Below are 57,671 nucleotides of genomic sequence, written 5' to 3'. Positions count from 1 at the left end.
ATCATCTGGTGCAGTATGATCCTCGGCTATAACTTAGGCCCGACGATGATGTTTGCCGTGCAGCCGACACTTTTCACCCGCATGTTCGGCACCAAAGTACGATATACCGGTCTTTCTTTTGCCTATCAATTTTCCGCAATACTTGGCGGACTAAGCCCCCTTATCGCCTCAAGTTTGCTGGCGCTGGGAGGGGGAAAACCGTGGTATGTCGCTCTGTTTTTATTTGCTGTCTCAGTTCTTTCCTTTGTTTGCGTCTGGCTGATTGAGCCGACCGATGAACAAGAAACCGCTTCTTACCGCTACATCAGGGAACAATCTCATGAAAACTGAACGGAATAACGAGCATTATCTGGCGCTACAACAGGCGTTTGACGCGCCATGGCCTGGGCCTGTGGGAGAGTCTGTGACGCTGGAAAAAGGCAGTATTCGCCTGCAGATTTATCCGCATGATGGTGCCAGGATCACCTCATTACAGGCATTTGGTTGTGAAGTATTACGCCAATGGCAGCCGCAACGCAGAGCTTTTCAGTACGGCTGTTTCCCAATGGTGCCGTGGGCAGGGCGATTGGGGAACGCGACGCTGAATGCTGGTGGGCAATGTTATTCTTTACCCGCCAATAAACCACCACATGCGTTACATGGTATGGCGTGCTATTCAACATGGGAAATTATCGCCAAAACAACAGATTCCCTGACTTTACGTATGCCTCTGGCTTCACCGTGGCCATGGCAAGGGGAAGTGATTCAGACTTTTTTGCTGGAGAACGATGCGCTGGTTTTACAACTGGAAATCCATTCACATGCCGATACATTCCCGGCCTCTGCGGGCTGGCATCCGTGGTTTGCGAAAAAGCTGGCTCCGCAAAGTACAGCGTCGTTGCAGGTGCTTTTTGATGCGGACTGGCAAGAAGAAGCGGGTAGTGATGAACTGCCAACAGGAAATCGCATCTCTCCTCAAGTCGGCCCCTGGGATGACTGTTTTGGTTTTTATGACGGGTTAAAGGTTAAGTTACTGTGGCCAGGTAAACTCGCGATGACCATGACTTCTTCAGCAAACAGTCTGGTTGTATTTGATAAACAGCCTGATGCCACCTGTGTTAACCCGCTTACTCAGGCACCTAACGCAATAAATCTAACGCCGGAATTTGTGACACCAGATAAGCCGCTGGTCATCGAAACCCGTTGGCAATTTACGCCTGAATCTTAACCATTCATCTAATGCGAAAAAGTCAGTGAAATTACTCTGCTTTTTCGCAATCAGCGTCACAAGATTACCCTTATTGCCACATAGCCAAACCCATCCTTTCCCGCTACAGTTAATTTCCTGTGGTGTGAAAGGAGGCAAAAATGCTCTATATCTTTGATTTAGGTAATGTGATTGTCGATATCGACTTTAACCGTGTGCTGGGAACCTGGAGCGATTTAACGCGTATTCCGCTGGCGTCGCTTAAGAAGAGTTTTCATATGGGTGAGGCGTTTCATCAGCATGAGCGTGGGGAAATTAGTGATGAAGAGTTCGCTGAGGCGCTGTGTCATGAGATGGCCTTACCGTTAAGTTACGAACAGTTCTCCCACGGCTGGCAGGCGGTGTTTGTCGCGCTACGCCCGGAAGTGATCGCCATTATGCATAAACTGCGTGAGCAGGGGCATCGCGTGGTGGTGCTTTCCAATACTAACCGCCTGCATACTACCTTTTGGCCAGAGGAATACCCGGAAATCCGTAGCGCTGCCGACCATATCTACTTGTCGCAAGATTTAGGTATGCGCAAACCGGAAGCGCGAATTTACCAGCATGTTTTGCGGGCAGAAGGTTTTTCACCAGACGAGACGGTCTTTTTCGACGATAACGCCGATAATATAGAAGGAGCTAATCAGCTAGGTATTACCAGCATTCTGGTGAAAGATAAAACCACCATCCCGGACTATTTCGCGAAGGTGTTATGCTAAAAACCATCCATGAAAAAGCCAGGCATCGTACCCGTCCGCTATGGGCCTGGCTGAAACTACTCTGGCAACGCATTAATGAGGACAACATGACAACCCTGGCAGGTAACCTTGCCTACGTGTCATTGCTCTCATTAGTGCCGCTGGTTGCCGTTGTTTTTGCACTTTTCGCCGCGTTTCCCATGTTTTCTGACGTCAGCATTCAGTTGCGTCATTTTATCTTCGCCAACTTTCTTCCTGCCACAGGCGATGTTATCCAGCAATATATCGAACAGTTTGTTGCCAACTCCAACAAGATGACCGCCGTCGGGGCGTGTGGTCTGATCGTCACGGCATTATTGTTGATGTACTCCATCGATAGCGCGCTGAATGCCATCTGGCGCAGTAAACGGGTACGCCCCAAAATTTATTCGTTTGCTGTGTACTGGATGATCCTGACGCTGGGGCCGCTGCTGGCGGGGGCCAGTCTGGCGATCAGCTCCTATCTACTCTCCCTGCGCTGGGCGAGCGATCTCAATACTGTCATCGACAATGTGCTGCGTATTTTTCCGCTGTTGTTGTCGTGGATCTCCTTCTGGCTGCTGTACAGCATTGTTCCTACCATCCGCGTACCTAACCGCGACGCGATTGTCGGCGCGTTTGTCGCCGCACTCCTGTTCGAAGCAGGAAAGAAAGGTTTCGCGCTTTATATCACCATGTTCCCGTCATATCAGCTCATTTACGGTGTGCTGGCGGTGATCCCCATCCTCTTTGTCTGGGTCTACTGGACATGGTGTATCGTCTTGCTTGGTGCAGAAATTACTGTCACTCTCGGGGAATACCGCAAACTTAAACAAGCTGCTGAACAAGAAGAAGACGACGAACCATGATTGCATTAATTCAACGCGTAACCCGAGCCAGCGTCACCGTGGAGGGAGAAGTGACGGGCGAAATTGGCGCGGGACTTTTGGTGTTATTGGGTGTCGAAAAGGATGATGACGAACAGAAAGCAAACCGTCTGTGTGAGCGTGTGCTCGGCTATCGCATCTTTAGCGATGCTGAAGGCAAGATGAATCTCAACGTGCAACAGGCGGGCGGCAGTGTGCTGGTGGTTTCCCAGTTTACCCTTGCCGCAGATACCGAACGGGGGATGCGCCCCAGCTTCTCCAAAGGCGCTTCACCGGATCGCGCAGAGGCGTTATATGACTATTTCGTCGAACGCTGCCGTCAGCAGGAAATGAACACGCAAACAGGACGCTTCGCTGCCGATATGCAGGTATCGCTGGTCAATGATGGTCCCGTGACATTCTGGTTGCAGGTATGAGCCAGCTTCCAGGTGTGTCACGGGAAACAAGAGAGAGTATCGCTATGTATCACCTTCGGGTTCCACAAACAGAAGAAGAATTAGAGCGCTACTATCAATTCCGCTGGGAGATGTTGCGTAAACCCCTGCATCAACCGAAAGGTTCTGAACGCGACGCCTGGGATGCGATGGCGCATCACCAGATGGTCGTCGACGAGCAGGGTAATCTGGTGGCAGTAGGGCGGCTGTATATCAATGCCGATAACGAAGCCTCCATTCGCTTTATGGCCGTTCATCCCGACGTGCAGGACAAAGGCCTGGGCACGCTGATGGCGATGACCCTGGAGTCGGTAGCGCGTCAGGAAGGCGTTAAGCGCGTGACCTGTAGCGCCCGTGAAGACGCGGTGGAGTTTTTCGCTAAGCTGGGGTTTGTGAATCAGGGGGAGATCACCACCCCAACCACCACGCCGATTCGCCATTTTCTGATGATTAAACCCGTCGCTACTCTGGATGACATTTTGCATCGCGGCGACTGGTGCGCCCAGCTCCAGCAGGCGTGGTATGAACACATCCCGTTAAGCGAAAAAATGGGCGTGCGCATTCAGCAATATACCGGGCAAAAATTTATCACCACCATGCCGGAAACCGGCAATCAGAATCCGCACCACACGTTGTTTGCCGGGAGTTTATTCTCTCTGGCAACGCTCACCGGTTGGGGGCTTATCTGGCTGATGCTGCGCGAACGCCACCTCGGCGGAACGATTATTCTTGCCGATGCGCATATCCGCTACAGCAAGCCGATTAGCGGCAAACCTCATGCGGTGGCCGACCTCGGTGCGTTAAGCGGCGATCTCGACCGTCTGGCGCGCGGGCGTAAAGCGCGGGTGCAAATGCAGGTCGAAATCTTTGGCGACGATACGCCAGGCGCGGTGTTTGAAGGCACATATATCGTTCTGCCCGCGAAGCCATTTGGCCCGTATGAAGAGGGCGGGAACGAAGAAGAGTAGGGCGGCCGTTTTAATTAAATACCGGTTGGTGGCGGCACTGACCGGTCTGCGATGGGCGATAAATTTTATCTTAAGCCTGATGCGGTAAATACGCTGACTTTTTCGGGTACACTATCCTGATGATGTAAATGAAGACCCAGTCAAAAAACAAATATCCTTGAATATAATATATTCATAGCACCATAACTCGTCCTTATTATTTGTTGTCGCTTTTCTGTGGATGCGATCCGACCTAATTAAGAGTAATAAACAATCATGGGCGATGCTAAACGATTTTTTAATAATAATTAAAATAACTGTAACTGTTGCATTGTTTCTGGAAAGTGTCTCGTAAAAACAAAACCACATGCGGAAACCAGCTTTCGTTAATTAATTTTCCAGTGTAAGTTTCATACATTAATTAACAGTATATGTTAGGTGGTAACGATGGCGATGAATACGGTTTTTCTTCATTTGTCAGAAGAGGCAATTAAAAGACTGAACAAACTCAGGGGCTGGCGTAAAGTTTCACGATCTGCAATTTTACGCGAAGCGGTGGAGCAATATCTGGAGCGGCAGCAATTTCCGGTACGTAAGGCAAAGGGAGGCAGGCAAAAGGGGGAGGCGCCAGGTGTTGAAGAATCCGTGTAAGGTGCATGAGGAATGACAAAAAGACTTTTTCATTCTTGAATATAAAATCAAAAAGCCAGATGCCATTATTCTGGCAACGGCACAGATTTATGGCTGCGAACTGGTAACGCGAAATACGAGAGATTTTGCGGGAATAGCAGGTGTTGTCACACCCTATGAACTGTAATCCGGGCGACCTGTGCCCCCCGGAAAACGTCAGAGATTACTCCCCTTCACCCGGGAACAGGAACGGGTTGATGGAACTGCGGGCGTAGCCTTCTTGCTCCATTCGCGCGTCCAGTACCAGAGAGGCGAGGTCATCCGCCACAGCTTCAACTTTTGGATCTTTTTCCTGATAAAGAATCTTCAGGTAAGTGCCGCAGTCATCACAGCTTTCGGCTTTAATTGCAGCCTGTTCGTCATCCAGCGACCAGTAGTGCAGTTTACCGCTCTGTTCGCAGTTGCTGCATTTTACGCGCACCACGTGCCATTCGGTTTCGCACAGGTTGCAGTGCAGATAACGCAGGCCCTGAGTCGTGCCGATTTGCACCATGCTGGAAACCGGCATCGAACCACAAACCGGGCAGTACTGACGTTGTTCGCCATATTCTGCACGGGCTTTGCCAGGGATCAGATTAGCCATCTGTGCCCAATAGAGCGACAACGCGGCCCAGATAAACGGCGCTTTATCACTGCTGACTGACGAGAAATCAGAGGTAAACAGCGCGTTGGCCATATCTTCCAGTTCCTGGGTCGATGCCTTCTCCAGATTCTCGATCACAGCCAGCGCCGGACCGCTCATTTCAGGTTTCAGTTCAGCAATCAGCGCCATCAGCAGTTTTTGCCAGTGCTTATCACGCGGCAGTACGTGAATATCCAGCGGTGGCTTGCCCTGTGCGCTTGCTTCTTTAATGCGTGTGGTCAGATCCATCTCCAGCGGATGGTCGTACAGCACCACTTCCTGGGCGTGGGCGATAAGCGCAGCAAAGCGCAGGTAATCACCCAGCGGATTATTTTCTGCCAGCTCGCGCAGACGCTCGGCGCGGCGGTTGTATAAATTTTTGAGCCGAGGGAACAATAACGGCGGAATCATATCCGCCGTACGTTTCTCGCTCGAACCCAGCTCATCTTGCGGGATTATGCGAATACTCATTCAGCTTTCTTTTCCGTTGTCTTGCGGACTTCACGATACCAGCGTGGATGGTGTTTCTTCGCCCATGCGCTGGTAACCCATCCTTCCACCATGGCGGTAATCGTGCCTTTCACCCAAAGGGCGGCGTAGATATGCACCATGATAACCACAATTAACGCCACTGCGGCAAATGAATGCAGCATTAACGCGAATCGGATCACCGGGATTGAGAAAGCAGGCGCAAAATAAGGACGCCAGATAATCACACCGCTCACCAGCAGCAGGACCAGGAAAATAATTGCCGCCCAGAAAACGCATTTCTGACCGAAGTTATAACGCCCGGTGTCACCTACTTCCTCGTTGACGACGATCTTACGAATATTCTTCGCCCAAAAGATATCATCCCGATTGATTAGGTTGTGATGCCAGTAACGGAAAAACATGATGATGAACGAGGCAAACATAACCACGCCAACAAACGGGTGCAGAATTCGCGCCAGTTGCGGCGTGCCCATGATTTGCATCAACCAGTTGAAAGAGGGGAACAAAAATCCCATCCCGCTTACCGCCGCCAGGATGAAGCAGAAGGCGGTGATCCAGTGGTTGATACGTTCCGGTGCGGTGTAGCGCACGATGGTGTCACGTCGTTTCATTTGCGCTCCTCGTCTTTCTCTTCGTGCAGATTATTCTCTTCCTCATCCGCACGGTTCGGACCGACACCCACGTAGTGGAAGATACTGGCCGCAAAGGTAGCCGCAAAGCCAACAGCCGCGAGCGGTTTCCAGATGCCTTTCCAGAATTTTACGGTTTGGCTGATTTCCGGATTTTCCGGCAAGCCATGATACAGATTCGGCTTGTCAGCATGGTGCAACACATACATCACGTGTGTACCACCGACGCCAGCCGGATCGTACAGACCTGCATTGTCGTAACCGCGGGTTTTCAGCTCAGCCACGCGCTCGCTCGCCAGCGTTTTCATCGACTCTTTCGTACCGAAGTGAATCGCGCCTGTCGGGCAGGTCTTCACGCAGGCCGGTTCTTGCCCAACCACTACACGGTCTACGCACAGCGTGCATTTGTAGACGCGGTTGTCTTCCGGATTGAGGCGAGGAATATCGAATGGACAGCCCGCGATACAATAACCGCAGCCAATGCACTGCTCGGACTGGAAGTCGACGATACCGTTGGCATACTGAATAATTGCCCCTTCCGCCGGGCACGCTTTCAGGCAGCCTGGATCGGAACAGTGCATACAGCCGTCTTTGCGGATCAGCCATTCCAGTTTGTCGTTTTGCTCCACTTCCGAGAAGCGCATCACCGTCCACGATTTGGCGCTTAAATCATTAGGGTTGTCATACACCCCAATGTTATTGCCGACGGTATCGCGAATGTCGTTCCACTCTGAACACGCCACCTGACAGGCTTTACAGCCGATACAGGTGGTGACGTCGATGAGTTTCGCCACTTCTTCCTGGAAATCCCGCGCCTGAGGGGCGGGGGTCAGACCGTTAGTCGCGGAACGACGAATGATATCTTGAGATTGGTAAGCCATATTTCGTCTCCGTACCCTTCATCTTTCAGCTTGCAGGTTCGCTGGCTTCCTTATTCATCCCGGTCACATAGTGTTTCTGCTCCCGGTCTTCATGGCGTTGCCAGCTCCCTGCAATCTGAAATCTATTAGGTATCCACCTTTTCCACATTCACGAGGAAGGATTTAAACTCCGGCGTCTGCGTGTTCGCATCACCGACGAATGGCGTCAACGTATTGGCAATAAAGCCTTTTTTCGCTACGCCTTCATAGCCCCAGTGAATCGGAATACCGATGGTATCGATATCTTTGCCGTTCGCTTTCAGCGTGCGAATACGTTTGGTCACCACTGCTTTGGCTTTGATATAGCCGCGGTTGGAGGAGACTTTCACGGTATCGCCCTGGGCAATGCCAAGTTTGTTCGCCAGCGACTCACCGATTTCCACAAACTGCTCTGGCTGCAAAATCGCGTTCAACAGCGCGTGTTTAGTCCAGTAGTGGAAATGCTCGGTCAGACGATAGGTGGTTCCGACATACGGGAACTTATCGGCTTTACCTAATGCTTCAGCGTCATCTTTAAAGATACGCGCAGCCGGGTTTGAGATAACGTTTGGATGCAGCGGGTTAGTCCCCAGCGGCGTTTCAAACGGCTCGTAGTGTTCCGGGAACGGACCCTCCGCCATTTTATCGAGGGCAAACAGACGACCCATGCCTTCCTGCTGCATGATAAACGGCCCGACGCCGCTGCCCGGAGGCGCTGCGCTGTAGTCTGGAATATCCCAGCCGGTCCACTTGGTGCCGTCCCATTTCAGCAACTGACGCTTCGGATCCCACGGGTTACCCTGCGGGTCTGCGGAGGCGCGGTTATACAGAATGCGGCGGTTAAGCGGCCATGCCCATGCCCAGCCCAACGTGTTACCGAGGCCAGACGGATCGGCGTTATCACGACGCGCCATCTGGTTGCCTTCCGGCGTCCAGCTACCGGCGAAAATCCAGCAGCCACAGGAGGTTGTTCCGTCATCACGCAGTTGGGCAAACGAGCTAAGTTGTTGGCCTTTTTTAACAATGACCGCTCCGGTTGCCGGGTCGGTAATATCGGCCAGCGCCTTACCGTTGCTCTCCATCGCCACTTCTTCTGAAGATGGCTCATGCGGAATGGCGTAGTTCCAGGTCATGTTCAGCACCTGATCCGGATTTGCGCCGCCCTGTTCGGCATACATCTTGCGCAAGCGCAGGAAGATACCGGAAAGGATTTCGCCATCAGTCAGCGCAATCCCCGGGGCGTCCGCGCCTTTCCAGTGCCACTGCAACCAGCGACCGGAGTTAACGATAGAACCGTTTTCTTCCGCGAAGCAGGTCGATGGCAGACGGAACACTTCGGTCTGGATCTTCGAAGAATCGACTTCGTTCAGCTCACCGTGGTTCTGCCAGAAGTTAGAGGTTTCAGTGTTCAGCGGGTCGATGGTCACGAGGAACTTCAGTTTCGACAGACAACCGATCACTTTGTTTTTGTTCGGGAATGAGGCAACCGGGTTAAAGCCCTGGCAGATATAGCCATTGACCTTGCCCTCTTTCATCATCTCGAAGTATTGCAGGACGTCGTAGCCTTTATCCCACTTCGGCAACCAGTCAAAGCCCCAGCTATTTTCCGCCGTTGCTTTATCGCCAAAGAATGCTTTCATCATCGAGACGAAGAATTTCGGGTAGTTGCTCCAGTAGTTGACCTGACCTTCCAGCAGCGGTTTCGGCGTGCTGGCGGCGAGGTAGGTTTGCAAATCGGTTTGCTTCTCGCTCGGTAGCGTCATGTAACCCGGCAGGCTCTGCGACAGCAGCCCCAGATCCGTCAGCCCCTGAATGTTGGAGTGACCGCGCAGGGCGTTAACGCCACCGCCTGCCATCCCCATATTGCCGAGCAGCAACTGGATCATCGCCATCGTGCGGATGTTCTGTGCACCAACGGAGTGTTGCGTCCAGCCGAGCGCGTAGAGGAACGAGGCGGTTTTATCGTGAGCACTGGTTTCTGCGATGTATTCGCAGACTTTCAGGAACGCGTCTTTTGGCGTACCACAAATGTTTTCAACCACATCTGGCGTATAACGGGAAACGTGCTGTTTCAGCAGGTTCCATACGCAACGTGGGTGTTGCAACGTGGTATCGCGTTTGGCAAAGCCGTTTTCGTCCAGTTCATAAGTCCAGCTAGACTTATCGTACTTGCGTTTTTCCGCGTCGTAGCCGGTGAACAGGCCATCTTCAAAGCCGTAATCCTCACGCACGATCAGGCTGGCGTTGGTATAGGCTTCGGTGTATTCGCGGTTGAATTTTTCATTGTTCAGCAGGTACAGCAATACGCCTGACAGGAAAGCAATGTCAGTACCGGAACGAATAGGGGCATAGTAGTCAGCCACCGCTGCCGTACGCGTAAAGCGAGGATCGATCACAATCAGCTTCGCGCCGTTGTGAATTTTGGCTTCCATCGCCCAGCGGAATCCGACCGGGTGAGCTTCAGCGGCATTACCGCCCATCACCACAACAAGGTTGGCGTTCTTGATGTCGACCCAGTGGTTGGTCATCGCACCGCGACCAAATGTTGGAGCAAGACTTGCTACCGTTGGTCCGTGTCAGACACGCGCCTGGTTGTCGACCGCGAGCATACCCAGCGCGCGCGAGAATTTTTGCGTTAAATAGCCGGTTTCGTTACTCGACGCGGAAGCACACAGCATCCCGGTGGAGAGCCAGCGGTTAACAGTCACGCCTTCGGCGTTTTGCGCAATGTAGTTAGCATCGCGGTCTTCTTTCATCAGTTTGGCGATGCGATCAAACGCCTCTTCCCAACTGATTTGCTGCCATTTATCAGAACCAGGTGCACGGTATTCCGGGAACTTCAGACGGCTTTCGGAGTGGATGAAATCCACCAGGCCAGCGCCTTTCGGACAAAGCGCACCGCGGTTGACCGGGTGATCCGGGTCACCTTCGATATGGAAGATAGATGCTTTGGCGTTTTTTGCTCCGTCACCGAGGCTGTACATCAGCAGCCCACAACCAACAGAACAATAGGTGCAGGTATTACGGGTTTCGCGGGTGCGCAGCAGTTTATACTGCCTTGTCTCCGCGAGTGCTACGCTGGGTGCAAAACCCAGTGCCGCTGCCGTGGTGCCTGCCATACCGCCAGCGCAGATCTTAAAGAACTGCCTTCTGCTGACCTGCATGGATTGCTCCTTGTTTCGACATTGTCACGTCCCATTTACATTCGCTTGCTGCGCGTGCAGGGAGTGGGAGTTATTTTTCTTTGCGGAAGAGGCCGCAAAGGTCCAGAATTGGCTCAATTTCCCTCCATCCAGGAAGGGTTTGTAACAGAATACCATAATCTTGGTGTGTGTGTTCTTATCTGGTTAAGAGAAAGTGAAAAAAACACAGCAAAAAGAAATCGAAAATGTGACAAATATCACAGGGATGCGTCAAATTGAGTTATGGCGGCGTGATGATTTACAACATTCCCGGCTTGATGAAGTCGCGGAAGAAGTTCCCGTTGCGTTGGTCTACAACGGTATTTCGCATGTGGTGATGATGGCCTCGCCAAAAGACCTTGAGCTCTTTGCGCTCGGTTTTTCGCTTTCAGAAGGAATTATCGAAAACCCGCGTGATATCTTCGGTATGGACGTTGTTCCTTCCTGTAACGGTCTTGAAGTGCAAATCGAGCTTTCCAGCCGCCGCTTTATGGGGCTGAAAGAGCGCCGCCGGGCGCTGGCCGGGCGCACGGGCTGTGGTGTCTGTGGCGTAGAGCAACTTAATGACATTGGTAAACCGGTGCAGCCACTGCCGTTCACCCAGACCTTTGATCTCAACAAACTGGATGACGCATTACGTCATCTCAATGACTTCCAGCCCGTGGGGCAATTGACCGGTTGTACGCACGCCGCCGCCTGGATGCTGCCTTCTGGTGAACTGGTGGGCGGACATGAAGACGTGGGTCGCCATGTAGCGTTGGATAAACTGCTGGGTCGCCGGGCGCGGGAAGGCGAAAGCTGGCTGCAAGGTGCGGTGCTGGTTTCCAGTCGTGCCAGTTATGAAATGGTACAAAAGTCAGCGATGTGCGGCGTAGAGATTTTGTTTGCGGTGTCTGCCGCGACAACGTTGGCGGTGGAAGTTGCTGAGCGTTGTAACCTGACATTAGTGGGCTTTTGTAAGCCAGGCAGGGCAACGGTTTATACCCATCCTCAGCGTTTAATTCATCATTAAAAAATACCGCAATTCTGATTACGGGTTGCGGTTTTATTTTTTTATTAAATAATCCTCAACATATTATTCAGCATTTAAATATAATTACTGTTTATTTGTAGTAAATATACTCGTTAACTCCGGCGGTTAAAGATATACTTCTCTCACGTTACGTGATGAATTAATGATTTTATTTATATGGACGTTTTGAACTAATCATCGTATCAATAAATAAAAACGTGTAACTAATGAGTAAAGGGAAACAACAATTTTATTCCAGCATTAAAAACAGCAATAAGTATTACTGACAAAATGCAAAATATTTTTGTCGGATGCGGCGAAAACGCCTCATCCGACCTGTAAATCGTACAGATTTAATGAATTCCGTAGGCCTGATAAGCGCAGCGCATCAGGCAATTTCGTGTTTGTTGTCAACCTCAATGTATTTTCAATAGTGGGTGATGGATTATGAGTATTGAAAAATGAGTACATTACAGTTACCAGGCAGTTCATATTCAACAGAAGTTAATTTAAACGGCTTAATTGAGGTGCTCAGCAAGCATCTTTACTCCACACCTGTGGTTGCCGTGCGCGAACTGGTGCAGAACGGGCATGATGCAATTGTGCGTCGCAGGATTGAGCAACCTGATGCACCAAAGGACAATCTAATCCGTGTGGTAGCTGACGTGGCGAAGTCCACCATCACCATTAGCGATACCGGCGCAGGCCTGACGGAAAGTGAAATTCATGGCTTTCTGGCAACGGTTGGTGTGGGTTATACCCGAATGTTACGCCAGCAGGATGACGATACGGGACTCATTGGCATGTTCGGCCTCGGCTTTTTGTCGGCCTTTGTGCTGGCAAAAGAGGTCACGGTGTTGACCACATCCTGGCAAACGCCGGATCAGAGCTGGAAATACCACTCTACCGACGGGCAAAAATACACCGTTACCCCGCATCAAAACTCGGCTCCGGGTACGCAGGTCATTCTGACGCTCAAAGAAGAGTACAGCCATCTGGCGAGTAACAATTTGCTGAACCGCGTTCTTTCCCGCTACTGCATATTGCTGCACGAGCCGGTCTATGTGGGCGATGCCAGCGAGCCGGTGAATAAACTCCAGCCGCCGTGGCGTGAAGTTGCCCCCGAAGGCGTAACCATGCACCGCGCGTTGGTGCAGCGTAAAAATCTCGCCTTTGCCGCCCAGTTTGAATCCTCCTTCGAACCGATTTGTACCATTCCGGTAGTACCGGCGGGGATGAGCGATGCCGTCGGGATTTTATGGATTCAGGATGGTGCAACTTATGGCACCAGCGATAACCGCAACCTGTCGTTGTTTTTGCGCGGCATGTTACTCGATGACGAAGCGCGTGAGCTGTTACCGCCCTGGGCCGGTTTTATTGGCGGTGTGATTGAATCATCGAAACTGACGCCGACGGCGAGCCGGGAAGATCTTCAGCGAGATGAAACCTGGGTTGCGGTGCAGGAGGCGTTAAAAGAGTCGCTGATCTCTGGTTTGTCCGATCTCGCACAAAACCAGCCAGAAATATGGCGACGGGTATTAATGCGCCATAACGAGGCGTTACTGGGTGCGGCATTGTGTGATGATCGTCTGTTTGATTTGCTGAAAGACCGTTTGCAGGTGCCAACCTCAAAAGGAGCGTTGCTGGCGAAAGATTTACGCATCAATAACAGCATTCATATTCTGTTAAGCCGCGACGGCGGTTTTGAAGAGATGTTGTTCCACATTCTGCAACGACCCGTTGCGCGTGGCGATCGCTATGCCGTGGTGCCATTTTTACGCCGTTGGGCGCTGTTATATCACTGCCGGATTATCGAAGTCGGTACGCAAACGGGTAATGAGCAGTTGTTCAGCCTGGCGGAGTTGCCCGAAGAGCAGGTTGCGTATCTGGAAGAGCAGCTCTGCGATGGTGAGCAATTAATTATTTCCCGCTTCGAACCGGCCGTTTTACCGTTAGTCGTCACGCCAGACCGGGAAGCGGAATTAAAACAAATTCTTGAGCAGGATGATGCCGATAAGCGCATCAGCACCGCGGCGTTAATGCTGGCGCGGCAATTTACTTCGCAAATCCAAAAGACCAAAACATCAAGTCTGTATATCAACCTTAATAATCCCTGCGTCATGCAACTGGTGACAGCATTACAACATCAACAGCAACCAGCGGCGGCATTACGGTTATTAAAATCGCTAAAAGTGATTTTGTGTTCCAGCGGTAATAAAGAGCAGCAGTGGGATTTACACCAGGCACTGGAAGATTTTACTCAGGTTATTCCTGTTTTAATTAATCAAGGAAAATAAAATGGATACATGGGAGTGGTACAATAAATATAGTCAGGAGTTGCGCGATGCCGGGCAAGAATATATTCCGCAACTTATTGATGATTTTTCAGAAGGTGTTTTGCATCTGCAAATGGAAAAGTGCGATTCATTATTACCGGAAATGAAAGCACTTAATCAGGTGGCAAAAAATCCGTGGCTGGAAATATTTATCGGACACTGGGAAATGCGCCATCGTCTGACTAACCACGAAGAAGGCGAAAAAGTGCTGCCTGATGTGGTGGCGCTGTTTGAAAAAGCACATCGGGAAGAGGCGAAAGATTGCCCGCAATCTATCTGCGTTACGCAGGATTTATCCGCCTGCTACGAGAATATAGATGCCCCAGGCTGGGCTAATGAACGCATGGCGGTATGTGAAGAGACCATCGCGCGCATTGATCCGACCTGGAGCTGTTTTATGTGTTTATCCTGCGAATATGCCAGCGCACTGGTGGACTCCAACAAAACAGAAGAGGCGTTGGTTTATATCGACAGGCAAATCGACGCGGTAAACGCAGCGGGGAGTGAATATTTAGAAGCGCTGCTGGCGACCCGTGCCGATATTTTGGTTGCCCTTCAGCGTTACGATGAAGCACGCAAATTGATTGATGAACTGGCAGAAGAAAATGATTACTGGGGACGCGACCGTATCAGTTATCAGTTGAAAAAACTGTACATCATGGCGTTATGCGGACAGGACGAAGAAGTCTGGAAGGAATTGCCGCGTTGGTCAGATCTGACTCCCTATTCATGGGGCATGTGGGTAAAGATTATTACCGTACTGCTTCCTCGCCATCCGCAGAGAAACCACTGGCAACTGGCGCGCATTATCCAACAAATGCTGGAGCATCGTTCGCAGGCTGGGGCGCACCGCAAAGTGGTTGATCTGGCAAAACTGCAAATCACCCTCGCGCTGGAACGTGAATCTGTCTGGGTTGCTAAAATGGCGATGAAACTGGCCCAGCGGCACATGCCGAAATTACGCGCGTTATTAGGTGTCGATCGTGAATTTCTCGAACTCAGCGAAAAAATCGCCGCCAAAGAGGCGGAGTTGCTTGCTCGCCCGATAGTGGAAGCATCTGAAAATAGCGATGAAGAAACGCAGCCAGATCCAGAAAAAGACGTAGAGGTATTCCGTCGTGCTTACCTGAACACGCCAGATGATGCGGAATTGCTGGGCAAACTGGTCAATGCATTAAACGCCTGTAATGCGATCAATGAGTCGATCGAACTTTTGCAATGTTACGTTGAAAGTCATATTGAGGAAGATAACGGTCTCTGTTTCGACCTGCTGGATTTGTTGCTTAACCGTGGCGATCAGCAAACCATTGAGCACCTGGCGAAGCTGTATGAACAGGCGGGGCTGCTACATATGGCGCTGTGGTTCCGCGCGCGAGTGATCAACCAACAGGAAGACTGGAGTGAACTGGAGACAATTGGTCAACAATTGCTGAAAAACGCAAAAGGGCGTGAGTGGCCAGGCGTTTATCGTATGTGCTCCTGGGCGGCGCAAAAACAGGATGCCTGGGATCGGCAACTGGATTATTTACAGCAATTACAGCAGCTTTTGATTAGCCGTGAAGAAGATATTCGCAATCTCCAGTGGGATATCATGGCGACCGCCAGCATCTTACAACAATGGGATCTGGTGCGTGCTATTGCAGCCGAGCTGGAAATAGAACTTACGGAAGGCGAAGGTTTTATCGACGAAAAATGGGGGTTATTGAACATCCGTTTCCGGGAAAACTTCGAATACCGCTATTACTATGCCCAGCGGATTGGGCCGGTAACGGCAAGGATTATAGAGCCGACTTACCGGACCGATTTCCCACAACATGTTGATGAAATTGTCGTTTTCGATGCGGAAATGTTGAATACCCGACCAGAAGACGAAGAAGAGCAGAAGAATTTCACTCCGCTCTATGGGTGCCTGCAAACCATTATCCCGACCGGGTACGGCGAGTCCTGGTTCTGCGAAGGTGTTATGCCTGGTGAAGAACAGTTTAATACCTTCCGTGAGGCGCTCCGTGAACGAAACTGGTACTACTGGAGCAACAGTAATGATGACTATACGTTAACGGACAGTCATCAGGGAGAAGATGCACAGCCGCTGTCTGCGTTCTACTTTGTCATCAGTGCACCGCGTTCAGTTTCTAAAGGTGATATCGATAAGAGCCTGAGTGAATTGACCGCTGACTGGGAACATCCGTTGTGCTGGTGGCGTCTTGCCAAAGAAGCCGGTGCGAATGAAGAGAAGCATGCTGCTATTTCTGAACGTTATGGGATGTAATCGGGGCTTAAATAATGGGGAGCAGGAAACTCCCCCTCCGCAACGGCTGAACTGTTAATTAAATTAAGTTCTGCGATTTATATATTAAATTGCAGAGCTTATTCATTCTGTGAATTATATGTGTTTATTTATAAACAAAACGCGTGTAGTGACATTTTATTTTTTCATTTATTATATTTACTCTCTTATTTATCTATTCATAAGGCAATTAAATGAAAAGGAATTTATTATCTTCCGCTATTATAGTCGCTATAATGGCTCTCGGTATCACTGGCTGTGATGATAAAAAAGCCGAAACAGAAACTCCCCCGCCCGCCAATAGTCAACCTGCCGCACCAGCTCCTGAAGCGAAACCTACAGAAGCCCCCGTTGCAAAAGCAGAAGCTAAACCTGAAACACCTGCGCAACCGGTGGTCGATGAACAAGCGGTTTTCGACGAAAAAATGGATATCTATATCAAGTGCTACAACAAGTTACAGATCCCGGTACAGCGCAGTCTGGCGCGTTATGCCGACTGGCTGAAAGATTTTAAACAGGGACCAACGGGCAAAGAGAGTCATGTTTATGGCATCTACGGCATTAGTGAATCCAGTCTTTCTGAGTGCGAAAAAGGCGTGAAAAGTGTTGTGGCGTTAACGCCTGAGCTGCAACCTATTGATGGCGTAGCGTTGAATTATATTAATACCGCAGTCGCGCTGGGGAATACTATTAATGAAATGGATAAATATTACACCCAGGAAAATTATAAAGACGATGCGTTTGCCAAAGGGAAAACGCTGCACCAGACATTCTTAAAAAATCTTGAAGCCTTTGAACCTGTAGCAGAATCTTATCATGCGGCAATTCAGGAAATTAATGATAAGCGTCAGCTTGTAGAACTGAAAAATATTGAACAAAGAGAAGGGAAAACATTCCACTACTACTCTCTGGCTGCCATGATTTCAGCGAAACAAATTAATAACCTGATATCGCAAGAGAAGTTTGATGCAGAAGCGGCAATGAAGAAAGTGGCTGAACTTGAAACGCTGGTGGCGCAAGCCAAAGAAGTGAGTAAAGACAGTATGAATTCTCTCTTCACAGGGGCAGCAGACCGATATCAAATTGCATCTAAAAAATATGTTCGTCGTATCAGAGATAAAGTCCCGTATTCTGACTGGGATAAAAAGAAACTTCAGGACGCAAACACAAGCTGGATGGTCGAGGACTCATATCCGAAATCATTACAAGCTTATAATGAACTGGTCGGTAACTATAATCGCCTGCGTTAAACGTTTCTGATTTTTGTGCGCAATGTAATCGGGAGCATATCAATTCATAGTACCGGGGCGATGAAGCCCCGGCGTGAGAGATTATTGCCCGTAATAAGCATTCGCCCCGTGTTTACGCAGGTAGTGTTTATCCAGCAGTTCGTTTTGCATGGCAGGAAGCTGCGGCGCGAGCTGGCGTGAGAACAGTCCCATATAGGCGCATTCTTCCAGTACTACGGCATTATGCACCGCATCGGCGGCATTTTTTCCCCAGGCGAACGGGCCGTGAGAATGCACCAGCACCGCCGGAATTTGCGCTGGACTCCTGCCGCGTTCTTCGAAAGTTTCAATGATCACTTCGCCGGTCTGGTATTCATACTCGCCGTTGATCTCCTCTGCGGTCATCAGGCGCGTGCAGGGGATGGCACCATAGAAGTAATCGGCGTGCGTGGTGCCCCAGGCGGGGAGATCCAGCCCGGCCTGCGACCAGATAGTGGCGTGGCGCGAGTGGGTATGCACAATACCGCTGATTTCTGCATAGCGACGGTAGAGTGCCAGATGCGTTGGCGTGTCGGACGAGGGCTTTTTGCTGCCTTCCACCACCTTGCCGCTGGCTATCTCAACCACCACCATATCGTCGGCGGTCATCACTTCATACTCAACGCCGGAAGGCTTGATCACCATCCATTGTCGCGTTTCGTCTACCGCGCTGACATTGCCCCAGGTGAACGTCACCAGATGATGAGCGGGAAGCGCCAGGTTCGCCGCCAACACTTCGGCTTTTAGTTGCTCTAACATATAAATCCGGCCTCCTGCATACGTGCTTCAATCCACCGCCGCGCCTGAATAATTTCCAGCACCGGCTCATTGGCTTTTTCTGTCCACATCTCAATCAGGAATGAACCGCGATAATTCAGTTCATGCAGCGTTTTAAAGATGCCAACGAAATCAACGCAGCCTTCGCCAAACGGCACATCACGAAACTGACCAGGGCTTTGCTCTGTGACTGGTTGAGTGTCTTTCAGGTGAATAGCCGCGATACGGTCAATCCCCAATTTCAGTTCAGCGGGAACATCATTGCCCCAGGCGCTAAGGTTGCCGACGTCCGGGTAGACGGTGAACCACGGCGAGGCGAGCATTTCATCCCATTTTTTCCACTTGCTGATGGAGTTCATAAACGCGGTGTCCATAATCTCCACCGCCAGCATCACTTGCGATGCCGCCGCCTGTTCAACCGCCCACGCCAGCCCTTCAGCAAACCGTTGCTGTGTACCTTCGTCATGGTCTTCGTAATAGACGTCGTAGCCCGCCAGTTGAATGGTACGAATACCGAGATCGCGTGCCAGACGAATCGCTTTGCTCATGATCTCCCGTGCTCGCTGGCGTACCGCCTCGTCACGGCTGCCAAAAGGAAAACGGCGATGGGCAGAAAGGCACATTGATGGAATGGCAACGCCTGTTTCGATCATCGCGGTGACCAGCGAAGCCCTTTGTGCGGCGCTCCAGTCAAGGCGCGCCAGACGCTCATCAGTTTCATCCACCGACATTTCGACAAAATCAAAACCGCAGCTTTTTGTCAGCACCAACCGCTCTGGCCAGGAGAGATTTTTTGCCAGTGCTTTTTCATAAATACCTAACGGATGATTACGCACGCGCGCCTCCCCAGATAGTATCGATTTGCGCATGGAAATCGGCAGCAACCTGTGTCGGATTTGCTGCGCCCGTCAGCGCTCGCCCGGCAATAAACGCCTTCACGCGGATATCTTTAAATAGCGGCAGGTCGGCAGGGGTAATTCCGCCGGTAATAGAAAGTTCGAGGCCGATATCAGAAAGTGCCTTCATACGTGCCAGATCGGTCTCGCCCCACTGCTGCCCGCTGGCCTGCGCGTCGCGACCACGATGATAAATCGCTTGTCGCACGCCAATTCGATACCAGTCGCAGGCGTCGTCCAGCGTCCAGTTGCCGAATAGTTCAATCTGAATTTCACCGCCGTAGCGTTGCGCCATCGCATGGCCTTTTTCTACCGTGGCGAGCGGTGCGGCGCAGATAATGGTCATCCAGTTGGCTCCCGCGCTAAACGCCTGTTGAGCGAGCGTTTCACCGGCGTCGGCAACTTTCCAGTCAGCGACGATGATTTTGTTCGGGCACTGTTCACGCAAGGCTCTCACCGCGCCAAGCCCTTCGTTTAAGCAGAGAATGGTGCCCGCTTCGACGATATCGACGCTGTCTTTTAACAGCGTCACGTCGCGCTGTGCGGCTTCAAGCGATGAGTGGTCGAGGGCCAGTTGTAGAAAAGGTTGGCTCATAAATGATGCTCCTTGATATGGACGTGATAGCCCTGAATTGCGGCAATTAAATGTTGATAGCGTTGATATTTTTGTTGGTAATGCTGATGTGCGGTCATGTCCGGTAGCAGTGTGCGTACCGGATGCTGCAAGCTGCGCTGGGCTTCATTGAAATTGCGATAAACCCCCGTACCGACGCGGGCGGCAAGCGCCGCGCCAAAACATCCGGTTTCTTCTACCTGCGGCAGTTCAATGCGTAAGCCGCTGACATCTGCCAGCATTTGCATCCAGACATCAGAATGCGCAGGGCCACCAGTGACGCGAAGGGTATGCACATCGGCAAAACGTTCACGCATCCGGTTGAGATGCGTCATGTGACTGAACACCACACCTTCATAGATGGCCTGCAACAGGTGCGCGCGGGTGTGAATGGCCTGCATCCCGTAGAAACCGCTGGTCATCTCGAGTCCGGCGTTGCTGCCGTACAGGAACGGCAGGAAAAAGAGATCGCCACTGGCTTTCGGCAAGCTGGCAACGGCCTGGTTAATCTCATCAAACGATATTTCTCCCCACTGCGCGGTAAACCATTCGAGATTGCCGGAAGAGGTGGGGCTGGCTTCGTGAACGATAAATTCACCGTCATTAACGTAGCGACCATAGACATACGGATGCGCTTCACCGTCACCTAAACCGCGGGTTATGCCGCTGGTCACCGCCCAGGTCCCCATCACCGCATTGAGGGTGAATTCGTCTTCGATTCCGGCGCAGAGCGCGGTGGAAACCACATCAAACAGACCGCCGACAACGGGCGTACCCGCTTCCAGACCGGTCAATTCGGCTGTCTGAGCGGTGATTTCCCCGCAAATTTCGGCTGAACCGACAACAGGCGGCAGGGCGTGATTGATTTCACTGATCCCCAGCCAGTCGGTGAGGCGTGGGTCATATTGCCCGCTGCTCATGTTGTAGAGATTGGACTCCGAAATATTGCTCTCTTCGCAGCCTTTTACGCCGGTTAAACACCAGCGCAGGTAGTCATGTGTCATCATCACGCAGCCAATTTGTGCATAGCGTTCTGGTTCGTGCTCTTTCAGCCAACGTAGCAGCGACACAGGATGCCCGGTCCACAGCGTTTGTCGGGTCAGTGGGTAGAGCTTTTCCGGTACGTCTTCTTCCTGCCAGCGACGAACGATTGCCATCGCCCGGCGGTCAGAGGATAAAATGGCGTTACCGAGCGGGTTGTTATTTTTATCTAGTAAAAACAATCCCTTACCTTGTGCTGAAATGCCGATGCCGACAATTTGAGCACCACTGACACCGGTATTTGCAAGCAGATCGCGAATGACGGAAGTGCAGCATTGCCACAGTTCTGCCATATCGCGCTCTACCCAACCTGGCTGCGGGCTTAATGCGCACAGCGGCAGGCGCTGCACGCCCGCCTCCCGGCCTTCGCGGTCATACAGTCCGGCTTTTAGCCAGCTACCGCCACAATCTAACCCCAGCCAGTATTGCGTCATGGTTTATTGCACCTCATCCACGGCTTTCAGCAGATCAGCACCCTGCGGAACATCTTTAACAAACATGTCGCGGATCTGAGTACCCAGGGCGTCGCTAAAGGCTTTGCGGTCAAGATCGGTGATGACTTCTACACCGGCGTCTTTCATACCGTCGATGATTTTTTGCTGATCTTCAGCAACCAGTTTGCGCTGGTAGCTACCCGCTTCTTGCGCGGAGGAGACCAGAGCTTCCTGCATCTGCGGGCTTAAGCCATCAAACTTCGCTTTGTTGATCACCACCAGAAGCGGTGAATAAGCGTGATGTGTCAGAGAAAGGTGCTTTTGTACTTCGTAAAATTTTGCTGACCAGACGACGTTGATCGGATGCTCTTGCGCGTCGATGGTGCGAGTTTCCAGGCCGGTATAGACTTCAGCAAATGGCATCGGGATTGGGTTGGCACCGAACACTTTAAATGCGGCGATATTCATCGGGCTGTTGTTGGTGCGAATCTTCAGTCCTTTCAGGTCTGCAGGGGTTTTTACCGGCGCGCGAGAGTTAGTCACATCACGCCAGCCGTTTTCCCAGTACGCCAGTACTTTCAGTCCTTTGCCTTCGAGGGAGGCTTTCAGCTCGTCGCCCACTTTGCCATCGAGGGTTTTATGCGCGTGGGCGGTATCGCGGAACAGGAAAGGTACATCCAGCAGGTTTATCACGGGTGAGAGTCCCGCAAAGTTATTCGAGCCGGACATCTCCATATCAATGGTGCCACCGCGCACACCACTGATCATCGCCTGTGCATTGCCGAGGGTACTGTCCGGGAACAGTTTTAATTTCAGCTCACCTTTGGTTTTCTCTTGCAATAATTCATTGAATTTTTTTGCCGCAATATGTTGCGAATCGGTTTGTGATGTTTCATAACCGAAACGTAATGATTGTGCCGCCAGAGAAGATGTACTGAATGTAGCCACTCCGGCAATTAATAAAGCGTAGGTTACAGAACGTAATTTCATAATATTTTCCTTTTAGCTCATCCATTTTAGTGGGGCGGTAATTAATTCTGGGATAAAAATAAATAATGCTAACAACATGAATAAAACCATGACGTAAGGCGCAACGCCTTTTACAGCATCGTCAAATTTAAGCTTCGCAACACCGCATATGACGTTAAGTACGTTACCAACCGGGGGCGTAATTAGCGAAATTGAGCAGTTAATAATAAACATAATGCCAAAATAGACAGGATCTATTCCCGCTTCTTTTACTAATGGCATTAATACCGGCGTAAGAATTAATACGGTAGGAGTTAAATCCATGACTGTACTGATCACCATAATGGCGAGCATAATTACGATGAATAATAAGCGAGGCGAGTCAACCAACGGTTGTAATAACTCCGATACCATCATCGGCAGTTCAGCAATGGTGATTAGCCATGCGGATACCGCTGCGGAAGCCACCAGGAACATCACCACGGAAGTGGTTTTCGCCGCGTTAACCAAAACATGGTAAAGCGTGGCGAACGTCATTTCGCGATAGACCACCACCGAGACAAACAAGGCGTAGAATGCCGCAACCGCGCCAGCTTCTGTTGGTGTGAATAATCCCGAACGGAAACCGCCAATAATAATTATTGGCAAAAAGAGTGCCCAAATACCGGAAACTAAAGATTGCCAGACTTCCCGCAGCGAGGCTTTCGGCTGGCAAGGCAGGTTTAGCCGTTTTGCCTGCCACCACCAGGTAATCATCAGCGTGATGCCCATCATGATGCCCGGCGCAATGCCAGCCATAAACAGTTTGCTGATGGATAACCCACTGGAGACACCGAAGATAATGAGTGGAATAGATGGCGGAATAATGGCCGCGATAATACCGCCCGATCCGATAAGCCCGGCGGCGCGGTTTACCGGATAGTTGGCCTGACGCATCATCGGCACCAACAGTGCCGCGACGGCAGCGGTATCGGCAACCGCAGAACCAGAAAGGCTTGCCATGATCATCGCAGCAAGAACGCCGACGTAACCCAGACCTCCCGGTCTGTGGCCTACCAGTTTCATCGGCAAGTCGACAATACGTTGCGACAGGCCGCCCGCGTTCATGATCTCACCCGCCAGTACAAAGAAGGGGATGGCTAACAGGGAGAAGCTGTCTGCACCATTGACCAGTGTTTGCGCCAGAATTTGCACATCAAAGATATCCATCCAGAACATCAATGAAATGCCACACAGTAATAATGCCCAGGCGATGGGAATACCAATGGCGATAGCCCCTAACAGACTGACAATAAATATAAGGATTGTCATCGTCAGGCTCCTTGTTGGTTTCGGCTGGGGGCACTTGTTAACTGCCGGTATAAATGGCGCAATTCCAGCAATGCGATAATCAGGCTAGTGGGGATTGCGGCGGCATACATTAAGCCAACAGGTACGCCGAGAATGGGCGATAAGTTACTCCAGTCTTGCGCTGTTTTTTCTATTGCCCCCCAGGCCAGGCCCAGGCAAAGCAATAAAATAAGCGTATGGGTTAGCAGCGAAACACGTTGTTGATTAGTGGGTGAGAGTTTTTCGACTAAGAAAGTAACCTGTACATGGCTGTTGTCCATAAACGCCACGATAGCGCCAATAAATGTTAACCAGACAAATAAAAGTCGGGATAATTCATCAATCGATAATATGCTTGTGTGAAATCCATATCGAAGAATTATATTAATAAAAATAATACAAGACAGTATTGCGATGATGACCGCAAGAATGCCTTCGAGTATCCGTTTCATAACGAGTCCTTCTTGTTATGTCATATGTTTTCATTAATTAATGTTGTAGGTATTCGTAATAATTATTGGAAACGACTAATTAGAGATTTAATGCGATATATGAGTGAAACGATTTAACGACATTCATTCATAGAGTGAATGCCGTTACGTAATATTTCGATACGGTGATGAACATCAGCAGTAGCATGGATTTCTAATAACTTGATGCCAGAAAATTGCAATGTTGATGGTTCTGCCACATTAAATAACTCGCTAACATGTTTTGTGGTCATCAGGCTTTGCGGGCAGAAAGGAGCGAATGGCGCGTGTAAGTCTTGCCATTCACCATATTCTCCGTTGAGTGTGGTTCCTGAGAACATCAGCGCACCGAGTTTCCCGGCCTGTTTTGCCATCAGGGCATGGGTAAGCGGTAATGTGGTATTGCGTCCTTCAATGGCCGAACGTGCCCAGTTGATACAGACGCTGATGTCATAATCAGCAATGACATCCAGAACATTTTCTAACGGCAAAAAACCTTTACGCGGAGCGGGGGAGGTCATGGCGTCGCAGTGTTCCAGCACCAGTTTGCACGGCCAGTCCCAGTTGGCGATTTCTTTCAACGAGCGGGCAAAAGCGTCTGTCGCTTGCATAACATTGGGATTGGTTGCTAATGGTGCAGCCTGGATCTCAAGTGCGAGCACTTTATTAGCCGGTAATGAGTTGATTTTATTGAACAGGTGGCGGTAGTACGCCACGCACGCCTTGCGTTGTTCTTCGTCGCTGGAGGCGAGACCAAAACCGTTGTTTTCGCTGCGGCGACGCATGGTTTCCATTACTGCGGTGACGACAAATTGCCAACTCTCTGGCGTATGACGGAGTAACCATTGATCGCCAAGAGGATGGAAATTTTCCAGGCAGGGTTGTTCCAGACCGCGAATATCAGGGGTCTCTGATAATTGTCGCCAGAATTCCTTCTCTTCCTCTTCACTTCTTTGGTGAAAAGAAGGTGCACAGGGATACGCGCCGATAATATAACCGGCATTATTCGCTTTCATTTTGTGCTCCAGTAATAACTTTTTTATAAAGCAGAGAGGGCTACTTTAACCACGATTTTCCGTATTGCCGCTGGGGCATTTTTATTACATGCCGGGCGGTGAACATCCTGCGGGAAGAAAATAGCGTAACTACCCGGTATCATTTCGATAAATGACTCATGCTCACTGTCGTGATAAAAAATAATATCGCGCTGTTCTAATAGATATTCGCTGACTTTATTATTTCCGGTATCAATGGCTACACCTATTTTCTCTTCGCCCCGCGCCAGGAACTGAATGTCCAAATAGCGACGATGAACTTCAGGGCGGTTTTCTACTGCTTCGCGAGTGGTTAAATCGATAATCTGCGCATAAATATTTTTACCGTCGATTTCAACAACGCCCGGTTCCAGAGCATTGAAATCGGTGGTGCGCAGAAAACCGAGTACCTTTTCGATGGCAGCGGGTAAAAGGCACGGATTAGGCTGCGTGATATGTCCAAATATCATGGTCTGTCTCCTTATAACGCCCACACGCTGTCATCAACCGTGATGCCGTTACGGCGGTTTTCTGCCAGCAGGGTGGTAAATTCGTGGCCTGGTAAACGAATTGCCTGGTTTTCGTCAGCACGCTCGGCGGTGGTAACGTAATCCATGATGCGTTGCAATTTGGCGTCGCGGGTGGTGCCGTCGATCAGTTTGTCCACTTCGATGGCGATGAAGATTTGTGAGATACCGTATTCGTCGCTGTTATCTTCGGTTACTTCGGCAACGGAGGCACCGTCGGAAAGCAGAGTGGCGATCATATCCAGCACAATCGACATACCGGACCCTTTCCAGTGACCCATCGGTAAAATGCGGCGATTTTTCTCGATTATGCCAGGTTCTTTAGTCAGATTGCCTTCATCGTCAAAGCCACCATCAACCGGTAACTGACGACCCGCCAGACGGTTAACCTCTAACATGCCGTAGGAGAACATCGACATCGACATATCGACCATGGTGATCGGCGTGGAAGGAATGGCGACGATTAATGGGTTGGTGCCAATACGACACTCTTTCGCACCCCACGGTGGCATCACCGCGATAGAGTTGGTCCAGCAGATGCCGATATAGCCTTTTTCCGCTGCCTGCCAGCCGTAGCTGCCTCCGCGCATCCAGTGGTTGGCATTGCGTAACGCTACCAGACCAATCCCATGATGTGCAGCCAGTTCAATGGCGCGATCCATCATCTTTTTCGCCGTCAGGTTACCGATTGAGCGCTGGGCATCCCACTGCTCAATTGCCCCAAGGCTGGTGATACGTTTGGCCCCGGCGTCAGGGATGATATCGCCATTATCCAGTTGTTGGATAAAACGCGGGAAACGGTTAACGCCGTGAGAATAAACGCCGGATTCGGTGGTGCGGGCAAACATTTCTGCACAGGCATCGGCGGTTTCGCTGTCAACGCCGCGTGAAACTAATACCCGGTTAAAGGCTGCTTTTAACTGCTCAAATGTCACTTTCATCCCTGGTTTCCTTGTTTTTTTGAACGCTTTTTTAGCTTAAAATTCCACTATGCGAAATTTGATTTCAAATATATCGATCACTTTTTAACAAAGCAATCTGATTGATGATTTTCAAAAATCATAAAAATCAAAAAGTTATAATTTATCTGTTGAGATCGTGAACTGCGACACACTTTGCGCTACCATCAGGGCGCGCCAAAAAGGGGAGGTAAGCGATGGGAAAAAAAGAGCACGAGATAGCGCAGGATAAAGAGCGGCCTGCCGGAAGTCAGAGCTTGTTTCGGGGGTTGATGTTGATTGAGATCCTGAGCAACTACCCAAACGGTTGTCCGCTGGCGCATCTCTCGGAACTGGCTGGACTGAATAAAAGCACCGTCCATCGCTTATTGCAGGGGTTACAGTCCTGTGGCTATGTGACCACCGCGCCCGCAGCAGGCAGCTATCGCCTGACGACCAAATTTATTGCTGTCGGGCAAAAGGCGCTGTCATCGCTAAATATCATTCATATTGCTGCGCCGCATCTTGAGACGCTGAACATCGCCACCGGTGAAACGATTAACTTCTCCAGCCGCGAAGATGATCACGCGATCTTGATTTATAAACTCGAACCTACCACCGGTATGCTGCGAACCCGCGCCTATATCGGTCAGCATATGCCGCTCTACTGCTCTGCGATGGGTAAGATCTATATGGCATTTGGTCACCAGGATTACGTGAAATCGTATTGGGAAAGCCATCTGAATGAGATCCAGCCGCTAACCCGCAATACCATTACCGATTTGCCCGCGATGTTTGACGAACTGGCGCAGATTCGTGAAAGTGGAGTGGCGATGGACAGAGAAGAGAATGAACTCGGTGTTTCCTGTGTTGCTGCACCAGTATTTGATATTCACGGACGGGTGCCGTATGCCGTATCTATCTCTCTTTCTACGTCGCGTCTGAAACAGGTGGGGGAGAAGAATCTCCTGAAACCACTGCGTGAAACTGCCCTGGCTATCTCCAATGAGCTGGGATTTACCGTCCGGGAGCAGGGCGTGATCACATAATATCCGGGATAAGTGACAAAACTGTAACAATCCCTTTGTTGGATCAAAGCAATAATGGCGCGCTTTCTGGCACGCTGCGGTTTTAGTGCAAAGGAGTGATCATGAACCGGTTTATTATTGCGGATGCGACGAAATGTATCGGTTGCCGTACCTGTGAAGTGGCCTGCGCAGTGTCGCATCAGGAGAATCAGGATTGCGCTGCGTTGTCACCAGGCGAGTTTATTTCGCGTATTCGTGTCATCAAAGACCATACCTGTACCACGGCAGTAGCCTGTCATCAGTGTGAAGATGCGCCGTGCGCGAATGTCTGCCCTGTGGACGCGATTCGCCGCGAACATGGACATATCTTCGTGGAACAATCACGTTGTATTGGCTGTAAAAGCTGTATGCTGGCATGTCCGTTTGGTGCGATGGAAGTCGTTTCATCGCGCGCAAAGGCGAGGGCGATTAAGTGCGATCTCTGCTGGCATCGGGCGACGGGACCGGCTTGTGTTGAAGCCTGCCCGACACAGGCGTTGCAATGTATGGATGTCGAGAAAATCCAGCGTCAACGACTACAGCAGCAACCTGTTTGAGACGTTATTCCGGCGCTTCTCAACGCCGGAATAACGTATTAATCAGAGGGTTGGCAAAGCGCGCTTTGTTTATGCCGGATACAGCCTGAACACCTTATTCGGCCTACAAAATCACACAAATTCAATATGTTGTATAATTCGTGTGGGCCTGATAAGCGTAGCGAATCAGGCTATTTTGCGTTTGCCATCAGTCTCATTAATGGCTTTCAACCCAGGCGCGTTCAATCTCTTCCGCCAGAATCTTCACACCCGCCTCAATTTTTTCCGGTTCCGGCACGTAATTCATGCGCATACATTGATGCGTGTGTGGCCACGGTTTATCCAGCCCGGGGAAGAAATTATGCCCCGGCACCATCAGTACACCGCGCGCTTTCAGGCGCTGATAAAGCTGCTCGGTGGTAATCGGCAAATCCTTAAACCATAGCCAGAGGAAGATTGCCCCTTCAGGTTTATGAATCAGGCAGCGATCTTCCGGTAAATAGCGGCGAATGATGGCGATAGCTTCCTGAACACGCTGGTAGTAAAACGGTTTAATCACCGTTTCTGACAGGCGCAGCAGGTCGTTACGCTTAATCATTTCACACATCATTGCCGGGCCAATACCGCCAGGTGCGAGGCTGATAATGCCGTTCATATTGGTGATGGCGGTAATGATTTTTTCATTGGCGATGATAATGCCGCAGCGCGAACCCGGCAGACCCAGCTTGGAAAGGCTCATGCACAGCACGATATTCGGATTCCACAGCGGGCGCGCTTCGCTGAAGATGATGCCAGGGAACGGGACGCCATAAGCGTTATCAATCACCAGCGGAATGCCGTGCTGATTTGCCAGCGCATCTAGTTTCAGCAACTCTTCATCGGTTATTACATTACCTGTTGGGTTCGTCGGTCGGGAGACGCAAATCATCCCCGTTTCTTCGCCAATGTGCAGATGCTCAAAATCGACGTGATATTTAAACTGACCTTCTGGCAGCAGTTCAATATTTGGGCGCGCAGAAACGAACAGATCTTCTTCCAGTCCGGCGTCCGCGTAGCCAATGTATTCCGGAGCCAGCGGGAACAGCACTTTTTTGATCCGTCCATCGGCACGGCGTCCGGCAAACAGATTAAATAAGTAGAAAAACGCGCTCTGGCTGCCATTTGTTAGTGCAATATTCTGTGGTTCGATATCCCAACTTAGTTTCTCACGTAGCATCCCGGCAAGTAGCGACAGTAGCTCCGTCTTTCCTTGTGGGCCGTCGTAATTGCACAGCGCATCCGTTGCTTTACCGCTTTCCAGCATGTCGGACAGCAGTGTCTGGAAGTAGTCCTGCATTTCCGGGATCTGCGCCGGGTTTCCGCCGCCGAGCATAATTGCGCCGGGTGTGCGTAAACCGTCGTTTAGATCTTCCATCAGCAGTGTAATGCCGGAGTGGCGGGTAAATTTGTCACCAAAAAGGGAGAATGTCATAGCGGGATATCATTCGAACTCTGAAGCAAGGAAAGTAACAATAACGCTACATTTGCCAGGGTGCAAATCGGGCTTCTGCAAGAGGTTGGCGTGTTATGCTGAGTTTTTTATTTATGCTGGCATTTTATACTAAAAGGTGGCTTCCCGGCATACTGCAAGCGGGAAGCCGGAAAAGTTACGGTTGCCCCGCCCAGACGACCATCACTTTATCGTCGCCGTATTCACGGACGAATCCATAACCTTGTTTCAGTGACAATGCGGTGTGTTTACCCGCACCAATGGCTGGATGCCGTGCGCGGAACTGGCCGATGCGTTGCCAGTGCGCAACGCTGGCGGCAGATTTACCGCTAACATCCTGCCAGTTCATATCCGAACGTGTGCCTTGCAGCGGATCAGAACCAGTGGCACCGAATGGACGCGAGGACTCATCGCCATAAAAGATTTGTACCGCACCTGGCGCCAGTAACAATAACTCTGCGGCTTTATCGCCCCCTTCGCGGAACAAGCGGGTATCGTGTGAGGAGAGGTAGCTCAGCACGTTGAAATCCTGTAGTTTCTCTGCCATTTGCTGCCAGGTCGTATCCATCTGCGCCAGGCAACCGACCGCTTTCGCTGCCTGCTCCTGATAATCGAAATTGATCATCGCGTCGAAGCCGTGGTGATAGTAGTCACTTTTCATCACGCCGTGACCCCAGGCTTCGCCAGTCATCCAGAAAGGATTGTCATCTAACGCTTTTCCAGGGTTAGCGCTCTTCCACTCTTTCAGGGCGGCGCTGGCCTGGGTTTTCAGTTGCTGCCAGGCTGGCAACTCAACATGTTTGGCGGTATCGACCCGAAAACCATCAATACCGTAGTCGTGAACCCATTGGCTTAACCAGTGGGTTAAATAATCGCGAGGGGTAAAGCCGTCGACAGATTTTGCGTGAGTATCCGGTTTGTTTTTATAGAACACCGGCAGACCAGAAGCAGTGGTAGATTCTGTTTTGATATCCGGCAAAAAGGCCAACGACATGGTGAGATCGTCGAATCCTGGATTGTCGTAATCACCGATATCCGTTCTGATCCAGTTTTTTCCCCACCATTTATCCCAGCCGGCTTTGTCGCTGAAATTAATGTAATCGTTGAAGCTATGCCAGGTTTGCCCGGCTGCGGGTTTCCAGTCGCTCCAGCGGTTGCCCAGCGTTTTTTGTAACTCGTCGCCGGAAAGATACAATGCGCCAAACTGATACTCCTGCATATCCGCCAGCGTGGCATAGCCGGTATGGTTCATCACCACATCAAAGAGAATACGGATACCTCGCTGGTGCGCGCCATCAACCAATGCTTGCAGATCGGCTTCGTTGCCCATATTGGCATCAAGATTCGTCCAGTCCTGGGTGTAGTAACCGTGGTAGGCATAATGTGGGAAATCGCCTTTTGTACCGCCGCCAACCCAGCCATGAATTTGCTCAAAGGGGGCGCTGATCCACAGGGCATTGACGCCCAGTTGCTGGAGATAATCCAGTCTGTTGGTCAGGCCACGTAAATCTCCGCCGTGAAAAGTACCAATTTCCTCCATGCCATCTTTATGACGACCATAGCTCTGGTCGTTGCTGGGATCACCGTTTTCGAAACGGTCTGTCAGCACAAAGTAAACCGTGGCGTTATGCCAGTTGAAGGGGGCGGACGTGTCGGTTTCTGCCCGTTCCAGCAGCAGCAAGCCATTACTGGTGGCGGCAGGTTGTAACGTTATTTGACCGTTCTTCACCGTCGCGATTTGTTGGCTGTAATAATCACGGATTACCGTACCTTCCGGGAAGGTGGCGCTGACATTAAGCGTCAATGGCTGTCCATCCCATTTTGGGCATTCACGGATCTGGTTTGCTATTGGTTCGGCAGTGTTTTGGATCGAAATCATCAATGTTGGCGTGCCGGAGCGGGTGTCTATTTGCAGCTTATATTCACCATCTCTGAACAATCGCCATTGTGGCGGTGTGTTGTTACAAGGTTGCAGAGAAAGCATCTGATTGAGTTTTATTGCATTCGCAGGCTGCCAGCATTGTTGATTAAAATTCAGCGTCAACGAACGCGTACCTTTGGTCAGCGGTGCGTGGCTGACAAATGTTCCTGTGCTCTCTTCAGTAAAGGTGGGAAATCCCTGAGAAGTCCAGCCAGCGGCAACGGCAAAGCCGGGAATGAGTGTCAGAAAACAGACGGCAAGTTTCATAACGGATGAGTCCTTGTTGCTGCGAATTTCACCAGTTTGCCAGTGATAATACTGGTAAAACTCCTCCCTGATGAGGATTGCGCCAGGATGAGACGAAAGGGGGAGTATTTCACCTGAGATTTAAGCTTATTTTTTGCGATAACCCCCACATTTTCTGCGATTTAGCACCAATCTGAACCATTACCGCGTGACATAGTTTCAGATTTGGACTATTCCTTGGGGTGCTCTTGGCCGCTATTTTTGATATGATTTGAGATTCAACTCTCAAATTTGGGAAAAATATTGCTCTAAATAATTCGAGTTGCAGGACAAAACACCGATGGTGTTTTGAACAGCGTTTGCGCAGTACATGCAACTTGAACTATGACGAGTATAAGGTGTTTGAATGATTAAATCCGATCAGGAGACCTGATGATTTTGACTCCCATACGACGATATGGGGCGATGATTCTTATGTTACTCACTCTGGTGTTTTCGAGTGAGGTGTTAGCGAAGACGCATACAACAACAGCGAGTCAGAAGTCCCATTTAACTAAAGCTAGTAATAAACAGGTAAGCAGTAAACAAGAGTATTCTCGCAATAGTGCAAAGAGCAGTTCACTTCCTGATTTGCGAAAATACCCTTCCGGAACACCAAGAAAAAAAGCGTTTCTCCGGACCGTGATGCCCTATATTACCAGCCAAAATGCTGCCATTACGGCGGAACGTAACTGGCTGATTTCAAAACAATACCAGGGACAATGGTCACCTGCAGAGCGTGCGCGTTTGCAAGATATCGCCAAACGCTACAAGGTGAAGTGGTCTGGTAATACGCGAAAAATCCCGTGGAATACGCTGCTTGAACGTGTAGATATTATTCCTACCAGCATGGTGGCGACGATGGCTGCGGCAGAAAGCGGTTGGGGTACGTCAAAACTGGCGCGTAGCAACAACAACCTGTTCGGCATGAAATGCATGAAAGGGCGTTGCACCAATGCACCGGGTAAAGTGAAGGGATACTCACAATTTAGTTCTGTCAAAGAATCGGTGAGCGCCTATGTCACTAACCTGAATACGCACCCGGCTTACGCTTCGTTCCGTAAATCGCGCGCGCAATTGCGTAAAGCGGATCAGGAAGTTACCGCTACAGCGATGATTCATAAGCTGAAAGGTTATTCAACGAAAGGGCAGAGTTATAACAACTACCTGTTCGCGATGTACCAGGATAACCAGCGGTTAATCGCCGCACATATGTAATTGCATTCCTTTCAGCCTTATCCGACTTGTTGGTCGGATAAGGCTTTTGCTCTGCGTCAGGTGGCTGTGCAACATTGCCTGATGCGACGTTAACGCTTCTCATGATGCCTGACCGCTTTTTCACTCTCGCTACAGCATTACCTCGCTATTTACATCGCGATACTCTTTAGGCGTCGTGTCATACGCTTTTTTAAATACAGAGTAGAAATATTGCAGCGATGGATAACCGCACATTTGCGATATCTCGTTGATCGACAAGGTAGTAGAAATCAGCAGGCTGCGCGCTTTCTCTAGCTTCTCGGCATGAATCATGGCGTGAATGGTTTCCCCCACCTCTTCTTTAAAACGCTTCTCAAGATTGGAGCGCGATATGCCAACTGCATCGAGTACCTGATCCACTTTTATGCCTTTGCAGGCGTGATTGCGGATGTAATGCATGGCCTGAATAACAGCGGGGTCGGTCAGCGAACGGTAATCCGTAGAGCGCCGTTCAATAACGCGTACAGGCGGAACCAGAATCCGCTGCAACGGCATCTTTTCTTTATCTAATAACCGATGCAGAAGTTTTGCCGCCTGATAGCCCATTTGCCGCGCGCCCTGGGCGACAGAAGAGAGGGCGACACGCGAAAGATAACGGGTCAGTTCTTCGTTATCGATGCCAATCACGCATAATTTTTCCGGTACGGGAATATGCAAATGCTCGCATACTTGCAGAATATGCCGCGCTCTGGCGTCAGTGACGGCAATAATCCCTGTTTGCGGTGGTAGCGTTTGTAGCCAGTCGGCCAGTCGGTTTTGCGCGTGCTGCCAGTTCTCTGGCGCGGTTTCCAGCCCCTGATAAACGACTCCGCGGTACTTTTCCTCAGCAACAAGCTGGCGAAACGCATATTCGCGTTCGGCTGCCCAACGTTTGCCGCTAGATTCCGGCAAACCGTAAAAAGCAAAGCGGTTAACGCCTTTCTCTTTTAAATGCAAAAATGCGCTTTCAACCAGCGCATAGTTATCGGTGGCAATGTAATGTACGGGTGGGTAACTTTCTGCCAGGTGATACGAACCACCAACTCCGACAATAGGGACGTCGACATCAGCCAGCGCCTGCTCGATTTGTGTATCATCGAAGTCGGCTATGACGCCATCTCCTAACCAGTCCTTGATTTTGTCAATGCGGGCGCGGAAATCTTCTTCAATGAAAATATCCCATTCCGATTGTGACGCCTGTAAATATTCCCCTACGCCTTCTACTACCTGACGATCATAGGCTTTATTAGCATTGAACAGTAATGTGATGCGGTGACGTTTAGTAAACATGGTTCTTTTCCTGCTGAATCATGCAAAAAACTCAAAACCGGCAATAAGTTACCGGCTTTGAGAAAATTTTTATCAAAATCAGGAACGGCGTTTGGTTGCGGAGTCCATCCATACTGCCAGCAACAGAATCGCACCTTTGACGATATACTGCCAGAAGGTTGGTACATCCATCATACTCATACCGTTATCCAGTGAAGCCATGATGAATGCCCCCATTACTGCTCCGGCAACACTCCCCACACCACCTGCCAGACTAGTACCGCCAATCACGCAGGCTGCAATCGCGTCCAGCTCAGCGATATTACCCGCAGAAGGTGAACCAGCGCCAAGCCGCGAACTAAGAATTAACCCGGCGATGGCCACCATCAAACCGTTGATAGCAAATACGGCAAGTTTGGTGCGTTCAACGTTAATTCCAGAGAGTCGCGCGGCTTCCAGATTGCCACCGATAGCGTAAATGCGTCTCCCAAAAGCTGTTCGTGTTGCCATAAACATTCCTCCGAGCAACAGCAACGTCAGCAGCAGAACAGGTGTAGGAACGCCACGGTAATCATTCAGCAGCCAGATTGCACCTAAAACGATAATGGCGGTTAATGCCTGGCGACCGACTACTGCTGTAGATGCCGGGGACTGCAAACCCAAAGCCTGACGGCGCATTCTTCCGCGCCACTGCCAGCCGACAAAAGCCATTAAGCCAAGCGCGCCGATGATGAAACCGGTGCTGGCTGGTAGATAGCTTTGCCCAATTTGTGACATCGCGGCGCTGGTGGGTGAAACGGTCGTACCATTGGTGATGCCAATAAGGATGCCGCGAAATGCCAACATGCCCGCCAGGGTGACAATAAAAGAAGGTACTTTGCGATAAGCTACCCACCAACCATTCCAGGCACCGAGAAGCAGCCCCAGTACTAACGTAGCAATGATGGTGAGTGGCAGCGGCCAGCCTAACCAGACGTCACAGATAGCGGCGACGCCACCTAGCAACCCCATCATGGAACCGACCGAGAGGTCGATTTCAGCGGAAATAATGACGAACACCATCCCTACTGCGAGGATGCCAGTAATCGCGGTCTGACGGAGCAAGTTGGATACGTTACGGGCGCTTAAATAGGCACCGTCAGTAGTCCAGGTAAAGAACAGCATGATGGCGATGATTGCAGCAATCATCACGAAGACTTGTAAATTCAGTGATTTCAGCACAGAGAAGCCACCGGATGTCGGTACGGCTAATTTCACTTCAGACGGATTGCTTTTCGACATGATGTTCGCTCCTCAATGCGGCTTCCATCACCTGCTCCTGAGTCAGGTTATGATTTATCAGGTTGGCTTTTAGTTTTCCTTCATGCATCACCAGTACACGATCGCTAAGACCAAGCACTTCAGGTAATTCAGAAGAGATGACAATAACGGCGATGCCTTGCTGGACGAGTTGGTTAATTAATTTGTAGATCTCGTATTTCGCGCCAATATCGATACCCCTGGTGGGTTCATCAAGAATGAGAATACGCGGGTTGAGTAACAGACAGCGTGCGAGGATCGCTTTTTGTTGATTGCCGCCGCTCAAACGTCCAATAGCAAGTTCCGGTGACGACGTTTTCACTTTGAGTTGCTGGATTGATTCCAGAATGCATTTTTGTTCTGCAGCATCATCAAGTTGGCTAATACCACTGGTAAATTTGTTGAGTGCGGCGAGGGTAATATTTTTGCCAACTGCCATTACCGGAACGATGCCATCGCGCTTTCTGTCTTCCGGCACCATCGCAATACCCTGAGCGATGGCTTGTTGGCAATTACGAATATCTACCTGTTCACCATCGATAAATATTTTCCCTTCCCACTGTCCGGGCCAGACGCCAAACAGACATTGGATGGTCTCGGTGCGCCCGGCGCCGACTAACCCTGCAATACCCAGTATTTCACCGCGTTTCAGAGAAAAAGAAACATCGTTAACCCGTTTAATATGACGATTAACCGGATGCCATGCCGTCAAGTGCTCAATGCGTAATATTTCATCACCAGTGGTATGTGGTTCGTTAGGGTAAAGCGCTGTTAATTCTCGCCCTACCATCATAGTGATAATATCGTCTTCGCTCATTCCTGTTGCATCGCGGGTTCCTATATGCTGACCATCGCGAATAACGCAAATCGTGTCGGAAATTGCTTTGACTTCGTTGAGTTTGTGCGAGATATAGATGCAGGCTATGCCGTGTTGTTGCAGATCGCGAATAATATCCAGTAAAACCGTAGTTTCCAGCTCGGTTAATGAGGCTGTCGGTTCATCGAGAATTAACAAACGTACCTGTTTATTTAGCGCCTTGGCAATTTCAACCAGTTGTTGTTGCCCAAGCCCTAAGTCGCCAACGCGGGTATCTGGTGAAATGGATAAACTGACTTGTGCTAATAGCTTCTGGCAGCGTAGCGTCATCAGGTCATAATCCATAATACCATTATGGGTTATTTCATTGCCCAGAAAGATATTTTCCAGCACGGTCAATTCTTTCACCAGCGCTAATTCCTGGTGAATAATGGCGATACCTTTTTGTTCGGTATCGCGAATATGGCTCGCCTGGATTACTTCACCTGCAAAAATAATTTCACCTTCATAACTACCAAAAGGATAAATTCCGCACAGCACTTTCATTAATGTTGATTTACCCGAACCGTTCTCACCACAGAGTGAGACGATTTCGCCAACGCTCAACCGCAAACTGACGTTATCAATTGCCTTCACCGTGCCAAAGGTTTTGGTAATGTTCTTCATTTCAAGTAGATAAGACATAACGACTCCACCTAAGCCAATCAATTCACGCGGCATGGAGAGAAATCACACCCCCGGCCAGCGCCGGGGAGGTAACGCTTAAAGCTCGCTCTCTTTGTGGAATCCGTCTTTAATTACCGTATCCTTGATGTTGTTTTTATTCACATCGATAGGTGTCAGCAGGCGGGATGGAACATCTTTCAAGCCATTATTTAACGTAGTATCTGCTTTCGGTTCCTGACCATTGCCCAACTCAACGGCAATTTCTGCCGCGGTATTTGCCAACAAAGTAATAGGTTTATACACCGTCATGGTTTGCGTTCCCGCGGCAATACGTTTAACTCCCGCGAGATCCGCATCCTGGCCGGAAATAGCCACTTTCCCTGATAAACCTTGCGCGCTTAATGCCTGAATTGCCCCACCGGCGGTAGCATCGTTTGAAGCGACAACTGCATCAATTTTGTTATTGTTAGCTGTCAGCGCGTTTTCCATAATTTTTAGCGCATTTTCTGGTAACCAGCCATCAACCCATTGGTCGCCAACGACTTTAATTTTTCCTGAATCAACATAAGGTTTTAATACTTTCATTTGCCCGGCGCGGAACAGTTTGGCGTTGTTATCGACCGGGGAGCCGCCCATCAGGAAATAATTTCCTTGCGGGACGATATCGACCAGGGCTTTTGCTTGCAGTTCACCGACTTTTTCGTTATCGAAAGAAATATAAAAATCGATATCCGCGTCGTTAATCATGCGATCGTAAGCTAATACTTTAATACCTTCTTGTTTGGCTTCTTTTACAACGTTACTTAATACCTGACCGTTATATGGAATAATGACGAGAACATCGACACCCCGGTTAATCATGTTTTCAATCTGCGACATTTGGGTTTCTTCATTGCCATTTGCAGATTGCACGAATACTTTCGCACCGAGAGATTCCGCTTTTTTCACAAAGATATCACGATCTTTTTGCCAGCGCTCAAGACGGAGATCATCAATTGCCATTCCTATTTTGACTTCTTTGGCGTGCGCCGCGACGTTTGTAAGCAGGAGTGAGGTGCAAAGGGTGAGTAAAATATTCTTTATTTTCATGGTGTAGAGGCCTTCTTTTGTTAGAGGACAGCTTTAATAAGTAACAATCACCGCGATAAACGTAATCAATTTTTAGCAACTAAACAGGGGAAAACAATTACAGATTTTTATCTTTCGATTACGATTTTTGGTTTATTTCTTGATTTATGACAGAGATCTTACTTTTATTGCTTAATTGTACTTGTTGCATTTTTCTCTTCGAGGAATTACCCAGTTTCATAATTCCATATTATTTTGCGAGCTAGCGCACACTTGTGAATTATCTCAATAGCAGTGTGAAATAACATAATTGAGCAACTGAAAGGGAGTGCCCAATATTACGACATCAACCATCACACGCGGCATTACCTGATTATGGAGTTCATTATGCAAGCCTATTTTGACCAGCTCGATCGCGTTCGTTACGAAGGTCCAAAATCCTCTAACCCGTTAGCATTCCGTCATTACAACCCCGACGAACTGGTGCTGGGCAAGCGTATGGAAGACCACTTGCGTTTTGCCGCCTGCTACTGGCATACCTTCTGCTGGAACGGAGCGGATATGTTTGGTGTAGGCGCGTTTAACCGTCCGTGGCAGCAACCTGGCGAGGCATTGGCACTGGCGAAGCGTAAAGCTGATGTCGCATTCGAGTTCTTCCACAAATTACATGTGCCATTTTATTGCTTCCATGACGTGGATGTTTCTCCGGAAGGCGCGTCGTTAAAAGAGTACATCAATAACTTTGCGCAAATGGTTGATGTGCTGGCTGGCAAACAAGAAGAGAGCGGTGTGAAATTGTTGTGGGGAACCGCTAACTGCTTTACTCATCCTCGCTATGGCGCGGGCGCGGCGACGAATCCAGATCCCGAAGTCTTTAGCTGGGCGGCAACTCAGGTTGTTACCGCGATGGAAGCGACGCATAAGTTGGGCGGTGAAAACTATGTATTGTGGGGCGGTCGTGAAGGTTATGAAACTTTACTGAATACTGACCTGCGTCAGGAACGTGAACAGCTTGGTCGCTTTATGCAGATGGTTGTTGAACATAAACATAAAATAGGCTTCCAGGGCACATTACTTATCGAACCGAAACCGCAAGAGCCGACTAAACATCAATATGACTACGATGCCGCGACGGTCTATGGCTTCCTGAAACAGTTTGGTCTCGAAAAAGAAATTAAACTGAATATTGAAGCTAACCACGCGACGCTGGCGGGTCACTCTTTCCACCATGAAATTGCCACCGCCATTGCGCTTGGTCTGTTCGGCTCAGTCGATGCTAACCGCGGCGACGCGCAGCTTGGCTGGGATACTGACCAGTTCCCGAACAGTGTGGAAGAGAACGCGCTGGTAATGTATGAAATCCTTAAAGCAGGCGGTTTCACGACCGGCGGTCTGAACTTTGATGCCAAAGTACGTCGTCAGAGTACTGATAAGTATGATCTGTTCTACGGTCATATTGGGGCGATGGATACGATGGCGTTGGCATTGAAAATTGCAGCACGCATGATTGAAGACGGCGAATTGGATAAACGCGTAGCGCAACGTTATTCCGGTTGGAATAGCGAACTGGGTCAGCAAATCCTGCAAGGCCAAATGTCACTGGTGGATTTAGCAAAATATGCTCAGGAACATAATCTGGCTCCGGTGCATCAGAGTGGACGCCAGGAGCAGTTGGAAAACCTGGTAAATCATTATCTGTTCGACAGATAACGGCTAATTGCGCAGTCTCAAGCCCGGTTATCGGTAGCGATACCGGGCATTTTTTTAAGGAACGATCGCTATGTATATCGGGATAGATCTTGGCACATCGGGCGTAAAAGTTATTTTGCTCAACGAGCAAGGTGAGGTGGTCGCTTCGCAAACGGAAAAACTGACCGTTTCGCGTCCGCATCCACTCTGGTCGGAGCAAGATCCGGAACAGTGGTGGCAGGTGACTGATCGCGCGATGAGAACCCTGGGTGAGCAGCATTCTCTGCGAGACGTTAAAGCATTGGGTATTGCCGGGCAAATGCACGGTGCAACTTTACTTGATGCTCAACAGCGGGTGCTACGTCCTGCCATTTTGTGGAACGACGGGCGCTGTGCAGAGGAGTGCGTTTTGCTGGAATCGCGAGTTCCGCAATCGCGGACGATTACCGGCAACCTTATGATGCCCGGATTTACTGCGCCTAAATTGCTGTGGGTTCAGCGGCATGAGCCGGAGATATTCCATCAAATCGACAAAGTATTATTACCGAAAGATTATTTGCGTCTGCGTATGACGGGGGAGTTTGTTAGTGATATGTCTGATGCGGCTGGCACCATGTGGTTGGATGTCGCAAAGCGAGATTGGAGTGATGTCATGCTGGAGGCTTGCCAGCTATCTCGTGATCAGATGCCAGCATTATACGAAGGCAGCGATATTACTGGCACTTTGCTACCCGAGGTTGCAAAAGCGTGGGGAATGGCGGCGGTGCCAGTTGTCGCGGGCGGCGGTGATAATGCGGCAGGTGCGATTGGTGTGGGTATGGTGGATGCCAACCAGGCAATGCTGTCGTTGGGAACTTCGGGGGTTTATTTTGCAGTAAGCGAAGGGTTCTTAAGCAAGCCGGAAAGTGCCGTACACAGCTTTTGTCATGCTTTACCGGAGCGTTGGCATTTAATGTCTGTAATGTTGAGTGCGGCATCGTGTCTGGACTGGGCGGTGAAATTAACCGGCATGGGTGATGTTCCCGCTTTAATTACTGCAGCGCAGCAGGCTAATGAGAGTGTCGATCCTGTCTGGTTTTTACCTTATCTTTCCGGCGAGCGTACGCCGCACAATAACCCACAGGCAAAGGGCGTTTTCTTCGGTCTGACCCATCAGCACGGCCCCGCGGAACTGGCGCGTGCCGTACTGGAAGGCGTGGGGTATGCGTTAGCCGATGGTATGGATGTCGTACATGCCTGCGGCATTCAACCGCAAAGTATTACATTGATTGGTGGTGGCGCACGTAGCGAGTACTGGCGCCAGATGCTGGCGGATATCAGTGGTCAGCAACTAGATTACCGCACAGGCGGCGATGTGGGGCCTGCATTGGGCGCAGCGAGGCTGGCTCAGATTGCGATGAATCCAGATAAATCACTCGCTGAACTGTTACCACAACTGCCGTTGGAACAGTCGCATCAGCCGGATGCACAACATTATGCTGCTTATCAGCCACGACGAGAAACTTTCCGTCGTCTCTATCAGCAACTTCTGCCGCTGATGACATAATATTTTCCCCTGTCTTATGTGACGGGGGATAATTCACAACTATGTATATTTATAATTTATTAATTTTTTATATGAATTTATTCTGAAAATCATTTGTTAATGGTGTTTTTCAGTTTTGTCTTTTGTTGGTTACTCGTAATGTATCGCAGGTAGATATGGAGATCGTTATGAAAACCTCAAAGACTGTGGCAAAACTATTATTTGTTATCGGGGCGCTGGTTTATCTGATTGGACTATGGATCTCATGCCCATTGTTAAGCGGCAAAGGCTATTTTCTTGGCGTGTTAATGACGGGGACTTTTGGCAACTATGCCTATCTGCGCGCAGAAAAACTTGGGCAACTGGATGAATTCTTTATTCGTGTCTGCCAGTTAGTTGCGTTAATCACTATCGGTCTTTTGTTTATCGGTGTTTTAAATGCGCCCATTAACGCGTATGAGATGGTGATCTATCCGCTCGCCTTTTTCGTCTGCTTGTTTGGTCAAATGCGCTTGTTCCGCACGGTATGATCGACATAAAGCTCTTAATGATTCAGGAATGAAAGGAAATCTGTGATGGAAAACAAAATATCAACCTATTCTCCAGCATTCGGTATTGTGTCATGGATAGCTCTCGCAGGCGGTATCGTTACCTATCTGTTAGGGCTATGGAATGCAGAGATGCAGTTAAATGAAAAAGGGTATTATTTTGCCGTGTTGGTGTTAGGGCTGTTTTCGGCAGCTTCCTATCAAAAGACCGTTCGGGATAAATATGAAGGCATTCCTACTACGTCTATTTATTATATGACCTGCCTGGTGGTCTTTATCATCTCTGTCGCTTTACTGATGGTAGGTCTGTGGAATGCAACGTTATTACTTAGTGAAAAAGGTTTTTATGGATTGGCCTTCTTTTTAAGCTTGTTTGGTGCGGTAGCGGTGCAGAAGAATATCCGTGATGCCGGAATCAACGCATCAAAAGAAACGATGACTGTGCAGGAAGAATATAGCGAATAACCCACGTAAGCCCGGTCACACTGACCGGGTTTTTACTTAACTCACTAATCTGTTTTTGTCGATTCGTTGCACCAGCACAGAAAGTAACAAACTTGCTGCCAGCGTCGCGCAAAAGATCCAAATAATATCCAGTATTGGCCAGTTTTTAAGCTCAATACCACCGGTACGCAGCGCATGGATAATCAACGCGTGGAATCCGTATATACCTAAAGAATGACGGGATATCAGCCCAAGCCCGCGAATAGTGTGCGTATCCAGAGTATTTTTTACCAGAGTCAGTAACGCGATTGCGCAGATAAAAACCATCGGTCCACAGTAAAGATACCAGGTATCGGCAAAGTTTCCGCGCCACTGTAATTCATATAATGTCCCACGAGAGATAATAAATACTCCCGCTATAAACAGTGCGGCACTCATCCACGATAGAGATTTATGTTGTGTGTTTATCATCCCAATGGCGCGGCCCAGCATGCCATACAGGATGTAGTAAAAAGTATCGCCATTGATATATAAGTTAATTGGTAACCATTCAAAACCGTCGATCTTCTGGGGCACTGTGTTTGGGTTGGCGATGATGCCAATCACCACCATTAGCACCAGCAACATTTTACCGCTGATGTTTTTTACCTGAACCAGTGGCGAAACCAGATAAATCACCGCAATCGCGAAGAAAAACCATAAGTGATAAAACACCGGTTTTTGCAGCAGTTTTTTCAGCGATAACTCCACATTGATGGAGGTAAACAGCGCAATGTAGAGCAGTGCGACGACGCTATAAAACAGCAGACACAAGCCGATACGCAAGAAATGACGCGGTTGAGCGCTACGTTCGCCAAAAAAGAGATAGCCGGAAATCATGAAAAATAGCGGCACGCTGACACGAGAGGCCGAATTTAGAACATTCGCGATATCCCAGGTTACAGGGCTAACATTATGGGCATTGGTCACATACCAGGTAGTGGTATGAATCATCACCACCATTAAACAAGCTATCCCTCGCAGGTTATCAATCCAATAAATTTTGGGCTGCATCTGTGTCTCTGTATCTGGTTAAAAAAAGTCTGACCGATAAATCATTCGGCTGATGCACTGGAATAATCTGAGTTTGATCACTACATCTTAGAGATGCTTGAGAAAATTTATAAGATCCAGCCACTATACCGATATTAATAATAAGACTCACCTGCAAACCAGACGGTAATTTAACGATGATGAACTATTTCTTTCCGGCAATGACGCTCATTGTGTTAGTGGGATGTTCGGCACCACCACCCGAACAGAAAGCGCAACGGGTAAAGGTTGAACCGCTGCGTTCGTTGAATATGGAAATCTTGTGCAAGGATCAGGTGGCAAAACGTTATAACACTGGCGAGCAAAAAAACGACATCATCGCGTTTGAACAGTTCCAGGGGAGCTATGAAATGCGCGGTTATACCTTCAGGAAAGAACAGTTTGTCTGTTCTTTTGACGCGGATGGCCATTTTTTGCATCTTTCCATGCGTTAAGCGCAGCCTTTTTCCCGTTTCGTACTGTATATCTTCCATCCAGCGGGTATACTGATCCCTTCCTTTAAATCCACACGTATCCAGCACGAAATAATATGCAAAAGTTTGATACCAGGACCTTCCAGGGCTTGATCCTGACCTTACAGGATTACTGGGCTCGCCAGGGCTGCACCATTGTTCAACCATTGGACATGGAAGTCGGCGCGGGAACCTCTCACCCAATGACCTGTCTGCGCGCGCTGGGGCCAGAACCGATGGCGGCTGCTTATGTTCAGCCTTCTCGTCGCCCGACCGATGGTCGTTACGGCGAAAACCCCAACCGTTTACAGCACTACTATCAGTTCCAGGTGGTGATTAAGCCATCACCGGACAATATCCAGGAGCTGTACCTCGGTTCTCTGAAAGAGCTGGGCATGGATCCGACTATCCACGATATCCGTTTCGTGGAAGACAACTGGGAAAACCCGACGCTGGGTGCCTGGGGACTGGGCTGGGAAGTGTGGCTGAACGGCATGGAAGTAACGCAGTTCACTTACTTCCAGCAGGTTGGTGGTCTGGAGTGTAAACCGGTTACCGGTGAGATCACCTACGGTCTGGAACGTCTGGCGATGTATATTCAGGGCGTAGATAGCGTTTATGACCTGGTCTGGTGCGACGGCCCGCTGGGTAAAACCACCTACGGTGACGTCTTCCATCAGAACGAAGTGGAGCAATCCACCTACAACTTCGAATACGCGGATGTGGACTTCCTGTTCACCTGCTTCGAGCAGTACGAGAAAGAAGCACAGCAATTGCTGGCGCTGGAAAATCCGCTGCCGTTGCCAGCCTACGAACGTATTCTGAAAGCCGCCCACAGCTTCAACCTGCTGGATGCGCGTAAAGCCATCTCTGTCACCGAGCGTCAGCGTTACATTCTGCGCATTCGCACCCTGACCAAAGCAGTGGCAGAAGCATACTATGCTTCCCGTGAAGCCCTCGGCTTCCCGATGTGCAACAAAGACAAGTAAGAGGCGGCCATGTCTGAGAAAACTTTTCTGGTGGAAATTGGCACTGAAGAGCTGCCACCAAAAGCACTGCGCAGCCTGGCAGAGTCCTTTGCTGCGAACTTTACTGCGGAGCTGGATAACGCCGGTCTCGCACACGGTACTGTTGAATGGTTTGCTGCTCCGCGTCGTCTGGCGCTGAAAGTGGCTAACCTTGCGGAAGCACAGCCTGATCGTGAAATCGAAAAACGTGGCCCGGCAATTGCCCAGGCATTTGACGCCGAAGGCAAACCGAGCAAAGCTGCAGAAGGTTGGGCGCGTGGTTGCGGGATCTCCGTTGACCAGGCTGAGCGTCTGACTACTGACAAAGGTGAATGGTTGCTGTATCGCGCTCACGTGAAGGGCGAAAGCACCGAAGCGCTGATACCGAACATGGTAGCTACTTCGCTTGCGAAATTGCCGATTCCGAAACTGATGCGCTGGGGCGCAAGCGACGTACACTTCGTGCGTCCAGTTCATACTGTGACTTTGCTGCTGGGCGATAAAGTCATTCCGGCAACCATTCTGGGTATTCAGTCCGATCGTGTGATTCGCGGCCACCGCTTTATGGGCGAGCCGGAAATTACTATCGATAATGCCGATCAATATCCGGAAATTCTGCGTGAGCGCGGTAAAGTCATCGCTGATTACGAAGAACGTAAGGCGAAGATTAAAGCTGATGCCGAAGAAGCCGCGCGTAAGATTGGCGGTAACGCTGACTTAAGCGAAAGCCTGCTGGAAGAAGTGGCTTCGCTGGTGGAATGGCCTGTCGTTCTGACTGCGAAATTTGAAGAGAAATTCCTCGCGGTGCCGTCTGAAGCACTGGTTTACACCATGAAAGGTGACCAGAAATACTTCCCGGTGTATGCGAACGACGGCAAATTGCTGCCGAACTTTATCTTCGTTGCCAACATCGAATCAAAAGATCCGCAGCAAATTATCTCCGGTAATGAAAAAGTCGTTCGCCCGCGTCTGGCGGATGCGGAGTTCTTCTTTAATACCGACCGTAAAAAACGTCTGGAAGATAACCTGCCGCGTCTGCAAACCGTGCTGTTCCAGCAACAATTAGGTACGCTGCGCGACAAGACTGACCGCATTCAGGCGCTGGCTGGCTGGATTGCTGAACAGATTGGTGCTGACGTCAACCACGCGACCCGTGCGGGGCTGCTGTCCAAGTGTGACCTGATGACCAATATGGTCTTCGAGTTCACTGACACTCAGGGCGTGATGGGTATGCACTACGCGCGCCACGATGGCGAAGCGGAAGATGTGGCTGTCGCGCTGAACGAGCAGTATCAGCCGCGCTTTGCTGGTGATTCTCTGCCGTCTAACCCGGTGGCCTGTGCGCTGGCGATCGCTGACAAGATGGATACTCTGGCTGGTATCTTCGGTATTGGTCAGCATCCGAAAGGCGATAAAGACCCGTTTGCGCTGCGTCGTGCGGCACTCGGCGTGTTGCGTATTATCGTCGAGAAGAACCTGAACCTCGATCTGCAAACGCTAACCGAAGAAGCGGTGCGTCTGTACGGCGATAAGCTGACCAACGCTAATGTGGTCGATGACGTTATCGACTTTATGCTTGGCCGTTTCCGTGCCTGGTATCAGGACGAAGGTTATACCGTCGACACCATCCAGGCCGTTCTGGCGCGCCGCCCAACTCGTCCGGCAGATTTCGATGCCCGTATGAAGGCCGTATCGCACTTCCGTACTCTGGAAGCAGCGGCTGCACTGGCGGCAGCGAATAAGCGTGTATCCAACATTCTGGCGAAATCTGACGAAGTCCTGAGCGATCGTGTGAACGCATCTACCCTGAAAGAGCCGGAAGAAATTAAGCTGGCGATGCAGGTGGTTGTACTGCGCGACAAGCTGGAGCCATACTTCGCTGAAGGTCGTTACCAGGATGCGCTGGTCGAACTGGCTGAACTGCGTGAACCGGTTGACGCCTTCTTCGATAAAGTGATGGTTATGGTTGATGATAAAGATCTGCGTATCAACCGTCTGACCATGCTGGAAAAACTGCGCGAATTGTTCCTGCGCGTTGCGGATATTTCGTTGTTGCAGTAATAACTCCTTTAGTAAAAAGCCTGCCAGATGGACTGCACCCCAAAAGTTGGACACCCAACTGATTAAGGTGCAGTTTTTTATGGCAAAGCCAAAATATTCTCTCGAAACCAGATTAGCTGTCGTTAATCATTATCTTGCCGGACACGATGGCGCACGTTGTACCGCTGAACGTTTTGGTGTTGAAGAAATATCTGTGCGACGCTGGGTAAGAGCCTGGCAACTCCACGGTATTGATGGTATTACATGGAAAAATGACCGCCACTCTCCTGAGTTTCGACTGACGGTTGTTCTGAAGGCTCTGAGTGAAGAACTTACCATGCGCGAGGCCGCCTCACGGTTTAATATCTCAAATGAATCCGTGGTCCGGCACTGGGTGAAGGTTTACAAAGACACTGGTGAAGAAGGACTTCTGAACATAAAACCAGGTCGGAGCAAGGACATGACAAAACCTCAAAAAACACCTCCACTTACCGATGCAGAACTGGAAAAGTTATCTCCCGAAGAACTGCGGGCGGAACTCCGTTACCTTCGCGCAGAGAATGCCTATCTAAAAAAGCTGAAGGCCTTAGTTCAAAGCGAGAAAAACGGCAGAAAGCCCGGATAATCAGTGAGCTAAGGCTTAAGCATGCGCTCGGTGATCTTCTGCGTGCCGCGGGTATGTCCCGCAGTACGTGGTATCACAATATGAATGCCCTGAAGCGAGTGGACAGGCATGCTGGACTGAATGAACTGAGGAAGGCGATAGAGGACTATATCCATTATTATAACAACGAGCGGATCAGCCTGAAATTAAAAGGCCTGAGTCCGGTAGAATACCGAACCCAGACCCTGAAAGCCGCTTAACATGAACTGTCCAACTTTATGGGGTCAGTCCAGGACAAATAAAAAAATCCCCGCCAATTGGCAGGGATCTTAGATTCTGTGCTTTTAAGCAGAGATTACAGGCTGGTTACGTTACCAGCTGCCGGGCCTTTAGCGCCGCTTTCGATGGTGAAGGACACTTTCTGACCTTCGTCCAGAGATTTGTAACCATCGTTCTGGATAGCAGAGAAGTGTACGAACACATCTTTAGAGCCATCGTCAGGAGTGATGAAGCCGAAGCCTTTGTCAGCGTTGAACCATTTTACGATACCAGTCATTTTACCGGACATAGTGTATTACCTTTAATAATTAATTGTGCCTTTCGGCGTTATGGCGTGCTTTACAGATTTTTGAAGCGTTAAAGGAAATGTGCACTACGAGGGGTATCAACGATAACTCTTGAAGGGACTTGCCTTACTACACTGCTTTAATGGTCTGTACGTCAAACCGTTGAGTGCATTAAGCCACGCATTGGGTGGTGATGCAACATTTATTTTTCAAATTTATGATTAATCGTTCAGAAAGCGGCCCTGTCAGCAGGACCGTCATCATCAAAAAAGGGAATAAAAACCTATTCCATCAACTGCTTACTTAATGCCGGGTTGGCTTGAATCAGGCGCATAAGTTTTAGTTCGGCACTGGAAGGCTTCACGCGTCTGGATTCCCATTCCTTTACCATGGCAACAGATACGCCCAAAACCCGGGCGAAATCATCAATTTTTAACCCTGTCCCTTTGCGTAATTGCTCAATTTCGGTACAAGGTGTTGGTCTGTGTGTCAGGGTAATTTTCTGTGTTTCATCTTTAAAAACAATCTGTTCCAGGCTACTCAACAACTCATGCATTGGATCTTTATATTCCATTGAAAACTCCTCAAATCACACTGCGGGATCGTGAATTTCATCGAAGCTTATTAAGAATAGTCGGGAAAACAGGCATAGCGGGGAGAAGTTAGACATGCTTTGAGTGTGATTCGATTCAGCCCGTCAGTCACCGTGACTTATAGTCACCTAACGATCTGATATATGCAGATATATCTCGTACTGGCCGTGATTTGTAAAGATTTCGAAAATCTGGCCTCCCAACGAGAAGGAAAGTCCTGGCAACAAAAACACAATGGCAATATCAATTTTTAACAATGAAACAACAAATTAACCTTACTTCATTTTCTCCATCATTTTCCCAGGAAGATTATACATAAAGGGTATCCTGTAGGCCTGTCCTGGACTATCCTTGTCTGCGTCAGACACGCGTGTGTCGTTGTGCGCTTTTTTTGGGTGAAAGGAGTAAGAAAATGGCGACAGGAAAGTCCTGCTCTCGCTGGTTTGCGCCTCTTGCGGCGTTATTAATGGTAGTTAGCCTGAGTGGGTGTTTTGATAAAGAAGGCGATCAGCGTAAAGCGTTTATCGACTTCCTGCAGAATACTGTGATGCGTAGCGGTGAACGTCTACCAACCCTGACTGCCGATCAGAAAAAACAATTTGGTCCTTTTGTCTCTGATTACGCGATCCTGTATGGCTATTCCCAACAGGTTAATCAGGCGATGGATTCCGGTCTGCGTCCGGTTGTAGACAGCGTTAACGCGATTCGTGTACCGCAGGATTACGTCACGCAAAGTGGTCCACTGCGTGAAATGAACGGTTCTCTGGGCGTACTGGCGCAACAATTGCAAAATGCGAAGTTGCAGGCAGATGCCGCGCACTCTGCGCTAAAACAAGCTGACGATCTGAAACCGGTCTTTGATCAGGCATTCACTAAAGTGGTGACTACTCCGGCCGATGCCTTGCAACCGCTGATTCCAGCGGCACAAACCTTCACGCAACAACTGGTGATGGTTGGAGACTACATTGCTCAGCAAGGTACTCAGGTGAGCTTTGTATCGAACGGCATTCAGTTCCCGACTTCCCAGCAGGCAAGTGAATATAACAAACTGATCGCGCCATTACCGGCACAGCATCAGGCGTTTAATCAGGCCTGGACCGCAGCAGTAACTGCAACCCAATAAACGGTAAAAGCCCGAGAAGTTATCGGGCTTTTATCTACGCAGTCGCGGCTTAGCCCGCGACGTGCGGATTCACACAGTTCTTCTCAACCTTCCCCAGCAACGCATTAATCAAATTATCCACGGCACAGGCAGCCATGCCATAACGCGTCTCATGAGTGGCCGAACCAATATGCGGTACTGCAACGACATTGGTCATTGATAGCAACGGTGAATCTACGGGCAATGGCTCTTGTTCGAAGACATCCAGCCCGGCGGCGTGAATTTCCCCTTTCTGTAATGCGGCAATCAGTGCATTTTCGTCAACTACCGGCCCACGCCCTGCATTAATGAAGATGGCGGAAGATTTCATTTTGGCGAATTGTTCAGCGCCAAACAGGTGATGAGTTTCTTCAGTTAGCGGCAGGATCAGGCAAACGAAATCTGATTCTTGTAACAATGTATCCAGATCACAGTAGCGGGCGTTAAAGCGTTCTTCAGCTTCTTTATGATGGCGACGAGCGTTATAAAGAATTGGCATGTTGAAGCCAAAGTGCGCACGTTGCGCCAGCGCCATTCCGATCCGTCCCATCCCGACAATCCCCAGTGTTTTATGGTGAACATCAGTGCCGTACCAGTCCGGGCCGATATTGGCGGTCCATTCGCCCGCTTTTACGCGCTCCGCGACTTCCACAACCCGACGCGCGGTACACAGCACCAGCGCCATCAGCGTATCGGCTACTGTTTCCGTTAATACGGTTGGCGTATGCATCAGCAGGATTTTCCGGGCATTAAGCGCATCGACATCGAAATTGTCATAGCCGACAGAGATAGTTGAAGTGGCACGCAGTTTCGGCATCTTTTCCAGCAACGTGGCATCAACATTCTCATTTGAACCCAGTAGACCTTCAGCTTCGGCAAAAATCGCCGCGTTTTGTTCGATGGTCTGTGGATTGAGATTTGCCACCTGGTGAACGATGAAATGCTCTTGCAGGCGTTGCAGTAAATCATCAGGTAAGGCTTTGTAGAGGATAACGGACGGCTTCATTCTTCTCTCCATTCACTGATAAGGCGATCACCTTAGCCTGAAAAATGAAGCAGGAAAACCGAAGAATGCCAGGTGATTTCTTCGTCACCTGGCATGACAGTGATTACAGCGGGCTTAACGTAATTTCTACGCGACGGTTTTGGGCTTTGCCTTCTGCGGTGCTGTTGCTGGCGATCGGGTTAGCCGGGCCAAGACCTTGGGTACGGATGCGGCTGGCGTCAACGCCCTGGGTGATCAATGCGCTGGCAACGGAATCAGCACGCTGCTGCGAAAGGCGCATATTCAGGTCGTGACCACCAGTGCTGTCGGTGTAGCCAATCACGTTAACCGCCGTTTTCGGGTACTCTTTCAGCACCATTGCAACACCGGTCAGGGTGTTAGCACCTGCTGGTTTCAGAGTGGCGCTGCTGCTGTCGAAGGTCACGTTGTTCGGCATGTTGAGGATAATGTTATCTCCGCTACGGGTTACGCTAACGCCTGTGCCGCGCATTTTGTCGCGCAGTTTCGCTTCCTGCACATCCATGTAATAACCAACACCGCCGCCCAGTGCCGCACCTGCCGCTGCGCCAATCAGCGCACCTTTACCGCGATCTTTCTTCGAAGAAGAGAGAGCGCCAATACCCGCACCAACGAGAGAGCCCAGACCTGCACCGATAGCAGATTTACCTGCTTCGCGTTCGCCGGTGTAAGGGTTAGTTGTACAACCAGATACCGCCAGAGCGCCGCTGACTACGGCAGCAATAAGATAAACACGTTTCTTCATTGTTAATCCTTAATAACCTTTTTATTCTTGGTCACGGGTTTCGTGGCGGGAGATTATGCCGTGTGAACATGAAGATTATTCCTGGGAATACTCGGAAATTTGTAAGTAATATTTAACTGCTCAATACATCTAACCTTTCAGGAGCCTTCGGTTTGGCCATCTCATCCTCACGTTATTCCGTTCTTACTGCCGCCCACTGGGGGCCCATGCTGGTTGAAACCGACGGTGAAACAGTCTTCAGCTCGCGTGGTGCGTTAGCCACAGAAATGGAAAATTCCTTGCAGAGCGCGGTTCGTGACCAGGTTCATAGCAACACGCGAGTGCAATTTCCGATGGTGCGCAAAGGTTTCCTCGCATCGCCAGAAAAACCACAAGGCGTTCGCGGGCAGGATGAATTTGTTCGTGTGAGTTGGGATGAGGCGCTGGATCTCATCCACCATCAGCATAAACGCATTCGTGAGGCTTATGGTCCGGCATCGATTTTTGCCGGTTCCTACGGTTGGCGTTCAAACGGTGTGCTGCATAAAGCGTCAACCTTGTTACAACGCTATATGGCGCTGGCAGGCGGTTATACCGGCCATCTGGGCGATTATTCAACCGGCGCGGCACAGGCGATCATGCCGTATGTCGTGGGTGGCAGCGAAGTCTATCAGCAGCAGACTAGCTGGCCTCTGGTGCTGGAAAATAGCGACGTGGTGGTGCTGTGGAGTGCTAACCCATTAAACACGCTGAAAATTGCGTGGAATGCGTCCGATGAGCAGGGACTTTCTTACTTTGCCGCACTGCGTGACAGCGGGAAAAAGCTGATCTGCATTGATCCAATGCGATCGGAAACCGTCGATTTCTTTGGCGATAAAATGGAATGGGTCTCTCCGCATATGGGGACTGATGTGGCGCTGATGCTGGGGATAGCTCACACGCTGGTGGAAAACGGCTGGCACGACGAGGCATTTCTGGCGCGTTGCACCACAGGTTATGACGTCTTCGCCTCTTATTTGTTGGGCGAGAGTGATGGCATTGCAAAAAATGCCGAATGGGCCGCGGAGATTTGCGGTGTTGGCGCAGAGAAAATCTGCGAGCTGGCAGCTATTTTCCACCAAAATACCACTATGCTGATGGCTGGATGGGGAATGCAGCGCCAGCAGTTTGGTGAGCAAAAACACTGGATGATAGTCACGCTGGCGGCAATGTTAGGGCAAATCGGCACGCCCGGTGGCGGTTTTGGTCTTTCTTACCATTTTGCTAATGGCGGCAACCCGACCCGCCGCGCTGCGGTGCTGCCTTCCATGCAGGGCAGTTTGCCGGGTGGCACCGATGCGGTAGATAAAATCCCCGTAGCCCGCATTGTCGAAGCATTAGAAAACCCTGGCGGCGCGTATCAACACAACGGCATGAACCGACATTTCCCGGATATTCGTTTTATCTGGTGGGCGGGCGGCGCTAACTTCACCCATCATCAGGATACTCATCGTCTGATTCGCGCCTGGCAAAAACCGGAGCTGGTGGTGATATCGGAATGTTTCTGGACGGCGGCGGCGAAACATGCCGATATCGTCCTCCCCGCGACTACGTCGTTTGAGCGTAACGATCTCACTATGACCGGCGATTACAGCAATCAACATCTGGTGCCGATGAAGCAAGTGGTGCCACCGCGTGGTGAAGCGCGTAATGATTTTGATGTTTTTGCTGAGTTAAGTGAGCGCTGGGAGAAGGGCGGCTATGCCCGGTTTACGGAAGGGAAGAGTGAGCTGCAATGGCTGGAAACGTTCTATAACGTTGCGCGGCAGCGTGGAGAAAATCAGCAGGTTGAAATACCGCCGTTTGACGAGTTCTGGGAAGCCAATCAGTTAATTGAGATGCCAGAAAATCCAGACAGCAAGCGGTTTATCCGTTTCGCGGATTTTCGCCGCGACCCGCAGGCACACCCATTAAAGACGACCAGTGGTAAGATTGAGATCTTCTCGCAGCGCATTGCGGATTACGGTTATCGGGATTGTCCAGGCCATCCGATGTGGCTGGAACCCGATGAGTGGTGGGGCAACGCCGAAGCAGAGCAGTTGCAGGTACTTTCAGCCCATCCGGCGCATCGCCTGCACAGTCAGTTGAATTACAGTTCACTTCGCGAATTGTATGCGGTGGCAAACCGTGAGCCTGTCACCATTCATCCTGACGATGCAAAGGCACGCGGCATACAAAATGGCGATACTGTTCGGTTGTGGAACTCGCGCGGGCAAATTCTTGCCGGAGCGGTGATTAGTGAAGGCATCAGGCCTGGTGTGATTTGCATTCACGAAGGGGCATGGCCAGATCTGGATTTTACTGCTGGCGGCATTTGTAAAAATGGCGCGGTGAATGTGCTGACCAAAGATTTCCCAAGCTCGCGGCTGGGTAATGGTTGTGCGGGTAACACGGCGCTGGCGTGGCTGGAAAAATACACGGGGCCTGAACTTAAACTTACGGCGTTTGATCCGCCTGCCAATCCATAATCCAGGTAGGGAGTTGGGTTTCCTCCTGCCATGCGCAGTCGACAATTTGAAAACCCTGCGCATGGTAAAAACTTATTGCTGGCTGGTTTTTCTGGTAAACCTCCAGCAATAAATGAGGATGGCGCTGTTGCATATGTTGCATCAAAGCCTTACCGATACCGCGTCTGACAGCCTTCGGTGCGACAAACATTGCTGCCAGAAACCGCCCTTCCATAATGCTGGCAAAACCGAGAAATTCACCGTTTTCTTCCCATACCCAGTTTTGCGCGTTGGCAAGATATGCATCACGCACCAGCGGAATGCAGTCACGCCAGTAACTTTCTTCTATAAAGGGATGTCCCCAGGTTGTACTTTCCAGCCACAGTTCAAGGATTGCGGGCAGTTCCGAACGTTGTGCTTGTCTAATCATGCTTTATTCCCCGGATGGCAACAGCAGCCAACCACATGATCATTCACCAGCCCACATGCCTGCATAAAGGAGTAACAAATCGTTGATCCAACGAATTTAAAACCGCGTTTTTTCAATGCTTTAGAAAGCGCGTCGGAGGCGGGCGTTGATGTGGGGATTTCACTCAACGTTGTGGCTTGTGTCACCTGCGGCTGATGATTTACGAACGACCAGACAAAGTCGGCAAATGGTTCGCCGTTCTGTTCCATTTGCAGGTATGCGCGCGCATTGCCAATAATGGCCTGGATTTTCCCGCGATGGCGGATAATTCCGGCGTCCTGCACCAGCCTTTCAACATCCTCTTCCTGCATTGCAGCGACCTTCACGGGATCGAATTGATGAAAACAGGCGCGATAATTTTCACGTTTTTTGAGGACGGTAATCCAGGACAGCCCAGCTTGTTGCCCTTCAAGGCAGATCATTTCGAACAGTTTTTTACTGTCAGTTTCAGGCACGCCCCACTCTTCATCGTGGTAGGCAATATAAAGCGGGTCCTGACTCACCCAGCCGCAACGTTCCATACTTTCCCTCTCTATGCACCTGTTCGTAAAAATTTCACCTGCTTTTCTTGACGCACCGGCGAAAAAGTCAATATTTAATACAGGACTAATATGCCCGATATCCTTCATACAATGACAATAATAATGCCGAATTCGGCTCTTCCCTGGAGTCGTGTTAATGATCATAAAAAAATGCGGTGGTCGCTGGCTCCTAAGTCTGCTGGCGAGCGTGGTAATCAGTTCTTTTTTTCTCAACACAGCTTACGCCTGGCAACAAGAATATATCGTTGATACGCAGCCAGGACATACCACAGAGCGTTATACCTGGGATAGTGATCACCAACCTGATTACAACGATATTTTGTCGCAACGTATTCAAAGTAGCCAAAGGGCGCTGGGACTGGAAGTTAATCTGGCGGAAGAAACTCCCGCGGATGTAACCAGCAGCATGAGTATGGGCTGGAACTTCCCTTTATATGAACACGTTACAACAGGCCCGGTCGCCGCATTGCATTACGACGGAACGACCACTTCGATGTATAACGAGTTTGGCGACAGCACTGCAACACTGACCGATCCGTTATGGCATGCCAGCGTCAGTACATTGGGTTGGCGTGTTGATTCCCGGCTTGGTGATTTTCGTCCCTGGGCGCAAATCAGCTATAACCAGCAATTTGGCGAGAATCTCTGGAAGGCTCAATCAGGTTTGAGCCGCATGACGGCGACAAATCAGAACGGCAACTGGCTTGATGTGACGGTGGGAGCCGATATGCTGCTTAACCAACATATTGCCGCTTATGCTGCGTTATCCCAGGCAGAGAACAGCGCCAATAATAGTGATTATTTGTATACTATGGGGGTTAGTGCCAGGTTTTAACTTGTTTTTTACAGTGCGGGATCGGTTATAACAATCATTGTATTGATAGTGGGTGCTAACTGACTTAATAATTATTGTTGTGAATGTTTGTCACGTCATTCATTCCTGAACTGAGGCATTTCATTCCGTTCTGATGGCATTTCATGCCGTTTTCCCCCTGGCATAAAATGCACTTCGTTATGGTTGTCAGCAGAGAATTTTCCTTTTTATTAATGCAGGAATACTGCCATGACACCTTCAAACTATCAGCGTACCCGCTGGCTGACACTCATTGGTACTATCATTACCCAGTTTGCATTGGGTTCGGTTTATACCTGGAGCCTGTTTAACGGCGCGCTTTCCGCCAAGCTGGATGCGCCGATAAGCCAGGTCGCTTTCTCCTTTGGCCTGTTGAGTCTGGGACTGGCTATCTCATCTTCTGTGGCTGGTAAGTTGCAGGAACGTTTTGGCGTAAAACGCGTCACTATGGCGTCCGGCATTTTACTGGGGCTGGGTTTCTTCCTTACCGCGCATTCCAACAGTCTGATGATGCTGTGGTTGAGCGCTGGTGTGCTGGTCGGTCTGGCAGATGGCGCGGGTTACCTGCTGACGCTCTCTAACTGCGTGAAGTGGTTCCCGGAGCGTAAAGGTTTGATCTCCGCGTTCGCCATTGGTTCCTATGGTTTGGGTAGCCTGGGATTCAAATTTATCGACTCGCATCTGCTGGAGACGGTCGGTCTGGAAAAAACCTTTCTGATTTGGGGCGCGATTGTGCTGGTGATGATTGTCTTTGGCGCAACCTTAATGAAAGACGCGCCGAAGCAGGAAGTCAAAACCCATAATGGCGTGGTGGAAAATGATTTCACTCTGGCAGAGTCGATGCGTAAACCGCAATACTGGATGCTGGCGGTGATGTTCCTGACTGCCTGTATGAGCGGTTTGTATGTCATTGGTGTGGCGAAAGATATCGCCCAGAGCCTGGCGCATCTTGATGCAGTATCAGCAGCTAACGCAGTGACGGTTATTTCTATTGCTAACCTTTCTGGTCGTCTGGTGCTGGGCATTCTGTCTGACAAAATTGCCCGTATTCGTGTCATCACCATTGGTCAGGTGATTTCGCTGGTGGGTATGGCAGCGCTGTTGTTTGCTCCACTCAATGCGCTGACATTCTTTGCGGCGATTGCCTGTGTGGCCTTTAACTTCGGTGGCACCATTACCGTCTTCCCGTCACTGGTTAGTGAGTTCTTCGGGCTTAATAACCTGGCGAAAAACTACGGTGTGATTTACCTCGGGTTTGGTATCGGTAGTATTTGCGGCTCGATTATCGCCTCACTGTTTGGCGGCTTCTATGTAACCTTCTACGTCATTTTCGCCTTGCTGATTCTTTCGCTGGCGCTTTCAACGACCATTCGCCAGCCTGAATTCAGAACGTTTCGTGAGGTACATGGTTAAGTTTAACGACGGGTTTCAGACTCGTCCTGAGATAGCGTGGCGTATTTTTTCATTGTGTATGAATCAAATGTATCGGCACAATTCAGGATGAGTCATTGATAAAATCGAGGGCCAGCTAGCTGGTCCTTTTAAACGTTCAATTTACAAAA

52 protein-coding genes and 3 pseudogenes (1 of these 55 running past the window's edge) are annotated in these 57,671 nt (G+C 49.9%); 28 read left to right on the top strand and 27 right to left on the bottom strand.

Annotated features, from left to right (window positions below; translation table 11 throughout):
• The 8 genes and pseudogenes from BEA93_RS14800 to BEA93_RS14765 all read left to right on the top strand — a co-directional run.
• On the top strand, nt 1-330 hold the final stretch of the coding sequence (locus BEA93_RS14800) for an MFS transporter (RefSeq protein ID WP_010376781.1). Its footprint begins 1,020 nt before the window's first position; only the last 330 of its 1,350 coding nucleotides appear in the window; its start codon lies beyond the left edge, outside the window; the stop codon is at nt 328-330.
• A complete protein-coding gene (locus BEA93_RS14795; protein ID WP_001517343.1) occupies nt 320-1,207 on the top strand; it encodes an aldose 1-epimerase in 888 nt (295 codons plus the stop codon). The genes BEA93_RS14800 and BEA93_RS14795 overlap by 11 nt, the downstream gene beginning before the upstream one ends.
• 140 nt (nt 1,208-1,347) lie before the next feature.
• Complete coding sequence (yihX, locus tag BEA93_RS14790) at nt 1,348-1,947, top strand: glucose-1-phosphatase (RefSeq protein WP_000965690.1); 600 nt, start codon at nt 1,348-1,350, stop codon at nt 1,945-1,947.
• Nucleotides 1,941-2,813, top strand: a complete 873-nt coding sequence (locus BEA93_RS14785) for a virulence factor BrkB family protein (protein WP_000920721.1) — start codon at nt 1,941-1,943, stop codon at nt 2,811-2,813. The genes yihX and BEA93_RS14785 overlap by 7 nt, the downstream gene beginning before the upstream one ends.
• Nucleotides 2,810-3,247, top strand: a complete 438-nt coding sequence (gene dtd, locus BEA93_RS14780) for a D-aminoacyl-tRNA deacylase (protein ID WP_000560983.1) — start codon at nt 2,810-2,812, stop codon at nt 3,245-3,247. The genes BEA93_RS14785 and dtd overlap by 4 nt, the downstream gene beginning before the upstream one ends.
• A 44-nt stretch (nt 3,248-3,291) precedes the next feature.
• Entirely contained in the window at nt 3,292-4,233 is a 942-nt protein-coding gene (fabY, locus tag BEA93_RS14775) for a fatty acid biosynthesis protein FabY (RefSeq protein ID WP_001517342.1), read from the top strand.
• Between the two features lie 426 nt (nt 4,234-4,659).
• Nucleotides 4,660-4,879 (top strand): annotated as a pseudogene (locus tag BEA93_RS14770) (CopG family transcriptional regulator).
• 21 nt (nt 4,880-4,900) lie between these two features.
• Nucleotides 4,901-5,029, top strand: a pseudogene (locus tag BEA93_RS14765) (PIN domain-containing protein); the annotation flags it as partial.
• 36 nt (nt 5,030-5,065) lie between these two features.
• On the opposite strand, the gene fdhE reads toward BEA93_RS14765, so the two are convergent.
• The 4 genes from fdhE to fdnG form a co-directional block, all read right to left on the bottom strand.
• Complete coding sequence (gene fdhE / locus BEA93_RS14760) at nt 5,066-5,995, bottom strand: formate dehydrogenase accessory protein FdhE (RefSeq protein WP_000027717.1); 930 nt, start codon at nt 5,993-5,995, stop codon at nt 5,066-5,068.
• Nucleotides 5,992-6,627, bottom strand: a complete 636-nt coding sequence (gene fdoI / locus BEA93_RS14755; protein ID WP_000829020.1) for a formate dehydrogenase cytochrome b556 subunit — start codon at nt 6,625-6,627, stop codon at nt 5,992-5,994. Before fdoI ends, fdhE begins: the two co-directional genes overlap by 4 nt.
• Nucleotides 6,624-7,526 carry a formate dehydrogenase O subunit beta gene (gene fdoH / locus BEA93_RS14750; RefSeq protein ID WP_000331381.1) on the bottom strand — a complete coding sequence of 301 codons (903 nt, stop codon included), beginning with the start codon at nt 7,524-7,526 and terminating at the stop codon, nt 6,624-6,626. Before fdoH ends, fdoI begins: the two co-directional genes overlap by 4 nt.
• Nucleotides 7,527-7,651: 125 nt before the next feature.
• Complete coding sequence (gene fdnG / locus BEA93_RS14745) at nt 7,652-10,708, bottom strand: formate dehydrogenase-N subunit alpha (RefSeq protein ID WP_077688246.1); 3,057 nt, start codon at nt 10,706-10,708, stop codon at nt 7,652-7,654.
• Between the two features lie 193 nt (nt 10,709-10,901).
• Here fdnG and fdhD point away from each other — a divergent pair, with 193 nt between their 5' ends.
• The 4 genes from fdhD to BEA93_RS14715 all read left to right on the top strand — a co-directional run bounded on the left by fdhD (nt 10,902) and on the right by BEA93_RS14715 (nt 17,611).
• Entirely contained in the window at nt 10,902-11,738 is an 837-nt protein-coding gene (gene fdhD / locus BEA93_RS14730; protein ID WP_000753581.1) for a formate dehydrogenase accessory sulfurtransferase FdhD, read from the top strand.
• A gap of 461 nt (nt 11,739-12,199) precedes the next feature.
• Nucleotides 12,200-14,035 carry an ATP-binding protein gene (locus tag BEA93_RS14725; protein ID WP_001517339.1) on the top strand — a complete coding sequence of 612 codons (1,836 nt, stop codon included), beginning with the start codon at nt 12,200-12,202 and terminating at the stop codon, nt 14,033-14,035.
• 1 nt (nt 14,036) lies between these two features.
• Nucleotides 14,037-16,343, top strand: coding sequence for a hypothetical protein (locus BEA93_RS14720; protein ID WP_105224730.1), 2,307 nt, complete (start codon nt 14,037-14,039; stop codon nt 16,341-16,343).
• A gap of 212 nt (nt 16,344-16,555) precedes the next feature.
• Nucleotides 16,556-17,611: a YiiG family protein gene (locus BEA93_RS14715; protein ID WP_061091184.1), complete on the top strand. Its 1,056-nt coding sequence runs from the start codon at nt 16,556-16,558 to the stop codon at nt 17,609-17,611.
• An 81-nt stretch (nt 17,612-17,692) separates the two neighbouring features.
• On the opposite strand, the gene araD is transcribed toward BEA93_RS14715, so the two are convergent.
• The 10 genes from araD to yiaK all read right to left on the bottom strand — a co-directional run bounded on the left by araD (nt 17,693) and on the right by yiaK (nt 26,660).
• Complete coding sequence (araD, locus tag BEA93_RS14710) at nt 17,693-18,388, bottom strand: L-ribulose-5-phosphate 4-epimerase (RefSeq protein ID WP_105224729.1); 696 nt, start codon at nt 18,386-18,388, stop codon at nt 17,693-17,695.
• Entirely contained in the window at nt 18,382-19,242 is an 861-nt protein-coding gene (locus tag BEA93_RS14705; RefSeq protein ID WP_010376764.1) for an L-ribulose-5-phosphate 3-epimerase, read from the bottom strand. The genes araD and BEA93_RS14705 overlap by 7 nt, the downstream gene beginning before the upstream one ends.
• Entirely contained in the window at nt 19,235-19,897 is a 663-nt protein-coding gene (gene ulaD / locus BEA93_RS14700; RefSeq protein WP_001517334.1) for a 3-keto-L-gulonate-6-phosphate decarboxylase UlaD, read from the bottom strand. Before ulaD ends, BEA93_RS14705 begins: the two co-directional genes overlap by 8 nt.
• Nucleotides 19,894-21,390 carry an FGGY-family carbohydrate kinase gene (locus BEA93_RS14695; RefSeq protein ID WP_105224728.1) on the bottom strand — a complete coding sequence of 499 codons (1,497 nt, stop codon included), beginning with the start codon at nt 21,388-21,390 and terminating at the stop codon, nt 19,894-19,896. The genes ulaD and BEA93_RS14695 overlap by 4 nt, the downstream gene beginning before the upstream one ends.
• 3 nt (nt 21,391-21,393) lie before the next feature.
• Nucleotides 21,394-22,380 (bottom strand): 2,3-diketo-L-gulonate TRAP transporter substrate-binding protein YiaO, encoded by a 987-nt coding sequence (gene yiaO, locus BEA93_RS14690; RefSeq protein WP_000776924.1) that lies wholly within the window; start codon nt 22,378-22,380, stop codon nt 21,394-21,396.
• A 12-nt stretch (nt 22,381-22,392) separates the two neighbouring features.
• A complete protein-coding gene (gene yiaN / locus BEA93_RS14685; protein ID WP_000153834.1) occupies nt 22,393-23,670 on the bottom strand; it encodes a 2,3-diketo-L-gulonate TRAP transporter large permease YiaN in 1,278 nt (425 codons plus the stop codon).
• 2 nt (nt 23,671-23,672) lie between these two features.
• Nucleotides 23,673-24,140: a 2,3-diketo-L-gulonate TRAP transporter small permease YiaM gene (yiaM, locus tag BEA93_RS14680; RefSeq protein WP_016262662.1), complete on the bottom strand. Its 468-nt coding sequence runs from the start codon at nt 24,138-24,140 to the stop codon at nt 23,673-23,675.
• Between the two features lie 113 nt (nt 24,141-24,253).
• On the bottom strand, nt 24,254-25,174 hold the full coding sequence (locus BEA93_RS14675; protein ID WP_001517332.1) for a DUF4862 family protein: 921 nt from the start codon (nt 25,172-25,174) through the stop codon (nt 24,254-24,256).
• A gap of 23 nt (nt 25,175-25,197) precedes the next feature.
• Nucleotides 25,198-25,662, bottom strand: a complete 465-nt coding sequence (locus BEA93_RS14670; RefSeq protein WP_016249345.1) for a YhcH/YjgK/YiaL family protein — start codon at nt 25,660-25,662, stop codon at nt 25,198-25,200.
• An 11-nt stretch (nt 25,663-25,673) separates the two neighbouring features.
• A complete protein-coding gene (yiaK, locus tag BEA93_RS14665; protein WP_105224727.1) occupies nt 25,674-26,660 on the bottom strand; it encodes a 3-dehydro-L-gulonate 2-dehydrogenase in 987 nt (328 codons plus the stop codon).
• Nucleotides 26,661-26,875: 215 nt separating this feature from the next.
• Between yiaK and yiaJ the strand changes: the two genes are divergently transcribed.
• Nucleotides 26,876-27,706 (top strand): IclR family transcriptional regulator YiaJ, encoded by an 831-nt coding sequence (gene yiaJ, locus BEA93_RS14660; protein ID WP_105224726.1) that lies wholly within the window; start codon nt 26,876-26,878, stop codon nt 27,704-27,706.
• Between the two features lie 101 nt (nt 27,707-27,807).
• On the top strand, nt 27,808-28,281 hold the full coding sequence (locus tag BEA93_RS14655; protein ID WP_001517331.1) for a 4Fe-4S dicluster domain-containing protein: 474 nt from the start codon (nt 27,808-27,810) through the stop codon (nt 28,279-28,281).
• A 196-nt stretch (nt 28,282-28,477) separates the two neighbouring features.
• On the opposite strand, the gene avtA is transcribed toward BEA93_RS14655, so the two are convergent.
• Nucleotides 28,478-29,731: a valine--pyruvate transaminase gene (gene avtA / locus BEA93_RS14650; RefSeq protein WP_105224725.1), complete on the bottom strand. Its 1,254-nt coding sequence runs from the start codon at nt 29,729-29,731 to the stop codon at nt 28,478-28,480.
• A 175-nt stretch (nt 29,732-29,906) separates the two neighbouring features.
• On the bottom strand, nt 29,907-31,937 hold the full coding sequence (malS, locus tag BEA93_RS14645; protein ID WP_000762036.1) for an alpha-amylase: 2,031 nt from the start codon (nt 31,935-31,937) through the stop codon (nt 29,907-29,909).
• Nucleotides 31,938-32,348: 411 nt separating this feature from the next.
• Here malS and BEA93_RS14635 point away from each other — a divergent pair, with 411 nt between their 5' ends.
• Nucleotides 32,349-33,173 (top strand): protein bax, encoded by an 825-nt coding sequence (locus BEA93_RS14635; RefSeq protein WP_001517329.1) that lies wholly within the window; start codon nt 32,349-32,351, stop codon nt 33,171-33,173.
• Nucleotides 33,174-33,302: 129 nt separating this feature from the next.
• Here the strand turns inward: BEA93_RS14635 and xylR are convergent, their stop codons facing one another.
• The 4 genes from xylR to xylF all read right to left on the bottom strand — a co-directional run bounded on the left by xylR (nt 33,303) and on the right by xylF (nt 38,331).
• The gene (xylR, locus tag BEA93_RS14630) at nt 33,303-34,481 is read right to left on the bottom strand and encodes a D-xylose utilization transcriptional activator XylR (RefSeq protein ID WP_001517328.1); all 1,179 of its coding nucleotides are present in this window, start codon (nt 34,479-34,481) and stop codon (nt 33,303-33,305) included.
• Between the two features lie 78 nt (nt 34,482-34,559).
• Complete coding sequence (gene xylH / locus BEA93_RS14625) at nt 34,560-35,741, bottom strand: xylose ABC transporter permease XylH (protein ID WP_061091182.1); 1,182 nt, start codon at nt 35,739-35,741, stop codon at nt 34,560-34,562.
• Nucleotides 35,719-37,260 (bottom strand): D-xylose ABC transporter ATP-binding protein, encoded by a 1,542-nt coding sequence (gene xylG / locus BEA93_RS14620; protein WP_000120891.1) that lies wholly within the window; start codon nt 37,258-37,260, stop codon nt 35,719-35,721. Before xylG ends, xylH begins: the two co-directional genes overlap by 23 nt.
• A gap of 78 nt (nt 37,261-37,338) precedes the next feature.
• Nucleotides 37,339-38,331 (bottom strand): D-xylose ABC transporter substrate-binding protein, encoded by a 993-nt coding sequence (gene xylF / locus BEA93_RS14615; protein WP_000694882.1) that lies wholly within the window; start codon nt 38,329-38,331, stop codon nt 37,339-37,341.
• A gap of 366 nt (nt 38,332-38,697) precedes the next feature.
• Between xylF and xylA the strand changes: the two genes are divergently transcribed.
• The 4 genes from xylA (at nt 38,698) to yiaA (ending at nt 42,537) form a co-directional block, all read left to right on the top strand.
• Nucleotides 38,698-40,020 (top strand): xylose isomerase, encoded by a 1,323-nt coding sequence (gene xylA / locus BEA93_RS14610; protein ID WP_016262660.1) that lies wholly within the window; start codon nt 38,698-38,700, stop codon nt 40,018-40,020.
• Between the two features lie 70 nt (nt 40,021-40,090).
• Nucleotides 40,091-41,545: a xylulokinase gene (gene xylB, locus BEA93_RS14605; protein WP_016262659.1), complete on the top strand. Its 1,455-nt coding sequence runs from the start codon at nt 40,091-40,093 to the stop codon at nt 41,543-41,545.
• A 167-nt stretch (nt 41,546-41,712) separates the two neighbouring features.
• A complete protein-coding gene (gene yiaB / locus BEA93_RS14600) occupies nt 41,713-42,054 on the top strand; it encodes an inner membrane protein YiaB (protein WP_001517325.1) in 342 nt (113 codons plus the stop codon).
• Between the two features lie 45 nt (nt 42,055-42,099).
• A complete protein-coding gene (gene yiaA, locus BEA93_RS14595) occupies nt 42,100-42,537 on the top strand; it encodes an inner membrane protein YiaA (RefSeq protein ID WP_010376735.1) in 438 nt (145 codons plus the stop codon).
• Nucleotides 42,538-42,573: 36 nt separating this feature from the next.
• Here yiaA and BEA93_RS14590 read toward each other — a convergent pair whose 3' ends face one another.
• Nucleotides 42,574-43,569: an acyltransferase gene (locus BEA93_RS14590; protein WP_105224724.1), complete on the bottom strand. Its 996-nt coding sequence runs from the start codon at nt 43,567-43,569 to the stop codon at nt 42,574-42,576.
• A 176-nt stretch (nt 43,570-43,745) separates the two neighbouring features.
• Between BEA93_RS14590 and BEA93_RS14585 the strand changes: the two genes are divergently transcribed.
• From BEA93_RS14585 to BEA93_RS14565, 5 genes and pseudogenes are all read left to right on the top strand, one after another.
• Nucleotides 43,746-44,042, top strand: coding sequence for a YsaB family lipoprotein (locus BEA93_RS14585; RefSeq protein WP_016262658.1), 297 nt, complete (start codon nt 43,746-43,748; stop codon nt 44,040-44,042).
• Nucleotides 44,043-44,137: 95 nt separating this feature from the next.
• Nucleotides 44,138-45,049, top strand: a complete 912-nt coding sequence (glyQ, locus tag BEA93_RS14580; protein ID WP_001168542.1) for a glycine--tRNA ligase subunit alpha — start codon at nt 44,138-44,140, stop codon at nt 45,047-45,049.
• 9 nt (nt 45,050-45,058) lie between these two features.
• Nucleotides 45,059-47,128 carry a glycine--tRNA ligase subunit beta gene (gene glyS, locus BEA93_RS14575; protein WP_001291753.1) on the top strand — a complete coding sequence of 690 codons (2,070 nt, stop codon included), beginning with the start codon at nt 45,059-45,061 and terminating at the stop codon, nt 47,126-47,128.
• Nucleotides 47,129-47,207: 79 nt separating this feature from the next.
• Nucleotides 47,208-47,732 (top strand): helix-turn-helix domain-containing protein, encoded by a 525-nt coding sequence (locus tag BEA93_RS14570; protein ID WP_105224723.1) that lies wholly within the window; start codon nt 47,208-47,210, stop codon nt 47,730-47,732.
• Nucleotides 47,733-47,869: 137 nt separating this feature from the next.
• Nucleotides 47,870-47,971 (top strand): annotated as a pseudogene (locus tag BEA93_RS14565) (IS3 family transposase); the annotation flags it as partial.
• 95 nt (nt 47,972-48,066) lie between these two features.
• On the opposite strand, the gene cspE reads toward BEA93_RS14565, so the two are convergent.
• Together cspE and BEA93_RS14555 are read right to left on the bottom strand one after the other, a co-directional pair.
• Nucleotides 48,067-48,279 carry a transcription antiterminator/RNA stability regulator CspE gene (gene cspE / locus BEA93_RS14560; protein WP_000014594.1) on the bottom strand — a complete coding sequence of 71 codons (213 nt, stop codon included), beginning with the start codon at nt 48,277-48,279 and terminating at the stop codon, nt 48,067-48,069.
• Between the two features lie 281 nt (nt 48,280-48,560).
• Nucleotides 48,561-48,851, bottom strand: a complete 291-nt coding sequence (locus BEA93_RS14555; protein ID WP_001517320.1) for an HTH-type transcriptional regulator — start codon at nt 48,849-48,851, stop codon at nt 48,561-48,563.
• Nucleotides 48,852-49,282: 431 nt separating this feature from the next.
• Between BEA93_RS14555 and BEA93_RS14550 the strand changes: the two genes are divergently transcribed.
• Complete coding sequence (locus tag BEA93_RS14550) at nt 49,283-49,993, top strand: DUF3053 domain-containing protein (RefSeq protein ID WP_000190515.1); 711 nt, start codon at nt 49,283-49,285, stop codon at nt 49,991-49,993.
• Between the two features lie 49 nt (nt 49,994-50,042).
• On the opposite strand, the gene ghrB is transcribed toward BEA93_RS14550, so the two are convergent.
• Both ghrB and BEA93_RS14540 read right to left on the bottom strand, forming a co-directional pair.
• On the bottom strand, nt 50,043-51,017 hold the full coding sequence (ghrB, locus tag BEA93_RS14545; protein WP_001517319.1) for a glyoxylate/hydroxypyruvate reductase GhrB: 975 nt from the start codon (nt 51,015-51,017) through the stop codon (nt 50,043-50,045).
• Nucleotides 51,018-51,120: 103 nt separating this feature from the next.
• The gene (locus tag BEA93_RS14540; protein ID WP_000747625.1) at nt 51,121-51,780 is read right to left on the bottom strand and encodes an OmpA family lipoprotein; all 660 of its coding nucleotides are present in this window, start codon (nt 51,778-51,780) and stop codon (nt 51,121-51,123) included.
• A gap of 152 nt (nt 51,781-51,932) precedes the next feature.
• Between BEA93_RS14540 and bisC the strand changes: the two genes are divergently transcribed.
• A complete protein-coding gene (bisC, locus tag BEA93_RS14535; RefSeq protein ID WP_105224722.1) occupies nt 51,933-54,266 on the top strand; it encodes a biotin sulfoxide reductase in 2,334 nt (777 codons plus the stop codon).
• Here the strand turns inward: bisC and BEA93_RS14530 are convergent.
• Nucleotides 54,235-54,675 (bottom strand): N-acetyltransferase, encoded by a 441-nt coding sequence (locus tag BEA93_RS14530; RefSeq protein WP_001517317.1) that lies wholly within the window; start codon nt 54,673-54,675, stop codon nt 54,235-54,237. The genes bisC and BEA93_RS14530 overlap by 32 nt on opposite strands.
• On the bottom strand, nt 54,672-55,235 hold the full coding sequence (gene tag, locus BEA93_RS14525; RefSeq protein ID WP_000438929.1) for a DNA-3-methyladenine glycosylase I: 564 nt from the start codon (nt 55,233-55,235) through the stop codon (nt 54,672-54,674). The genes BEA93_RS14530 and tag overlap by 4 nt, the downstream gene beginning before the upstream one ends.
• A gap of 157 nt (nt 55,236-55,392) precedes the next feature.
• On the opposite strand from tag, the gene BEA93_RS14520 reads away from it, so the two are divergent.
• Together BEA93_RS14520 and BEA93_RS14515 are read left to right on the top strand one after the other, a co-directional pair.
• Nucleotides 55,393-56,091, top strand: coding sequence for an autotransporter outer membrane beta-barrel domain-containing protein (locus tag BEA93_RS14520; protein ID WP_105224721.1), 699 nt, complete (start codon nt 55,393-55,395; stop codon nt 56,089-56,091).
• Between the two features lie 228 nt (nt 56,092-56,319).
• The gene (locus BEA93_RS14515) at nt 56,320-57,522 is read left to right on the top strand and encodes an L-lactate MFS transporter (RefSeq protein ID WP_001517314.1); all 1,203 of its coding nucleotides are present in this window, start codon (nt 56,320-56,322) and stop codon (nt 57,520-57,522) included.
• Nucleotides 57,523-57,671: the final 149 nt, after the last annotated feature.

The organism is Escherichia sp. MOD1-EC5950, assembly GCF_002965345.1.
Lineage (GTDB): Bacteria > Pseudomonadota > Gammaproteobacteria > Enterobacterales > Enterobacteriaceae > Escherichia > Escherichia marmotae.
The sequence above is the reverse complement of the archived record's forward strand: the minus strand, read 5'-3'. Positions and strand labels throughout refer to the sequence as shown.

Excerpts from the sequence above, each read along its gene's own strand:
- BEA93_RS14795 (WP_001517343.1), top strand. The coding sequence starts at position 320 with ATGAAAACTGAACGGAATAACGAGCATTATCTGGCGCTACAACAGGCG.
- yihX (WP_000965690.1), top strand. The coding sequence starts at position 1,348 with ATGCTCTATATCTTTGATTTAGGTAATGTGATTGTCGATATCGACTTT.
- BEA93_RS14785 (WP_000920721.1), top strand. The coding sequence starts at position 1,941 with ATGCTAAAAACCATCCATGAAAAAGCCAGGCATCGTACCCGTCCGCTA.
- dtd (WP_000560983.1), top strand. The coding sequence starts at position 2,810 with ATGATTGCATTAATTCAACGCGTAACCCGAGCCAGCGTCACCGTGGAG.
- fabY (WP_001517342.1), top strand. The coding sequence starts at position 3,292 with ATGTATCACCTTCGGGTTCCACAAACAGAAGAAGAATTAGAGCGCTAC.
- fdhE (WP_000027717.1), bottom strand. The coding sequence starts at position 5,995 with ATGAGTATTCGCATAATCCCGCAAGATGAGCTGGGTTCGAGCGAGAAA.
- fdoI (WP_000829020.1), bottom strand. The coding sequence starts at position 6,627 with ATGAAACGACGTGACACCATCGTGCGCTACACCGCACCGGAACGTATC.
- fdoH (WP_000331381.1), bottom strand. The coding sequence starts at position 7,526 with ATGGCTTACCAATCTCAAGATATCATTCGTCGTTCCGCGACTAACGGT.
- BEA93_RS14725 (WP_001517339.1), top strand. The coding sequence starts at position 12,200 with ATGAGTACATTACAGTTACCAGGCAGTTCATATTCAACAGAAGTTAAT.
- BEA93_RS14720 (WP_105224730.1), top strand. The coding sequence starts at position 14,037 with ATGGATACATGGGAGTGGTACAATAAATATAGTCAGGAGTTGCGCGAT.
- BEA93_RS14715 (WP_061091184.1), top strand. The coding sequence starts at position 16,556 with ATGAAAAGGAATTTATTATCTTCCGCTATTATAGTCGCTATAATGGCT.
- araD (WP_105224729.1), bottom strand. The coding sequence starts at position 18,388 with ATGTTAGAGCAACTAAAAGCCGAAGTGTTGGCGGCGAACCTGGCGCTT.
- ulaD (WP_001517334.1), bottom strand. The coding sequence starts at position 19,897 with ATGAGCCAACCTTTTCTACAACTGGCCCTCGACCACTCATCGCTTGAA.
- BEA93_RS14695 (WP_105224728.1), bottom strand. The coding sequence starts at position 21,390 with ATGACGCAATACTGGCTGGGGTTAGATTGTGGCGGTAGCTGGCTAAAA.
- yiaO (WP_000776924.1), bottom strand. The coding sequence starts at position 22,380 with ATGAAATTACGTTCTGTAACCTACGCTTTATTAATTGCCGGAGTGGCT.
- yiaN (WP_000153834.1), bottom strand. The coding sequence starts at position 23,670 with ATGACAATCCTTATATTTATTGTCAGTCTGTTAGGGGCTATCGCCATT.
- yiaM (WP_016262662.1), bottom strand. The coding sequence starts at position 24,140 with ATGAAACGGATACTCGAAGGCATTCTTGCGGTCATCATCGCAATACTG.
- BEA93_RS14675 (WP_001517332.1), bottom strand. The coding sequence starts at position 25,174 with ATGAAAGCGAATAATGCCGGTTATATTATCGGCGCGTATCCCTGTGCA.
- BEA93_RS14670 (WP_016249345.1), bottom strand. The coding sequence starts at position 25,662 with ATGATATTTGGACATATCACGCAGCCTAATCCGTGCCTTTTACCCGCT.
- yiaK (WP_105224727.1), bottom strand. The coding sequence starts at position 26,660 with ATGAAAGTGACATTTGAGCAGTTAAAAGCAGCCTTTAACCGGGTATTA.
- yiaJ (WP_105224726.1), top strand. The coding sequence starts at position 26,876 with ATGGGAAAAAAAGAGCACGAGATAGCGCAGGATAAAGAGCGGCCTGCC.
- BEA93_RS14655 (WP_001517331.1), top strand. The coding sequence starts at position 27,808 with ATGAACCGGTTTATTATTGCGGATGCGACGAAATGTATCGGTTGCCGT.
- avtA (WP_105224725.1), bottom strand. The coding sequence starts at position 29,731 with ATGACATTCTCCCTTTTTGGTGACAAATTTACCCGCCACTCCGGCATT.
- malS (WP_000762036.1), bottom strand. The coding sequence starts at position 31,937 with ATGAAACTTGCCGTCTGTTTTCTGACACTCATTCCCGGCTTTGCCGTT.
- BEA93_RS14635 (WP_001517329.1), top strand. The coding sequence starts at position 32,349 with ATGATTTTGACTCCCATACGACGATATGGGGCGATGATTCTTATGTTA.
- xylR (WP_001517328.1), bottom strand. The coding sequence starts at position 34,481 with ATGTTTACTAAACGTCACCGCATCACATTACTGTTCAATGCTAATAAA.
- xylH (WP_061091182.1), bottom strand. The coding sequence starts at position 35,741 with ATGTCGAAAAGCAATCCGTCTGAAGTGAAATTAGCCGTACCGACATCC.
- xylG (WP_000120891.1), bottom strand. The coding sequence starts at position 37,260 with ATGTCTTATCTACTTGAAATGAAGAACATTACCAAAACCTTTGGCACG.
- xylF (WP_000694882.1), bottom strand. The coding sequence starts at position 38,331 with ATGAAAATAAAGAATATTTTACTCACCCTTTGCACCTCACTCCTGCTT.
- xylA (WP_016262660.1), top strand. The coding sequence starts at position 38,698 with ATGCAAGCCTATTTTGACCAGCTCGATCGCGTTCGTTACGAAGGTCCA.
- xylB (WP_016262659.1), top strand. The coding sequence starts at position 40,091 with ATGTATATCGGGATAGATCTTGGCACATCGGGCGTAAAAGTTATTTTG.
- yiaB (WP_001517325.1), top strand. The coding sequence starts at position 41,713 with ATGAAAACCTCAAAGACTGTGGCAAAACTATTATTTGTTATCGGGGCG.
- yiaA (WP_010376735.1), top strand. The coding sequence starts at position 42,100 with ATGGAAAACAAAATATCAACCTATTCTCCAGCATTCGGTATTGTGTCA.
- BEA93_RS14590 (WP_105224724.1), bottom strand. The coding sequence starts at position 43,569 with ATGCAGCCCAAAATTTATTGGATTGATAACCTGCGAGGGATAGCTTGT.
- BEA93_RS14585 (WP_016262658.1), top strand. The coding sequence starts at position 43,746 with ATGATGAACTATTTCTTTCCGGCAATGACGCTCATTGTGTTAGTGGGA.
- glyQ (WP_001168542.1), top strand. The coding sequence starts at position 44,138 with ATGCAAAAGTTTGATACCAGGACCTTCCAGGGCTTGATCCTGACCTTA.
- glyS (WP_001291753.1), top strand. The coding sequence starts at position 45,059 with ATGTCTGAGAAAACTTTTCTGGTGGAAATTGGCACTGAAGAGCTGCCA.
- BEA93_RS14570 (WP_105224723.1), top strand. The coding sequence starts at position 47,208 with ATGGCAAAGCCAAAATATTCTCTCGAAACCAGATTAGCTGTCGTTAAT.
- cspE (WP_000014594.1), bottom strand. The coding sequence starts at position 48,279 with ATGTCCGGTAAAATGACTGGTATCGTAAAATGGTTCAACGCTGACAAA.
- BEA93_RS14555 (WP_001517320.1), bottom strand. The coding sequence starts at position 48,851 with ATGGAATATAAAGATCCAATGCATGAGTTGTTGAGTAGCCTGGAACAG.
- BEA93_RS14550 (WP_000190515.1), top strand. The coding sequence starts at position 49,283 with ATGGCGACAGGAAAGTCCTGCTCTCGCTGGTTTGCGCCTCTTGCGGCG.
- ghrB (WP_001517319.1), bottom strand. The coding sequence starts at position 51,017 with ATGAAGCCGTCCGTTATCCTCTACAAAGCCTTACCTGATGATTTACTG.
- BEA93_RS14540 (WP_000747625.1), bottom strand. The coding sequence starts at position 51,780 with ATGAAGAAACGTGTTTATCTTATTGCTGCCGTAGTCAGCGGCGCTCTG.
- BEA93_RS14530 (WP_001517317.1), bottom strand. The coding sequence starts at position 54,675 with ATGATTAGACAAGCACAACGTTCGGAACTGCCCGCAATCCTTGAACTG.
- tag (WP_000438929.1), bottom strand. The coding sequence starts at position 55,235 with ATGGAACGTTGCGGCTGGGTGAGTCAGGACCCGCTTTATATTGCCTAC.
- BEA93_RS14520 (WP_105224721.1), top strand. The coding sequence starts at position 55,393 with ATGATCATAAAAAAATGCGGTGGTCGCTGGCTCCTAAGTCTGCTGGCG.
- BEA93_RS14515 (WP_001517314.1), top strand. The coding sequence starts at position 56,320 with ATGACACCTTCAAACTATCAGCGTACCCGCTGGCTGACACTCATTGGT.